This is a genomic window from Xanthobacter sp. DMC47, assembly GCF_056313845.1.
Map to the genome: position 1 here is coordinate 1,694,261 of NZ_JBQUZM010000004.1, position 54,663 is coordinate 1,748,923.

Annotated in this window: 57 protein-coding genes and 1 riboswitch (1 of these 58 running past the window's edge); of the genes, 32 read left to right on the top strand and 25 right to left on the bottom strand. The window is 68.6% G+C overall.

What is annotated here, in order from left to right; all coding sequences use genetic code 11:
* Nucleotides 1-58: 58 nt before the first annotated feature.
* Nucleotides 59-949 (bottom strand): LysR family transcriptional regulator, encoded by an 891-nt coding sequence (locus ACT54R_RS19730; protein ID WP_024277513.1) that lies wholly within the window; start codon nt 947-949, stop codon nt 59-61.
* A 150-nt stretch (nt 950-1,099) separates the two neighbouring features.
* Nucleotides 1,100-2,062, bottom strand: a complete 963-nt coding sequence (trxB, locus tag ACT54R_RS19735; protein WP_476329009.1) for a thioredoxin-disulfide reductase — start codon at nt 2,060-2,062, stop codon at nt 1,100-1,102.
* A gap of 266 nt (nt 2,063-2,328) precedes the next feature.
* Between trxB and ACT54R_RS19740 the strand changes: the two genes are divergently transcribed.
* Entirely contained in the window at nt 2,329-2,814 is a 486-nt protein-coding gene (locus ACT54R_RS19740) for an Lrp/AsnC family transcriptional regulator (RefSeq protein ID WP_168462470.1), read from the top strand.
* Between the two features lie 258 nt (nt 2,815-3,072).
* Here ACT54R_RS19740 and greA read toward each other — a convergent pair whose 3' ends face one another.
* Nucleotides 3,073-3,546, bottom strand: a complete 474-nt coding sequence (gene greA, locus ACT54R_RS19745; RefSeq protein ID WP_029557132.1) for a transcription elongation factor GreA — start codon at nt 3,544-3,546, stop codon at nt 3,073-3,075.
* A 237-nt stretch (nt 3,547-3,783) separates the two neighbouring features.
* Complete coding sequence (carB, locus tag ACT54R_RS19750) at nt 3,784-7,158, bottom strand: carbamoyl-phosphate synthase large subunit (protein ID WP_168462469.1); 3,375 nt, start codon at nt 7,156-7,158, stop codon at nt 3,784-3,786.
* Between the two features lie 421 nt (nt 7,159-7,579).
* Here carB and ACT54R_RS19755 point away from each other — a divergent pair, with 421 nt between their 5' ends.
* Nucleotides 7,580-8,026, top strand: coding sequence for a GtrA family protein (locus ACT54R_RS19755; protein ID WP_476329012.1), 447 nt, complete (start codon nt 7,580-7,582; stop codon nt 8,024-8,026).
* Between the two features lie 19 nt (nt 8,027-8,045).
* Here ACT54R_RS19755 and ACT54R_RS19760 read toward each other — a convergent pair whose 3' ends face one another.
* Both ACT54R_RS19760 and ACT54R_RS19765 read right to left on the bottom strand, forming a co-directional pair.
* Nucleotides 8,046-8,324: a hypothetical protein gene (locus tag ACT54R_RS19760; protein ID WP_476329014.1), complete on the bottom strand. Its 279-nt coding sequence runs from the start codon at nt 8,322-8,324 to the stop codon at nt 8,046-8,048.
* 41 nt (nt 8,325-8,365) lie between these two features.
* Nucleotides 8,366-8,788 carry a DUF930 domain-containing protein gene (locus ACT54R_RS19765; protein ID WP_476329016.1) on the bottom strand — a complete coding sequence of 141 codons (423 nt, stop codon included), beginning with the start codon at nt 8,786-8,788 and terminating at the stop codon, nt 8,366-8,368.
* A 201-nt stretch (nt 8,789-8,989) separates the two neighbouring features.
* Between ACT54R_RS19765 and ACT54R_RS19770 the strand changes: the two genes are divergently transcribed.
* A complete protein-coding gene (locus ACT54R_RS19770; RefSeq protein ID WP_168462468.1) occupies nt 8,990-9,541 on the top strand; it encodes a DUF2478 domain-containing protein in 552 nt (183 codons plus the stop codon).
* On the opposite strand, the gene ACT54R_RS19775 is transcribed toward ACT54R_RS19770, so the two are convergent.
* Nucleotides 9,542-11,032: an MFS transporter gene (locus ACT54R_RS19775; RefSeq protein WP_476329017.1), complete on the bottom strand. Its 1,491-nt coding sequence runs from the start codon at nt 11,030-11,032 to the stop codon at nt 9,542-9,544. It abuts the gene before it with no gap.
* Nucleotides 11,033-11,233: 201 nt separating this feature from the next.
* Here ACT54R_RS19775 and ACT54R_RS19780 point away from each other — a divergent pair, with 201 nt between their 5' ends.
* The 4 genes from ACT54R_RS19780 (at nt 11,234) to ACT54R_RS19795 (ending at nt 13,849) form a co-directional block, all read left to right on the top strand.
* A complete protein-coding gene (locus tag ACT54R_RS19780; RefSeq protein ID WP_168462466.1) occupies nt 11,234-11,932 on the top strand; it encodes a hypothetical protein in 699 nt (232 codons plus the stop codon).
* A gap of 163 nt (nt 11,933-12,095) precedes the next feature.
* Nucleotides 12,096-12,704, top strand: a complete 609-nt coding sequence (locus tag ACT54R_RS19785; RefSeq protein WP_476329019.1) for a hypothetical protein — start codon at nt 12,096-12,098, stop codon at nt 12,702-12,704.
* Between the two features lie 168 nt (nt 12,705-12,872).
* Nucleotides 12,873-13,121, top strand: coding sequence for a hypothetical protein (locus ACT54R_RS19790; RefSeq protein ID WP_476329021.1), 249 nt, complete (start codon nt 12,873-12,875; stop codon nt 13,119-13,121).
* Nucleotides 13,122-13,153: 32 nt separating this feature from the next.
* Complete coding sequence (locus ACT54R_RS19795) at nt 13,154-13,849, top strand: class I SAM-dependent methyltransferase (RefSeq protein ID WP_476329023.1); 696 nt, start codon at nt 13,154-13,156, stop codon at nt 13,847-13,849.
* Nucleotides 13,850-13,880: 31 nt separating this feature from the next.
* On the opposite strand, the gene uvrB is transcribed toward ACT54R_RS19795, so the two are convergent.
* Entirely contained in the window at nt 13,881-16,514 is a 2,634-nt protein-coding gene (gene uvrB, locus ACT54R_RS19800) for an excinuclease ABC subunit UvrB (protein WP_476329025.1), read from the bottom strand.
* 138 nt (nt 16,515-16,652) lie between these two features.
* Between uvrB and ACT54R_RS19805 the strand changes: the two genes are divergently transcribed.
* The 4 genes from ACT54R_RS19805 to ACT54R_RS19820 all read left to right on the top strand — a co-directional run bounded on the left by ACT54R_RS19805 (nt 16,653) and on the right by ACT54R_RS19820 (nt 18,535).
* Nucleotides 16,653-16,913 carry a hypothetical protein gene (locus ACT54R_RS19805; RefSeq protein WP_476329027.1) on the top strand — a complete coding sequence of 87 codons (261 nt, stop codon included), beginning with the start codon at nt 16,653-16,655 and terminating at the stop codon, nt 16,911-16,913.
* A gap of 3 nt (nt 16,914-16,916) precedes the next feature.
* Entirely contained in the window at nt 16,917-17,840 is a 924-nt protein-coding gene (locus tag ACT54R_RS19810; RefSeq protein ID WP_476329029.1) for a C1 family peptidase, read from the top strand.
* 94 nt (nt 17,841-17,934) lie between these two features.
* Nucleotides 17,935-18,078: a hypothetical protein gene (locus tag ACT54R_RS19815; protein WP_476329031.1), complete on the top strand. Its 144-nt coding sequence runs from the start codon at nt 17,935-17,937 to the stop codon at nt 18,076-18,078.
* A 94-nt stretch (nt 18,079-18,172) separates the two neighbouring features.
* Nucleotides 18,173-18,535, top strand: a complete 363-nt coding sequence (locus ACT54R_RS19820; RefSeq protein WP_476329033.1) for a DMT family protein — start codon at nt 18,173-18,175, stop codon at nt 18,533-18,535.
* Nucleotides 18,536-18,595: 60 nt separating this feature from the next.
* Here ACT54R_RS19820 and ACT54R_RS19825 read toward each other — a convergent pair whose 3' ends face one another.
* The 5 genes from ACT54R_RS19825 to ACT54R_RS19845 form a co-directional block, all read right to left on the bottom strand.
* Nucleotides 18,596-19,378: a hypothetical protein gene (locus ACT54R_RS19825; protein WP_476329035.1), complete on the bottom strand. Its 783-nt coding sequence runs from the start codon at nt 19,376-19,378 to the stop codon at nt 18,596-18,598.
* 85 nt (nt 19,379-19,463) lie between these two features.
* A complete protein-coding gene (locus ACT54R_RS19830) occupies nt 19,464-20,828 on the bottom strand; it encodes an 8-oxoguanine deaminase (protein WP_476329037.1) in 1,365 nt (454 codons plus the stop codon).
* Between the two features lie 75 nt (nt 20,829-20,903).
* The gene (locus ACT54R_RS19835) at nt 20,904-22,085 is read right to left on the bottom strand and encodes a PQQ-dependent sugar dehydrogenase (protein WP_476329039.1); all 1,182 of its coding nucleotides are present in this window, start codon (nt 22,083-22,085) and stop codon (nt 20,904-20,906) included.
* A gap of 40 nt (nt 22,086-22,125) precedes the next feature.
* Nucleotides 22,126-22,521: a hypothetical protein gene (locus ACT54R_RS19840; RefSeq protein WP_476329041.1), complete on the bottom strand. Its 396-nt coding sequence runs from the start codon at nt 22,519-22,521 to the stop codon at nt 22,126-22,128.
* Between the two features lie 201 nt (nt 22,522-22,722).
* Nucleotides 22,723-23,361, bottom strand: coding sequence for a glutathione S-transferase family protein (locus tag ACT54R_RS19845; protein ID WP_476329043.1), 639 nt, complete (start codon nt 23,359-23,361; stop codon nt 22,723-22,725).
* Between the two features lie 260 nt (nt 23,362-23,621).
* Here ACT54R_RS19845 and ACT54R_RS19850 point away from each other — a divergent pair, with 260 nt between their 5' ends.
* The 5 genes from ACT54R_RS19850 to msrP all read left to right on the top strand — a co-directional run bounded on the left by ACT54R_RS19850 (nt 23,622) and on the right by msrP (nt 28,009).
* Nucleotides 23,622-24,824: a pyridoxal phosphate-dependent aminotransferase gene (locus ACT54R_RS19850; RefSeq protein WP_476329045.1), complete on the top strand. Its 1,203-nt coding sequence runs from the start codon at nt 23,622-23,624 to the stop codon at nt 24,822-24,824.
* Between the two features lie 231 nt (nt 24,825-25,055).
* On the top strand, nt 25,056-25,529 hold the full coding sequence (locus ACT54R_RS19855; RefSeq protein WP_168462454.1) for a DUF992 domain-containing protein: 474 nt from the start codon (nt 25,056-25,058) through the stop codon (nt 25,527-25,529).
* Between the two features lie 233 nt (nt 25,530-25,762).
* Nucleotides 25,763-26,293: a DUF992 domain-containing protein gene (locus ACT54R_RS19860; protein WP_476329047.1), complete on the top strand. Its 531-nt coding sequence runs from the start codon at nt 25,763-25,765 to the stop codon at nt 26,291-26,293.
* 116 nt (nt 26,294-26,409) lie between these two features.
* Entirely contained in the window at nt 26,410-26,928 is a 519-nt protein-coding gene (locus ACT54R_RS19865) for a DUF992 domain-containing protein (protein WP_476329049.1), read from the top strand.
* 103 nt (nt 26,929-27,031) lie between these two features.
* On the top strand, nt 27,032-28,009 hold the full coding sequence (msrP, locus tag ACT54R_RS19870) for a protein-methionine-sulfoxide reductase catalytic subunit MsrP (protein ID WP_476329051.1): 978 nt from the start codon (nt 27,032-27,034) through the stop codon (nt 28,007-28,009).
* 159 nt (nt 28,010-28,168) lie between these two features.
* Here the strand turns inward: msrP and ACT54R_RS19875 are convergent, their stop codons facing one another.
* On the bottom strand, nt 28,169-29,398 hold the full coding sequence (locus ACT54R_RS19875; protein ID WP_476329243.1) for a type III PLP-dependent enzyme domain-containing protein: 1,230 nt from the start codon (nt 29,396-29,398) through the stop codon (nt 28,169-28,171).
* 307 nt (nt 29,399-29,705) lie between these two features.
* On the opposite strand from ACT54R_RS19875, the gene ACT54R_RS19880 reads away from it, so the two are divergent.
* On the top strand, nt 29,706-30,194 hold the full coding sequence (locus ACT54R_RS19880; RefSeq protein ID WP_168462538.1) for a hypothetical protein: 489 nt from the start codon (nt 29,706-29,708) through the stop codon (nt 30,192-30,194).
* Nucleotides 30,191-30,871: a ribonuclease T2 family protein gene (locus ACT54R_RS19885; RefSeq protein WP_476329053.1), complete on the top strand. Its 681-nt coding sequence runs from the start codon at nt 30,191-30,193 to the stop codon at nt 30,869-30,871. Before ACT54R_RS19880 ends, ACT54R_RS19885 begins: the two co-directional genes overlap by 4 nt.
* Before the next feature lie 30 nt (nt 30,872-30,901).
* On the opposite strand, the gene ACT54R_RS19890 is transcribed toward ACT54R_RS19885, so the two are convergent.
* The gene (locus ACT54R_RS19890) at nt 30,902-31,300 is read right to left on the bottom strand and encodes a hypothetical protein (protein WP_476329055.1); all 399 of its coding nucleotides are present in this window, start codon (nt 31,298-31,300) and stop codon (nt 30,902-30,904) included.
* A gap of 166 nt (nt 31,301-31,466) precedes the next feature.
* Between ACT54R_RS19890 and ACT54R_RS19895 the strand changes: the two genes are divergently transcribed.
* The 3 genes from ACT54R_RS19895 (at nt 31,467) to ACT54R_RS19905 (ending at nt 34,105) form a co-directional block, all read left to right on the top strand.
* Complete coding sequence (locus ACT54R_RS19895) at nt 31,467-32,339, top strand: 23S rRNA (adenine(2030)-N(6))-methyltransferase RlmJ (RefSeq protein ID WP_476329057.1); 873 nt, start codon at nt 31,467-31,469, stop codon at nt 32,337-32,339.
* Between the two features lie 22 nt (nt 32,340-32,361).
* Nucleotides 32,362-33,429, top strand: a complete 1,068-nt coding sequence (locus tag ACT54R_RS19900; RefSeq protein ID WP_476329059.1) for a hypothetical protein — start codon at nt 32,362-32,364, stop codon at nt 33,427-33,429.
* Between the two features lie 76 nt (nt 33,430-33,505).
* Complete coding sequence (locus tag ACT54R_RS19905) at nt 33,506-34,105, top strand: glutathione S-transferase N-terminal domain-containing protein (RefSeq protein WP_476329061.1); 600 nt, start codon at nt 33,506-33,508, stop codon at nt 34,103-34,105.
* Between the two features lie 57 nt (nt 34,106-34,162).
* Here the strand turns inward: ACT54R_RS19905 and ACT54R_RS19910 are convergent, their stop codons facing one another.
* Both ACT54R_RS19910 and ACT54R_RS19915 read right to left on the bottom strand, forming a co-directional pair.
* A complete protein-coding gene (locus ACT54R_RS19910) occupies nt 34,163-34,564 on the bottom strand; it encodes a DUF1236 domain-containing protein (RefSeq protein WP_476329063.1) in 402 nt (133 codons plus the stop codon).
* A gap of 174 nt (nt 34,565-34,738) precedes the next feature.
* A complete protein-coding gene (locus ACT54R_RS19915) occupies nt 34,739-36,163 on the bottom strand; it encodes an aspartate aminotransferase family protein (RefSeq protein ID WP_476329065.1) in 1,425 nt (474 codons plus the stop codon).
* A 131-nt stretch (nt 36,164-36,294) separates the two neighbouring features.
* On the opposite strand from ACT54R_RS19915, the gene tmpT reads away from it, so the two are divergent.
* Entirely contained in the window at nt 36,295-36,933 is a 639-nt protein-coding gene (gene tmpT, locus ACT54R_RS19920; protein WP_476329067.1) for a thiopurine S-methyltransferase, read from the top strand.
* Nucleotides 36,934-37,121: 188 nt separating this feature from the next.
* Here tmpT and ACT54R_RS19925 read toward each other — a convergent pair whose 3' ends face one another.
* The 5 genes from ACT54R_RS19925 to ACT54R_RS19945 form a co-directional block, all read right to left on the bottom strand.
* Nucleotides 37,122-38,603, bottom strand: coding sequence for an aldehyde dehydrogenase (locus ACT54R_RS19925; protein ID WP_476329069.1), 1,482 nt, complete (start codon nt 38,601-38,603; stop codon nt 37,122-37,124).
* Nucleotides 38,604-38,681: 78 nt separating this feature from the next.
* Nucleotides 38,682-39,305 carry a hypothetical protein gene (locus ACT54R_RS19930; protein WP_476329071.1) on the bottom strand — a complete coding sequence of 208 codons (624 nt, stop codon included), beginning with the start codon at nt 39,303-39,305 and terminating at the stop codon, nt 38,682-38,684.
* A 2-nt stretch (nt 39,306-39,307) separates the two neighbouring features.
* Nucleotides 39,308-40,195, bottom strand: coding sequence for a hypothetical protein (locus ACT54R_RS19935; RefSeq protein WP_476329073.1), 888 nt, complete (start codon nt 40,193-40,195; stop codon nt 39,308-39,310).
* An 81-nt stretch (nt 40,196-40,276) separates the two neighbouring features.
* Entirely contained in the window at nt 40,277-40,483 is a 207-nt protein-coding gene (gene yacG, locus ACT54R_RS19940) for a DNA gyrase inhibitor YacG (RefSeq protein ID WP_168462442.1), read from the bottom strand.
* On the bottom strand, nt 40,480-41,100 hold the full coding sequence (locus ACT54R_RS19945) for a Maf-like protein (RefSeq protein WP_476329075.1): 621 nt from the start codon (nt 41,098-41,100) through the stop codon (nt 40,480-40,482). The genes yacG and ACT54R_RS19945 overlap by 4 nt, the downstream gene beginning before the upstream one ends.
* Before the next feature lie 188 nt (nt 41,101-41,288).
* Between ACT54R_RS19945 and ACT54R_RS19950 the strand changes: the two genes are divergently transcribed.
* Together ACT54R_RS19950 and ACT54R_RS19955 are read left to right on the top strand one after the other, a co-directional pair.
* The gene (locus ACT54R_RS19950; protein ID WP_476329077.1) at nt 41,289-41,696 is read left to right on the top strand and encodes a thioredoxin family protein; all 408 of its coding nucleotides are present in this window, start codon (nt 41,289-41,291) and stop codon (nt 41,694-41,696) included.
* 7 nt (nt 41,697-41,703) lie between these two features.
* A complete protein-coding gene (locus tag ACT54R_RS19955; protein WP_476329079.1) occupies nt 41,704-42,426 on the top strand; it encodes a cytochrome c biogenesis CcdA family protein in 723 nt (240 codons plus the stop codon).
* 144 nt (nt 42,427-42,570) lie between these two features.
* Here the strand turns inward: ACT54R_RS19955 and ACT54R_RS19960 are convergent, their stop codons facing one another.
* Nucleotides 42,571-43,056 carry an MgtC/SapB family protein gene (locus ACT54R_RS19960; protein ID WP_476329081.1) on the bottom strand — a complete coding sequence of 162 codons (486 nt, stop codon included), beginning with the start codon at nt 43,054-43,056 and terminating at the stop codon, nt 42,571-42,573.
* Between the two features lie 108 nt (nt 43,057-43,164).
* Between ACT54R_RS19960 and ACT54R_RS19965 the strand changes: the two genes are divergently transcribed.
* From ACT54R_RS19965 to ACT54R_RS19975, 3 genes are all read left to right on the top strand, one after another.
* Nucleotides 43,165-44,517, top strand: a complete 1,353-nt coding sequence (locus ACT54R_RS19965; protein WP_476329083.1) for a (Fe-S)-binding protein — start codon at nt 43,165-43,167, stop codon at nt 44,515-44,517.
* A 115-nt stretch (nt 44,518-44,632) separates the two neighbouring features.
* Entirely contained in the window at nt 44,633-45,448 is an 816-nt protein-coding gene (locus ACT54R_RS19970; protein ID WP_476329085.1) for a WYL domain-containing protein, read from the top strand.
* A 77-nt stretch (nt 45,449-45,525) separates the two neighbouring features.
* The gene (locus ACT54R_RS19975) at nt 45,526-46,077 is read left to right on the top strand and encodes a hypothetical protein (RefSeq protein WP_476329086.1); all 552 of its coding nucleotides are present in this window, start codon (nt 45,526-45,528) and stop codon (nt 46,075-46,077) included.
* A gap of 63 nt (nt 46,078-46,140) precedes the next feature.
* Here ACT54R_RS19975 and zapE read toward each other — a convergent pair whose 3' ends face one another.
* Nucleotides 46,141-47,328 (bottom strand): cell division protein ZapE, encoded by a 1,188-nt coding sequence (zapE, locus tag ACT54R_RS19980; protein ID WP_168462536.1) that lies wholly within the window; start codon nt 47,326-47,328, stop codon nt 46,141-46,143.
* Nucleotides 47,329-47,591: 263 nt separating this feature from the next.
* On the opposite strand from zapE, the gene ACT54R_RS19985 reads away from it, so the two are divergent.
* Together ACT54R_RS19985 and ACT54R_RS19990 are read left to right on the top strand one after the other, a co-directional pair.
* Nucleotides 47,592-49,832 carry an FUSC family protein gene (locus ACT54R_RS19985; RefSeq protein ID WP_476329088.1) on the top strand — a complete coding sequence of 747 codons (2,241 nt, stop codon included), beginning with the start codon at nt 47,592-47,594 and terminating at the stop codon, nt 49,830-49,832.
* 96 nt (nt 49,833-49,928) lie between these two features.
* Nucleotides 49,929-50,315 carry a hypothetical protein gene (locus ACT54R_RS19990; protein ID WP_476329090.1) on the top strand — a complete coding sequence of 129 codons (387 nt, stop codon included), beginning with the start codon at nt 49,929-49,931 and terminating at the stop codon, nt 50,313-50,315.
* A gap of 188 nt (nt 50,316-50,503) precedes the next feature.
* Here ACT54R_RS19990 and ACT54R_RS19995 read toward each other — a convergent pair whose 3' ends face one another.
* A complete protein-coding gene (locus tag ACT54R_RS19995) occupies nt 50,504-51,631 on the bottom strand; it encodes a 2'-deoxycytidine 5'-triphosphate deaminase (RefSeq protein ID WP_476329092.1) in 1,128 nt (375 codons plus the stop codon).
* Between the two features lie 69 nt (nt 51,632-51,700).
* A riboswitch (SAM riboswitch) is annotated at nt 51,701-51,781 on the top strand.
* Nucleotides 51,782-51,850: 69 nt separating this feature from the next.
* Between ACT54R_RS19995 and ACT54R_RS20000 the strand changes: the two genes are divergently transcribed.
* The 3 genes from ACT54R_RS20000 to ACT54R_RS20010 form a co-directional block, all read left to right on the top strand.
* The gene (locus tag ACT54R_RS20000; RefSeq protein WP_476329094.1) at nt 51,851-53,071 is read left to right on the top strand and encodes an O-succinylhomoserine sulfhydrylase; all 1,221 of its coding nucleotides are present in this window, start codon (nt 51,851-51,853) and stop codon (nt 53,069-53,071) included.
* A gap of 125 nt (nt 53,072-53,196) precedes the next feature.
* The gene (apaG, locus tag ACT54R_RS20005) at nt 53,197-53,589 is read left to right on the top strand and encodes a Co2+/Mg2+ efflux protein ApaG (RefSeq protein WP_024277461.1); all 393 of its coding nucleotides are present in this window, start codon (nt 53,197-53,199) and stop codon (nt 53,587-53,589) included.
* A gap of 121 nt (nt 53,590-53,710) precedes the next feature.
* Nucleotides 53,711-54,663, top strand: the 5' portion of a protein-coding gene (locus ACT54R_RS20010) for a TrkH family potassium uptake protein (protein WP_476329096.1). It continues 556 nt past the right edge of the window; only the first 953 of its 1,509 coding nucleotides appear in the window; it begins with the start codon at nt 53,711-53,713; its stop codon lies off the right edge, out of view.

Sequence of the window (54,663 nt, forward strand, 5' to 3'; positions counted from 1 at the left end):
TGCCCAGCGCTTGGCTGGGCAATCTTCGCCCTACCAGAGCACCGGTACATGTCATAAATCAGTAATTCCAGCGCTGCGCCTTGGAAATCAGGAAGTCGCGGAAGACCTGAATCCGGGCCACCGAGCGCATTTCCTGAGCATATGTGAAGTATGCCTCCAGCTTGGGCGTCTCGCGATCGGTGAAGAGCTGCACCAGGGACGTGGAATCGTCCGAGAGATAATCCGGCAGGGTGCCGATGCCCACGCCGCGCTCCACCGCGCGCTTGAGGCCGAGCACGTTGTTGACCTCGAAGGCGGGAATGCGCGGGGTCGAGCCGTCGCGGCCGGCATGCTCCAGCCAGTTCAGCCCCTGGAAATAGGAGGGGATCGGCCCGCCGAGCAGCAGGATGCGGTGCTTGTCCAATTCGTCCAGCGTGCGCGGATGGCCGTGGCGCTTGAGATAGTCGGCCGAGGCGTAGGCATGGAAATGGACGGTGAAGAGCTTGCGCTGCACCAGGTCCGGCTGCACCGGCTGGCGCATGCGGATGGCCACGTCCGCCTCGCGCATGGCAAGGTCCAGCTCCTCGTCGGTGAGGATGAGCTGGATGCGGATGTCCGGGAACAGCTCCACGAACTCGCCCACCCGCGCGGTGAGCCAATGGGTGCCGAGGCCCATGGTGGTGGTGACGCGCAGGTCGCCGTTGGGCTTCTCGCGGCTGTCGGTGAGCTGGGCGCGCGCCGATTCCAGCTTGAGGAACACCTCATGGGCGGTGCGGTAGAGCAGCTCGCCCTGCTCGGTGAGGATGAGCCCGCGGGCATGGCGGTGGAACAGCGGAACCTTCAGTTCCGCCTCCAGCGCCGAGACCTGCCGGCTCACCGCCGACTGGGAGAGCCCCAGCGTCTCGCCGGCATGGGTAAAGGAGCCCGCTTCCGCGGCCACGTGGAAGACCTTAAGCTTGTCCCAATCCATCCGGCCCGAGCCCCTTGAGCATCACCGGCATCCGGCCGGCGAGGTGGCGCTGTTCTTTCGCTTGTCTCGGGAGAAGCTGCGGGCCCCCCGCCCCGCGGCCTTCCTTGAACCCATTTAAATCCGTACCGGGCGTTCCCGCGCCCGGACGTCCTATTCCGCCGCCTGCGCCACGCTGTGATGGGCGAGGAACCGCTCCGCCTCCAACGCCGCCATGCAGCCCCGCCCGGCGGCCGTGACCGCCTGGCGATACACATCGTCGGCCACGTCGCCGGCGGCGAACACGCCCGGCACGGACGTCGCCGTCGAATCGGGCGCCGTCCACACGTATCCGCTCTCCTTGAGCTTCAACTGGTCTTTGACCAGCTCTGTGGCAGGCGCATGACCGATGGCGATGAATATGCCGTCAGCGGGTAGCTCGGTGAGGGTTCCGGTCCGAACGTCGCGCAGGCGCGCGCCGGTGACCTTGGAAATGTCGCCGGTTTGACCCACCACGTCGGCCACCTCGGAGTGCCACACCACATTCACCTTGGGGTTGGCGAACAGGCGGTCCTGCAGGATGCGCTCGGCGCGGAAGGCGTCGCGGCGATGCACCAGCGTGACCTTGGAGGCGAAATTGGTGAGGAACAGGGCCTCCTCCACCGCCGTGTTGCCGCCGCCCACCACCACGACCTCCTTGCCGCGGTAGAAGAAGCCGTCGCAGGTGGCGCAGGCCGAAACGCCGAAGCCGCGGAACGCCGCTTCCGATTCGAGCCCCAGCCAGCGCGCCTGGGCGCCGGTGGCGAGGATCACCACGTCGGCGAGCCACGTGTCGCCCGATTCGGTCTCCATGCGGAACGGCCGCTTGGAGAGATCGAGGCTGTTCACGTGGTCGGCGATGATCTTGGTGCCCACATGCTCGGCCTGGGCGCGCATCTGCTCCATCAGCCAGGGGCCCTGGATGGGATCGGCGAAGCCGGGATAATTCTCCACATCCGTGGTGATGGTGAGCTGGCCTCCGGGCTGGATGCCCTCGAACAGGACCGGCTCCAGCATTGCGCGAGCCGCATAGATGGCCGCGGTATAGCCGGCCGGACCCGACCCGATGATGACAACCTTGGCGCTGTGGGTGGTCATGACGTCCTCGAAAACCAGAAGCTCGAAATGGAAAAACCGCGACAAGAGAGGGGACGGGCCGTGGGGCGGCCGTCCGATGGCCGCAGCGCGAGCTATGCCCGAATGTAGGGGCTCCCTTGTTCCCCCACAAGGCGGCAGCTTCTGTCTCTTCGCAGCGCAAACGACGCAATATTATTTCGTTGCGTTGCCGCATACGGCGACTAAGGTGCGCGGACGTTACGCCCCTGTCCGCCGCGTCTGCGCCCCCGTCCCGAAGGAGCCGTGCCTTGACCGTTCGCCTCGATGCTGTCGACTGGAAAATCCTCGACGAGCTGCAGCGGGACGGTCGCATGACCAATGTGGAATTGTCGCGGCGCGTGGGCATCTCCGCCCCGCCCTGCCTCAGGCGCGTGCGCGCGCTGGAGGAGGAAGGCATCATCGAGGGCTATCGGGCCCTGCTCGACGAGAAGCGTCTCGGCTACGACCTCATGGCCTTCGCCATGGTTCATCTCATCAGCCAGGCGGAGGCGGACCTTGCCGCCTTCCAGGAGCGCATCGCCGGCTGGCCGCTGGTGCGCAGCGCCTGGATGCTCTCGGGTGACGTGGATTTTCTGATGCTATGCGTGGCGCCGGACCTGCGCACCTTCCAGACCTTCGTGCTGGACATCACCGCCGCGCCCAACGTGCGCAACGTGAAGACCGCACTGACCCTCAAGCAGTCCAAGGACGCGCCGATCGTGCCGCTGGAAGCCGGGCTGCCGAAGGGGGCGTGAGGCGTCGCCTCATGGGCGGGCGCGGCGGCCGCTGAAGTTCAGAGGGCTTTATTGAACATGAGAGACGTCATCCCCCGGCTTGTCAGGGGGATCCACGGCGCGACCGGGCGGGCTCCCGGGCTTGGCGCACCGCGCCTGCGGCGGGGTGGATGCCCCGGACGAGCCGGGGCATGACGGCGGAGAGGATAAGGCGAACGGGCATCGAACATTGGCAGCGTTCGGCGGCCATGCCTGCGCCCCGCTTGCCCCTCGAAACCCTCAGGCCCAGCGCACGTCCGCGATCTCGAACGAGCGGGCACCCTTGGGGGTGACGACTTCCACGGAAGCGCCCTTCTTCTTGCCGATGAGCGCGCGGGCCACCGGCGAGGAGATGGAGATGCGGCCGGCCTTGGCGTCAGCCTCGCTGTCGCCGACGATCTGCCAGACCTTCTCTTCCTCGGTGTCCTCGTCCACCAGCGTCACCGTGGCGCCGAACTTGACGATGTCGCCGGAGAGTTTCGAGACGTCGATCACCTCGGCGCGGGAGATCTTGTCCTCCAGCTCGGCGATGCGGCCCTCGTTCAGCGACTGCTGCTCCTTGGCGGCGTGATATTCCGCGTTCTCGGACAGGTCGCCATGGGCGCGCGCCTCCGAGATGGCGTTGATGATGCGCGGACGCTCCACCTGCTGACGCTGCTTCAACTCTTGCTCGAGGGCGACAAAGCCGCCCGCCGTCATCGGAATCTTCTCCATGGGTCCTTGTCAGACCTCCTGAAACTGCTCGGTGCGCCGGAGGCCCACAGGTGGTGCCGGCGTCGAAAAGAAAGCCGCCCCGTGGAGCCTTTCGGCCCCCGGCTGCGGCGACTGTCCCGGCTCGGGCGCATGACGGCCCCCGGGCGATGCTCCCGTCCCGCGCCTTGAGACGCCGGACGGCCGCGACGAACGCGTCGAGGCCCAACGGCCCGCGCGATCCGGTGTTCCCTTGCGGGGTCAGGCGACGGAGGCCTCGCCCCGCGGGCTGACGCGGGCGCTGCCGCCCTCGGCACCGAAATAGCCCTGCAGCGGACGCACCGTCAGGTCGCCGCCCACATAGGCCTTGATCCCCTGCGCCGCAGCGATGGCTCCGGACAGCGTGGTGTAATACGGCACTTTCTGCAAGAGGGCGGCACGGCGCAGCGAGCGGCTGTCCGCCAGCGCCTGCGCGCCCTCGGTGGTGTTGAACACCAGCTGGACCCCGCCGTTCTTGATGGCGTCCACGATATGCGGCCGGCCCTCCAGCACCTTGTTGATCTTCGCCGCCGGCACGCCGTGCTCCTCCAGGAAGCGCTGGGTGCCCGAGGTGGCGATGATCTTGAAGCCGAGGTCCACCAGCATCTTCATGGTGGGCAGGATGCGGATCTTGTCGCCGTCCTTCAGCGAGACGAACACCGTGCCGGACTTGGGCACCTTGGTGCCGCCGCCCAGCTGGCTCTTGGCGAAGGCGACGCCGAAATCGGTGTCGAGGCCCATCACCTCGCCGGTGGAGCGCATCTCCGGGCCGAGCACCGTGTCGACGCCCGGGAAGCGGGCGAAGGGGAACACCGCCTCCTTCACCGCGATGTGGCCGAGCTTGGGCTGCACGAGGTTGAAGCTCGCCAGCTTCTCGCCGGCCATCACCCGAGCCGCGATCTTGGCGATCGGCAGGCCGATGACCTTGGCCACGAAGGGCACCGTGCGCGAGGCGCGCGGGTTCACTTCCAGCACGTAGATCTCGTCGCCCTTGATGGCGTACTGCACGTTCATCAGGCCGCCGACGCCCAGCGCCAGCGCCATGGCCGCCGTCTGCTTCTCCAGCGCCGCGAGGGTGTCGGGCGAGAGCGAATAGGGCGGCAGCGAGCAGGCGCTGTCACCCGAATGGATGCCCGCCTCCTCGATGTGCTCCATGATGCCGGCGATGAACACGTCCTTGCCGTCACACAGCGCGTCCACGTCCACCTCGATGGCGTCGGACAGGTAGCGGTCGAACAAAAGCGGGTTCTTGCCGAGGACGGTGTTGATCTGGCCCGTCTTGTCGTTTGGATAGCGCGCCTTGATCTCCTGCGGCACGAGGCCCGGCAGGGTCTCCAGCAGGTAGTCGCCGAGCTGGCTCTCCTCGCGGATGATCTGCATGGCCCGGCCGCCCAACACGTAGGAGGGGCGCACCACCATGGGATAGCCGAGCTCGGCCGCGACGAGGCGGGCCTGCTCCACGCTGTAGGAGATGCCGTTGGCCGGCTGGCGGATCTTGAGCCGGTCGAGCAGCGTCTTGAACCGGTCGCGGTCCTCGGCGAGGTCGATGGCGTCGGGCGAGGTGCCGAGGATCGGCACGTCCGCATCCTCCAGCGCCTTGGCGAGCTTGAGCGGCGTCTGGCCGCCGAACTGCACGATGACGCCCTTCAGCGTGCCCTTGGTCTTCTCGCGGGCGATCAGCTCCAGCACGTCCTCGGCGGTCAGCGGCTCGAAATAGAGCCGGTCCGAGGTGTCGTAGTCGGTGGAGACGGTCTCCGGGTTGCAGTTGACCATGATGGCTTCATAGCCGGCATCCTTCAGCGCGAAGGCAGCATGGCAGCAGCAATAGTCGAACTCGATGCCCTGGCCTATGCGGTTGGGACCGCCGCCGAGGATGATGACCTTCTCCCGCTCCGAGGGCTGCGCCTCGTCGGCGAGCTTGCCGGCGAAGGGCGTCTCGTAGGTCGAGTACATATAGGCGGTGGGCGAGGCGAACTCGGCCGCGCAGGTGTCGATGCGCTTGTAAGCCGGGCGCACGTCGAGCGCGTGGCGCCGCGCGCGCACCTCGCCCTCGTGGAGGCCGGCGAGGGTGGCGAGGCGGGCGTCGGAGAAGCCCATGGCCTTGAGGCGGCGGAACTGGCCGGCCGTCTCCGGCAGGCCGAGCCGGCGCACCTTCTGCTCCATCTCGACGATGCCGCGGATCTCCGCGAGAAACCACGGATCGATCTTGCAGGCGGCGTGGATCTGCTCGTCGGAGAGGCCGAGGCGCATGGCCTGGGCGACATAGAGCAGGCGGTCCGGGGTCGGCGTGCCGAGCGCCGCGCGCACGGCATTCTTGTCGTCGCCCTGGCCGAGGCCCTCGATCTCGATGTCGTCGAGGCCGCTGAGGCCCGTCTCCAGCGAGCGCAGCGCCTTCTGGAGCGATTCCTGGAAGGTGCGGCCGATGGCCATGGCCTCGCCCACCGACTTCATGGCGGTGGTCAGCGTCGGCTCGGCTCCGGGGAACTTCTCGAAGGCGAAGCGCGGGATCTTCGTGACCACGTAGTCGATGGTGGGCTCGAAGGAGGCCGGGGTCGCGCCGCCGGTGATGTCGTTCTCGATCTCGTCCAGCGTGTAGCCGACGGCGAGGCGCGCGGCGACCTTGGCGATGGGAAAGCCGGTGGCCTTCGACGCCAGCGCCGAGGAGCGCGACACGCGCGGGTTCATCTCGATGACGATGAGCCGGCCGTCCTCGGGGTTCACCGCGAACTGCACGTTGGAGCCGCCGGTCTCCACCCCGATCTCGCGCAGCACCGCAAGCGATGCGTCGCGCATGATCTGGTATTCCTTGTCGGTCAGCGTCAGCGCCGGCGCCACCGTGATGGAATCGCCGGTGTGGACGCCCATCGGGTCGATGTTCTCGATGGAGCAGATGATGATGCAATTGTCCGCCTTGTCGCGGACAACCTCCATCTCATACTCCTTCCAGCCCAGCACGCTCTCCTCCACCAGCACCTCGTTGGTGGGGGAGGCATCGATGCCGCGCTCGATGATCTCGATGAACTCGGCCTTGTTGTAGGCGATGCCGCCGCCGGTGCCGCCCATGGTGAAGGATGGGCGGATGATGGCGGGCAGGCCCACCTCGTCCAGCGCCTCGAGCGCCTGGGGCAGGGTCTTGATCTGGCGGGACTTGGGCGTCGAGAGGCCGATCTTGGTCATGGCCTCGCGGAACAGCTCGCGGTCCTCGGCCTTGTCGATGGCCTCGGCGGTGGCGCCGATCATCTCGACGTCATACTTTTCCAGCGTACCCATCTTCTTGAGCGACAGCGCGCAGTTGAGCGCGGTCTGGCCGCCCATGGTGGGCAGGAGCGCGAAGCCCTTGGAGCGGTCGCCGCGCTCCTTCTCGATGATCTTTGTGACGATCTCGGCGGTGATGGGCTCGATATAGGTCGCGTCCGCCATGTCCGGGTCGGTCATGATGGTCGCGGGATTCGAGTTCACGAGGACGACCCGGTATCCCTCCTCCTTGAGCGCCTTGACCGCCTGCGTTCCGGAATAGTCGAATTCGCAGGCCTGCCCGATCACGATGGGACCGGCGCCGATGATGAGGATGGTTTCGATATCGGTGCGTTTCGGCATATCCGTCTTTGAGCCCTCGACCGCCGCCACCCGCGCCGCTCAGCCGGCGAGGACAATGGGATCCGTTTCCATCAGGAGCCGCCCCGTCGCGGCGCCCGCGCCTTCCTAGCGCCCGCCGGGCGCAAAAAAAGGGCCGCGGGTCACGCGCCCCAGAAAGGTACGAGCTTGGCCGGGGCCTGCTCCCAGACTTGCGCGCGGGCGGGAGGCAGCGCGGATGTCACACCTCACGGATGTCACACCTGCGCAATTTCCCGGGCCCTTGGCGCTGATGGGCTTCCTTAGACCATAATTTGCGGCGACGGAAGCCATGTCACCGAGATGACGCCGCGCCGGGAATACACATCCCCGCGGGGTGTCCGGCGCCCGCCCCGCGCCGCCTCGGCCTTGAGGATTCGGATAAGCCTTCCTGCCGGAGACGCCTGTGCTGCCGCCTTCCCTCGCCCGGACGGTCAATGAATACCGCGCGCGCCATGGCGACCTGATCGGCCAGTTCGCCCGATTCGTCGGCGTGGGCCTTACCGCCGCCTTTGCCCATTTCTCCACCCTCGCCATCCTGGTGGAGATTTATGCCGTCGGCGCCGTGCTCGGCTCGGCGGTGGGGTTCGTGGTGGGCGGTATCGTGTCCTACGTCCTCAACCGCCGCTTCACCTTCGACGCCACGCGCTCCCACGCCGGGGCGGTGCCGCGCTTCATCGTGGTGGCGGGGGTGGCCTTCGTGCTGAACGGAACCCTGATGTGGCTGTTCGTGGACAAGGCTGGGCTGTTCTATCTGCTGGCCCAGTTCCTCACCACCGGCATCACCATGATGTGGACCTTCACCGGCTACCGCGTCTGGGCCTTCGCCCACCGGAGCGCGGCTGGCGGCTGAGGGGGCCGGCCGGCGGCCCCTATTTCCGGTGGATGCGCCCGACCACCAGTTCATCGATCTCCAGCCGGCGGATGCGGGCGCGGCCGATGGCGAGGCGCCCGATGGCGACGGCCCCCACCGCGAGCGCGCCGAAGGCCAGCGCGCCGATGGCGATGGCACCGATGGAGCCCGCCCCCATGGACCCGGCGCCCACGGTGCCCGCGCCCACCGCCCCGGCCCCCACCGCGGCCTTGCGGATTCGCCGCCTGCGGACGGGTGGCGCGGCGGCGGAAGCCTCATCCTGCGGATCGGCGGTCATCGATGGCCTCGGATCAGATTTCTTGCACCCAATGTCTCGGGTCACGGCACCAGGCTGTGGGCGTCCCAGTCCTGCCGCGGCACCTCGGACCCCAGCGTGTAGCTGAAGGCTACCACATCCATGCCGTCCGGGCTGGTCTTGCAGCGGTAGGCGAGGTGGTACCAGTGCTGGCGGCTGCGGATGGCCGCGCCGGGAGCGGAGATGGCGGCGTCGCCATGCCGGAAGTCGCCGAGCTTGGGATCGGCGAAGGCGTAGGCCACCACCTCCTCCGGCCGCATGTCCTTGTGCTCGCGCCCCACCTCGCCCATGGCCCGGGCGTTGCAGCGCTGCTCGATGCGGGTGCCGGGGTCCACGTGGAGCATCATGTCGTCGTGCCGGCTGGGGCCGGCGAATGCCGGCGTGAGGGGTGCGGCGGCGGCGAGGAGCAGGGGCAGAATGAACGGGCGCAAGACGGGGCGAATCACGGCGGGGGCATCTCCGCGAATGGGGAAGCGGCCGCCCATAGGCCGAATCTGTGGCCACGATGGGACGAGATGGTGGCGCGGTAGGGAGCGGAGGCCTCGCCCCGCGCCGGGCGGACGTGTTATGGTGCGCACGATACAGCTTCGGCTGCGGGGGCGCGCACGGTGAACGGCCGGAAACGGCGGAGCAGACGGATTTTCGCGATGACGGGGGACGAACGGCCGATGATCCTCGCCCTTCAGGGCGGCGACCGGGAAGCGATCCAGTCCTTGCTGGCGGAGGCGGCGCGGCGCCTTGCCGCGCAGGGCGTGCGCGTGCTCGGCGTGGTGGAGCACCTCACCCCCGGCTGCGCCCATGAGGACGTGCTGATGCTCGATCTCGTGTCCGGCGAGACCAATCGGCTGCATCAGGATCTCGGCCCCGGCGCGGCCGGGTGCAGCCTCGATCCGGCGGGCCTTGCCGCCGCCTCGGCCGGGGTGGAGCGGGCCATCGCCGATCGCCTCGCCGAGGGCGGCGACCTGTCCGACACGGTGGTGGTACTCTCCAAGTTCGGCCGGCAGGAGGCCGAGGGCCGCGGCCTCACCGCCGCCTTCCATGCCGCGGTGGCGGCGGAACTCTCCGTCATCACCTCGGTTTCGCCCAGCATCACCGCCGAATGGGCGGGCTTCGCCGGCGACCTCGCCGAGCTGCGGCCGGCGGTGCTGGCCTCCATCGATGCGTGGTGGAACGCGGCCGTGCCCGAGCCGGCGGAATAATCAATTCCCGATATCGTCGAGGCTGCGCCCGCGCGTCTCGATGCGATAGTGCCACGTCACCACCGCGCCCAGCAGCGAGGCGCCGATCAGCATAAGCAGCAGCGTGCGGGTGCCGAGGTCCGCGAGCAGGATCGGGAACAGGAAGGCGGTGAGCACCGCCCCGATCTTGGCGAAGGCGGCGGCGAAGCCCGCCCCCATGCCGCGGATGCGGGTGGGGAAGACCTCGCCGGCGATCAGGTAGGTCTGCGCATTGGGGCCGAGATTGGTCATGAAGTTGAACAGCATGAAGCCGATGACCACCATCGTGACGGCGCGGTCGCCGCTGTAATAGGTGGAGAGCGCGGCCACCAGCAACCCCGCCGCGCAGCCGACGAAGCCGGCGATCTGCAGCGGGATGCGGCCGATGCGGTCGGACAGCGCCACCGCCACCCCGATGCCCACGAGCAGCAGCAGGTCGATGAGCGCCGCCCCCTCCGATGCGAGCAGGTCCGCCGAGACCAGATCGCTCAGGTTGCGGCCCGCAGCAGCCTGATGGCCGAATGCGGCGGCGAGGATGGTCGGGGTAAAGATGCCGATGCCGTAGGTGGACAGGTCCTGCAGGAACCACGGCACCGCGGCGAGGATGGTGGCGCGCCGGATGTGCGGTGTCTTGAAAAGCGCGGCCGGGGTGCGCTCGTGATCGTGGGCGGCGGCGCCGGCATGGCCGTGGTGGCGATGCGTCAGCTCGATGGATTTCGGATATTGCGGCGAGCGCGCGAGCAGGCGCTGCGCCGCCTGCTGGGCCTCCTCGACCCGGCCGTGGGCGAGCAGCCAGCTCGCGCTTTCCGGCACGAAGAGGCGGGCCACCGCGACCGCCACAGCCGGAAGGATGGCGACCGCATACATCAGGCGCCAGGCGGAGACCTCTTCCATGTTGGACAGCACCAGGTAGCCGAGCAGCGTGCCCGTGAGCGCGCCGACCGCCTGGAAGCCGAAGGCGCTGAGTACGAGGCGCCCACGCGCCGCGGACGGGATGCTCTCGGAGATCACGAGATGGGCGGTGGGATAGTCGCAGCCGAGCGCGATGCCGATGCCGAACAGGAACACCACGGTCCAGACAAAGGAGGGGCTGACCGCCAGAAGCGCGAGGAAGATGATGAAGATCACCATCTCGGACACGAACATCAGCTTGCGGCCGAACTGGTCGGCGAGGCCGCCGAGCAGCAGCGCCCCGACTAGGATGCCGGCGAGGCTCGCCGCGCCCACGAGGCCGTGCTGGAAGGCGTTCATGCCAAACTCGCGGGCCATGAGGGGCAGCGTCACGCCCGTCATGAACACCACCAGCCCCTCGAAGAACTTGCCCGCCGCGGCCAGCCACCAGATGCGCCACTGCATGGCCGTCATGGGGGTGGCGGCCACCCGCGTGCCGTCCCGCCAGACGGGCGTTTCATCGATATAGTCCTGCACCGAGCGCTTGTGGTCGAGCCCGCGCAGGTCCCGCATCTCGTTCATCGACGTCTCCCCCGGCAACAGCGTGACAGAAAGCGGACGGCGCGTGAATTGCCGATGACGGCCCCGCAGACGGCTACCGCCGCAGGGGCTGGCGGGCCGAAGGGGGACCGGCTAAGAAAGATGTTCACCGGCGTGCTGCCCGGCCGTTCGCGGCCTCTCAGCGCAAGGCGCGCCCCCTCCCGTCCGGCGCCGCAGGTTCCCATGGTCTTTTCCCGCGTCTCTGCCCTGCCCCTCGCGGCCCTCTGCCTCGCCCTCGCCGCCTGCCAGGGCAATCCGGACAGCTGGGGCACCGGCGTGGTGAAGCAGACCGACGCCTTCGGCGACTATTCGGAGACGGTGGTCTCCATCCCCAAGCCCACCGCCGGGCCGCGCCAGTTCGAGTGCACGGGGCCCTTCGCCCCCAATACCACCGCCACCAACATCGCCGCCGACTTCGGGCAGGCGAACGTCATCACCGGCAACATCATGTCGCCGGACGGCAGCACGGCCCCGGGCATCATCCTTCTGCCCAACGATCCCGCCCTGAGCCTGGAGATCGCCTGGAAAGACCCGGCCAACATGGCCGCGCCGCGCCGCGTCGCCTTCACCGAAAGCTCGGCCTGGACGGTGAACGGCATCGGCATCGGCGCCAGCCTCGCCGACCTCGAGCGGGCCAACGGCAAGCCGTTCCGCATCCAGGGCTTCGGCGGCAACGCCGGCGGCGTGGTAGCGGACTGGCGGGGCGGACGGCTCGGCAACCTGGGTGGCGGCTGCGTGCTCGGGGTGCAGCTTGCGCTTTCGGCCACCGCATCCGACAGCGCGCAGGCGCGCATCTCCGGCCCCAAGGTCTATACCTCGAACGATGCCGGCATCCGCGCCGCCAACCCGAGCGTGGGCGTGTTCTGGGTCAACTACCGCTAGGGGAACGGGCGTCGGCCGTTGCGATTTGCGAAACCAGCGCCGGCATTAAGATTAACACTCTCTAAATACCGCCAAGCTTGCGCCGCCGCCTTTTCAAGGGGCGCAACGGTTGTAGAGTCCCCCTGCGCGTCGCGGACCCCACCGCCCGCGGGAGACACTTCCAATGAAACGCCTGATCCTAGGAGCGCTGCTGGGGGCCGTCTGTGCCGTCAGCGGGGCCTTCGCACAGGGGGCGCCCGCCAACGCCCCCGCTGCCAACGCCCCCTTGGCCGGCGGACCCGCCGGCGGCATGAGCGGCCCGCCCGTCAACATCGAAGAGCTGAAGGGCGTCCAGTGGCTGTTCGTGCAGGTGGCGGATTCCATCACCGTCACCGACAAGACCATCACGCTGAAGGGCGTCGCGCCGCAGGTCATCATGTTCGCCGACCGTCCCGAGCGGATCACCGGCGACGCCTCCACGGCGACCTTCATCAAGATCTGGAACGAGGGCAAGGACAGCTTCCAGAAGGACCCGCCCAACGCCACCCTCTCGGTGACGGTGGACGGCCAGCCGAACCTGTCGGTGGTCGAGCTTTCCAACCCGGTGCTCACCGGCGACACGCTGACCTACGACTACAAGCTCCTCAGCGAGGACAAGCCCCTCGCCGGCGCCAATGCGAGCCTGTTCATCGACTGGTGGCACTATCACCGCTGGTGGGGCCCCGGACCCGGCCGCTGGGGCGGCGGCGGCTGCTGGCGCGGCCCGTACGGCGGCCTGCACTGCCGCTGGTGAGTTCACGTCCGAACCTGTAACGAACGCCCCGCCGGGAACCCACGGCGGGGCGTTCGCGTTGGAGGGGGCCGCCGCCATGATGGCGCCGTCTTGATGGCGCCGTTTCCCCAGCGTGTGGTACGACTTCGCTGCCACCGGCCGTCGCTTCTCGCAACCGTGAGAGACCCCATGATCCGCCCCACCCTGCGCCCGCTGACGCTCGCCCTGACCTTCGCCGCGGGCCTTGCCACCGCCGGGCTCGTCCAGTCGGCCTTCGCCGACCAGCCCAACATGCAGCGCGCGCTGGAAGCGCTGCGCACCGCCCGCGCCTTTCTGCAGCAGGCAGAGCCCAACAAGGGTGGCCATCGCGAGCGCGCCATCGACCTCGTGGACCGGGCCATCGGCGAGACCGAGGCCGGCATCCAGTTTGCGCGCTGACCGCGTCGCCGCCCTGCTTTCGGAAGTCCCTGATGGCCGATTGGATTTCGTTCTGGAACGGTAGCCACGCGATCTATGTGAATGACCGGCACAAGGCGGTGCATTACGCCGCCGTCGCCGCGGATCTGGTCGGCTTCCTGCCCGGGCCGCATGCCCGGGTGCTGGACTTCGGCTGCGGCGACGCCCTCGCCTCGGCCGAGCTGGCGCTGCGCTGCGCCCACCTCGTGCTCACCGATGCCGCGCCCGAAGTGCGGCGCCGCCTGAAGGGGCGCTTCGTCGCCGCCCCCAGCATCGACGTGATGGCCCCCGAGGAGGTCTCGGCCCTGCCGGATGGCAGCTTCGATCTCATCATCTGCAATTCGGTGGCGCAGTATCTTTCGCGCGAGCAGCTCGCCGGCTTCGCCCGGGAATGGCGGCGCCTGCTGGCGCCGGGCGGGCAGTTGCTCGTCGCCGACGTCATCCCGCCCCATGTGAGCGCGCTGGCCGATGCCGAGGCGCTGCTCAAGCTCGCCGTGCGGGAGAAGTTCTTTCTGGCGGCGGTGGCCGGCCTCGCCCGCACCGCCGTCTCGCCCTACCGCAAGCTGCGCTCCCAGCTCGGCCTCACCACTTATGAGGAGGCCGATATGCTCGAGTTGATCGAGGACGCCGGCCTCGCGGCGCGGCGGGTCCAGCCGAACGTGGGCCACAACCAGCAGCGCATGGCCTTCATCGGCGAACGCACCGCCTGAAGCCGGCGCGTTGGTCGCGCGGGCTGCCGCCCTACCCCTTCCGTCTCCCGCCCTTGCGATAGCCCTTGGTGCCGGGATCAGGCCTCGGGCCGGGGCGGAAGCTGTCTTCCGAGAGGGGCACGGCGCGGTCGGTGCCCGGCCCCATGTCGTCGAGGGACGGCTTGTGCGCCCGAGCGGTCCCGGACCTTGGCGCATACATGGGCATCTCCGGCGGCGCATAGGGCGCCTGCGTCTCCCCCATGCCCTCGTCGTCGGACGGCGCCGCCCGACCCTTGGCGGACGATTTGCCCCGGCCGCGCGGGAGCAGGCGGCCGGCCTCCTCCTTCGGCGGGAGGTTCGCGGCCTTGCCGTATTTGCGGGCGCCCTTGAAGCCGCCGGTGCGGTCGTCCACCGCCTCCTGCCGCGCCAGAGGATCGTCGGAGACGGCGAGTTCCGTGGCCTCCAGCCGTCGGATCTCGTCGCGCAGGCGGGCCGCGGTCTCGAAGTCGAGGTCGGCGGCGGCGGCGCGCATGCGCTTTTCCAGATCCGCCATGACCGCCTTGAGATTGTGCCCGAAGGCCGCCCCCTCTTCCGCGAGGCCCGCGTCCACCTGCACGTGATCGCGCTCGTAGACGGAATTGAGGATGTCGCCGATGGCCTTCTTCACGCTCTCGGGCGTGATGCCGTGCTCGGTGTTGTAGGCCACCTGCTTCTCGCGGCGGCGGGAGGTCTCCGCCATGGCCCGCTCCATGGAGCCGGTGATGTGGTCCGCATAGAGCACCACCCGTCCGTCCACGTTGCGCGCGGCGCGGCCGATGGTCTGCACCAGCGAGGTTTCCGAGCGCAGGAAGCCTTCCTTGTCCGCGTCGAGAATGGCGACGAGCCCGCACTCGGGAATGTCGAGGCCCTCGCGCAGCAGGTTGATGCCGATGAGCACGTCGAACGCCCCGAGGCGCAGGTCGCGGATGATCTCGATGCGCTCGATGGTGTCGATGTCCGAGTGCATGTAGCGCACGCGGATGCCGTTCTCGTGCAGATATTCGGTCAGGTCTTCGGCCATGCGCTTGGTGAGCACGGTGACCAGCGTCCGATAGCCCTTGGCGGCCACCGCGCGCACCTCGCCGAGGAGGTCGTCCACCTGGGTGCGCGCCGGGCGCACCTCCACCGGCGGATCGATGAGGCCGGTGGGGCGGATGACCTGCTCCACGAACACGCCGCCGGTCTGGTTCATTTCCCACGGGCCGGGGGTGGCGGAGACGTGGACCGTCTGCGGCCGCATGGCCTCCCATTCCTCGAAGCGGAGCGGGCGGTTGTCCATGCAGGACGGCAGGCGGAAGCCGTATTCCGCCAGCGTCGCCTTGCGGCGGAAGTCACCGCGATACATGGCGCCGATCTGCGGCACGGTCACATGGCTCTCGTCGATGAAGACGAGGGCGTTGTCCGGCACGTATTCAAACAACGTCGGCGGCGGCTCGCCGGGCTTGCGGCCGGTGAGCCAGCGCGAATAGTTCTCGATGCCGGCGCAGGAGCCGGTCGCCTCCATCATCTCCAGATCGTAGCGGGTGCGCTGCTCCAGCCTCTGGGCCTCCAGCAGGCGCCCCATCTTGTACAATTCGTCGAGCCGCATCTTCAGCTCGGCCTTGATGCCGGAGATGGCCTGGATCAGCGTCGGGCGCGGCGTCACATAGTGCGAGGCGGCGTAGACGCGCACGCTCTTCATGTCGCCGCTCTTCTGGCCGGTGAGCGGATCGAACTCGGCGATGCTCTCCACCTCGTCGCCGAACAGGCTCACCCGCCACGCGCGGTCCTCATAGTGGGCGGGGAAGATTTCCACGCTGTCGCCGCGCACCCGGAAGGTGCCGCGGGCGAAATCCGACTGGATGCGCTTGTATTGCAGGGCCACCAGATCGGCGAGGAGCGAGCGCTGGTCGATGCGCTCGCCCACCTTGATGTCGAAGGTCATGGCCGAATAGGTCTCGACCGAGCCGATGCCGTAGATGCACGACACCGAGGCGACGATGATCACGTCGTCCCGCTCCAGCAGCGCGCGGGTCGCCGCATGGCGCATGCGGTCGATCTGCTCGTTGATGGAAGACTCTTTCTCGATGTAGGTGTCCGTCCGGGGCACATAGGCTTCCGGCTGGTAGTAATCGTAGTAGGAAACGAAATATTCCACCGCATTGTCGGGGAAGAAGCTCTTGAACTCCCCGTAAAGCTGCGCCGCGAGCGTCTTGTTGGGCGCCAGCACGATGGCCGGGCGCTGCAGCTGCTCGATCACCTTGGCCATGGTGAAGGTCTTGCCTGAGCCGGTGACGCCGAGCAGCACCTGATCGCGCTCCCCCGCCTCGGCCTGCGCGCACAGCTCCTTGATGGCCTGCGGCTGGTCGCCGGCGGGCTCGAAGTCGCTCTTCATGGTGAAGGCGACGCCGCCCTCGGATTTCTCCGGCCGGGGCGGACGGTGCGGCACCCAGGTCTGGCCGTTGACCTCGGGCCGCCCGGTCTCGATCAGCTTGGCCAGCGCCTGCACGGTGGCGGAGGCGCCGGCGGATTCGAAATCCACCGACAGGTCGCCCGGGTTCAGACCGAGCGACTGCGCAAGGGCTGGATCGAGCGCCTGCTGGGGCGCCGGCTCGAAATGACGCTGGGAACGCTCACCGAGCTTTCCGGGACGGGATGCTTTGGCCATGGGGGGAATATGGGGCATGAGGGGCCGACCCGAAAGATGCGCGTTTAAGTTGCATATACCGCAGATAACATCCTTTTGATTGTATCGCGAGATCACTCGCCCTAAGGTTGCGCTTCTACTTGGAGGGGGAGCTCAACCATGTCTTTGTCAGCCCAGGCGGGAGCCAAGATCATCACCGACGCGGTTGCGGCCGCGAACGAGCCGCAGGCCGCAACAGCCGGCGTCGGCGCCGGCGTCAGCAGCGATTTCTGCGGCCTCTGGCCCAAGGCCAAGCCGCTGCTGGAACTGGCCGCCACCGTGCTGGTCCTCATTCCCGGTGCCGGCGCCATCGCCGGCCCGGTCCTCAATGGCCTCATCAAGATCGGCGACCAGATCTTCGCCGAAACCTGCAGGGGCTGACCCATGCTGGATCTCGCCAAGCTCAAGACCGAGATCGCCCTGCGCAAATACGACTGGACGCCCTCCGAGAAGCCCATCTTCTCGGTGGCGGAAAGCGGCGGCGGCCAGGCCTTTCTCGGGGTCGTCGTTGACCCGCAGGTGGTGAAGGCTCAGCTTACGCTGGCCCTCCGCGTCGAATCCGCCGCCTTCGCAGCGCTGCCGCCGGCACCCCGCAGCGTGGACTGGCGGCATGCCCGCCAGGGCGCGAACTTCGTGACTCCCATCCGCGACCAGGGCATGTGTGGCGCGTGCGTCGCCTTCGCCACCGTGGCGGCCATCGAAAGCCGCCTCGCCATCGCGCAGGACAAAGCCAATCCGACCGATGACCTGTCCGAGGCAGCCCTGTTCTTCGGCGGCGGCCGACTCTGCACCCAAGGCTGGTCTCCCGAGGCGGCGCTGGGCTATGCGCGCACGCACGGTCTCGGCCGCGAAGGCGACTTTCCCTATCCGGGAGCCGACGCGCCCGGACGGGACATTGCGCCGGTCGCCTGGGTTACCGGCTGGGAAAGTGCGGGCACCACGGAACAGCGCCGCAAGGCCCTGGCCTATCGCGGCCCGGTGATCGCCGTGCTCTCGGTCTTCGAGGATTTCCTGCACTACGGCCGGGGCATCTATCGTCACGTGGCGGGCGAGTTTGTCGGCCTCCATGCCGTCGCCGTCGTCGGATACGATGACGATCAGGGGTACTGGATCATCAAGAACAGCTGGGGGACAGGCTGGGGTGAGGACGGCTTCTGCCGCATCGGCTATAATGAGTGTGCGATCGATACCGAAAACGTCTTCTGGGACGCCTATGTCACAGCAGCTCCCTCGGCCGCCGAACCTGCCGCCGCAGGCCTTGTGGCTCACCACCCCAAGCGCAAGCGCACCGCGGCCGCCAGCAAGTAACGACCTGGTCGTCGCCCTGCTCTATCCGGGCCTGAGCCCGCACTACTGGAGCGCCCGGCCGACGCCGGGCGCTACCGTCGTCTCGAGCCGGCGCGTGGCGGCGCAGGGGCACGCAGCCGGCGCGGGCGGCTATCAGGAACTGGTGGTGCGCATCTCAGGCGATGTCCGCGAACTCGTGTTCGATCTCGCAGTGCCCGGGCAGGAAGTGGTGATGTCGCGGGAGCTGCTGCTCAGCTGAGGTCGCGGCGCTCCATGACGCCTCTCCCCGCGGTAGGGTTCAACACGGCCTGAAATGCTCTAAAGGGTCAGGTCTCACCGAGGACCCGACCCGCATGCCTGCCCTGACCAGCCTGATCCCGCCCCAGATCCTGCCCATCGTCATGCTCGTGGCCTCGAACGTCTTCATGACGTTCGCCTGGTACGGACACCTCAAGCACAAGTCGGCGCCGCTCGTTCTCGCCATCGTCGCGAGCTGGGGCATCGCCTTTTTTGAATATTGCCTCGCCGTGCCGGCCAACCGCTTCGGCTCGGAGGTGTATTCCACGGCACAGCTCAAGACGATGCAGGAGGTCATCACCCTGGTCGTCTTCGCCGGCTTTTCGGTGCTTTACCTTAAGGAGCCGCTGGGCTGGAACCACCTGCTCGGCTTCGCCTTCATCTCGGCCGGCGCCTTCTTCATCTTCCACAAGTTCTGACCGCGGCGCCAGGGCGGGAGGACACAGCCCCCGCCCCGGCGCCCAGCCTCCCGAAAACACCTAGCCCAGCGCGCGGCGCACCAGTGCCTCGACGGCATTCACGGGCTCTTTCAGCCAGCCGTATTCGGCGGGGATCTCAGCCTCGGCCAGTTGATCCGCGAACCGCTCCACATGGCGGCGCGGGTCTGCGCGGAACTGCGGCTGGGCCATGAAGAACTGCACCGAGACCGTGGAGCAGGGGTGCTTGGAGGCGGCCGAGAGATAGAGCGGCACCTTCTTGGGCGGCCACCAGAATTTCCCGAAGCGCCGGTCCGCGTGATAGTGCTCGAACAGGCGCGGATAGCCATGGTGGTTCAGCGCGCGGCCGGTGACGGCGTAGTTGTTGGTGTAGATCACCCGCTTCAGCGGCCGCAGCTCGATCAGCGGAACGGTCTGGGATTCCTCATAGGTGGTGAGCTGCGGGCCGACCAGGATCGAGCCCCACCAGATGCCGTTCAGCGGGCGCGGGCAGGCCTTCTCCAGTTCTTCGAACAGGCCGGGGGCGAGCCAATCGTCGTCGTCCACGAAGGCGATGAGATCGTCGGGAGCGCGCCTGGTCTCGCGCAGCACCTCGTGGGAGATCACCTCGGCCCCCCGCACGGCGGCGAAGCTCGCGCGGGAGAGCTTGGCGATCTCGTCGCGGAAGCTGCGGTAGTCCACCTTCAGGTTGCTGTCCCACAGCGCCATGAAATCCACGAGCAGATTCTCGTCGATATGGTGGCGGCGCAGGAAGCGGCGGGTGTCGTCGTCGGTCAGGGCGAGCCAGTCGGGACTGTAGCGCACCGCGACGATGCGTTTGCCCATCGTCAACTCCGGACGGTCGTCTGCACAGGGCGGCGCCGTTTCCGGCACCGGGGCGGCGGGCCGCCAGCCGCCGCGGGTCGTCTTATCAAGCTGAGGCGAGACGCGCCAGTTCGGCGGCCATGGCGTTGTGCCGCGCCACCACGGCACCGAGGTCGACGGTGAGGAGCCGCCCGTCGCGCACCACCACCCGCCCGTTGATGACGCTGAGCGACACATCCTGCGGCTGGCAGAAGACGAGCGCCGCCACCGGATCGTGCAGCGCCCCCGCATAGGCGAGGCGCGCCATGTCGAAGGCGATGAAGTCCGCCGCCATCCCCGGCGCCAGCGCGCCGATGTCGTCGCGGCACAGCACCCGCGCGCCCCCCAGCGTCGCCATCTCCAGCGCCGTGCGCGCGCTCATGGCGTCGGGGCCGGAGGCGACGCGCTGCAGCAGCATGGCCTGCCGGGCCTCGCCCAGCATGTGGCCGCTGTCGTTGGAGGCCGAGCCGTCCACCCCGAGCCCCACGCGGATGCCCTCGGCGAGGAAGCGCTTCACCGGCGCAATGCCCGAGGCGAGGCGCATGTTGGAGCAGGGGCAATGGGCGATGCCGGTGCCGGTCTTGGCGAACAGGGCGATGCCGTCGTCGTCCAGCTTCACGCAGTGGGCGTGCCAGACATCCGGCCCCACCCAGCCCAGCGAGCGCACATATTCGGTGGGGCCCATGCCGAAGGTCTTCTCGGAGAAGGCGACGTCGCTGTCGTTCTCGGCGAGGTGGGTGTGGAGCGTCAGGTTATTGTCGCGGCCGAGCTTCAGCGTCTCCAGCATGAAGTCGCGGCTCACCGTGAAGGGCGAGCAGGGCGCGAGCACGATGCGCAGCATGGAGTAGCGATCGGGGTCGTGATAGGCGCCGATCAGCCGCTCGGCGTCCTTCATCACGAAGCCCTCGTCCTCCACCACCCGGTCAGGCGGCAGGCCGCCCTTGCTCTCGCCGATGGTCATGGCGCCCCGCGCCGCATGGAAGCGCATGCCGATCCGCCGCGCCGCGCGGATGGAATCATCGAGCCGCGCGCCGTTGGGATAGATGTAGAGATGGTCCGATGAGGTGGTGCAGCCGGAGAGGATCAGCTCCGCCATGGCGGTTTCCGTCGCCGCCTCCACCATCTCGCCGGTGAGGCCCGCCCACAGCGGATAGAGCGATTTCAGCCAGGTGAAGAGTTCGCCATCCTGCGCCCGGGGCACCGCGCGGGTCAGGCTCTGCACCATGTGGTGGTGGGTGTTGACCATGCCGGGCATCACCACATGGCCGGACAGGTCGATCACCTCGTCGGCGCTCGCCGGCAAATCCTGCGGGCGGCCCACGGCGACGATGCGGCCATCCTCCACATAAAGCCCGCCGCCCGCGAACTCCCGCCGTTCGCCATCCATGGTCACGAGCACGAGGGCGTTGCGGGCGAGCAGGGTCGAGGCCATGGGAACTCCGGATCGGGCGCCGCACGGCTGCGGCCGCCCGATCTTAGGTCGCTTTAGGGTAAGGAGGGAATCCGGTCAGCGACCCACCGGCACCACGCGCAGGATCTCGCCCGTGCTCTCAGCCGCGAGCCAGAGCGCGCCGTCCGGCCCCATGCGCACGTCGCGGATGCGCTTGCCGAGGGGCAGCCGCTCCTCGCCGAGGACGGCGCCGTCGCGCACCTTCACCATGACCAGCGCCTGTCCCGCCAGCGCGCCGACGAAGAGCTGGCCGCGCCAGCCCGGCAGCGCATCGCCGGTGTAGAAGGCGGCTCCCGAGGGGGCGATGGAGGGGTCCCAGTAGAACAGCGGCTGCTCCATGCCCTCCTTGGCGGTGCCGACGCCGATCTGGGCGCCGGAATAGTGCCGGCCATAGCCAATGACTGGCCAGCCGTAATTCTTGCCCGCCTCCGGCTTGTTCACCTCGTCGCCGCCGCGCGGGCCGTGCTCGACGGTCCACAGCCGGCCGGTCGCGGGCTCGATGACGCCGGCCTGCACGTTGCGGTGGCCATAGCTCCAGATTTCCGGGCGCGCGCCATCCTTGTCCACGAACGGATTGTCGGGAGGAATGGACCCATCCGGCGCGATGCGCACGACCTTGCCCAGCGTCGTGGAGAGGTCCTGCGCCTTGTCCATATAGTTGAAGCGCTCGCCGAGGGTGACGAACAGCATGCCATCCGGCGCGAACACCAGGCGGGAGCCGAAATGGTTGCCGCCAGACACCGCCGGCTGCTGGCGCAAGATCACGTCCACATCGGTGAGGCGGGTGAGATCGTCGGAGAGCTTGCCCCGCGCAACGGCGGTGGCGGCGCCTTCCGGCCGCGGCTCGGCGTAACTGAGATAGATCAAGCGGTTCTGCGCGAACTTGGGGTCCAGCGCGACGTCCAGCAGGCCGCCCTGGCCGCGGGCGGCCACTTGTGGCACGCCGGAGATGGGCGCACCCACCTTGCCCGTCTCATCGATGGGGCGCAGCCGTCCGTCGCGCTCGGTGACGAGGAGATGGCCATCGGGGAGGAAGGCGATGCTCCATGGGGTCTGCAGGCCGCTGGCGAAGGGCACCACGCGCACCTGCTCGCCACCCAGCCGGGCGTCCACGGGCTGGGCGAAGGCGTAGGTCGCCGCCGCAATCAGGATGAGGAGAAGGATGGAGCCGAGGGCCGCACCGCCTTTGCCGTGCCGTCGTTTGGTGCGCGGCCCGGCGGCAAGCTGCGTCTGCGGCAACGCAGCGTTCAGCGGGGACGGCGTGTGTCGAGACGCCGGATCAACGCCGCGCACGCGTCCGGACTTCGCTGCGGGAGGTCGCGACACGAGAGGTGGCAAAACGCCGGGCCGCGACGGCCGACAGGAAAATCGCACCGCCCACCGCGCCGAGGGACAGGAGGAAACCGGAAGAATCGCTCACGCTGCCGACGATGAGATCCCCTGCCATCGCCGCACGGCCGCCCAGCACCAGCGCCACGGCGCCGATGGCGACCATAAGGGCGAAGGTCAAAACGGCCTGCGCCAGCGCGTCGCCTTCCTTGTGGGCGCGCACGGCACGGGCCAGAAGCTCGGGATCCGCCGGCGACTGGCGCACGGCGCGGCGGGTCAGGGAGAAGTGCCCTGCTTCCATGGGACCGCCGACGTCACAACGTCCGGACATGATGGTCTCGCTCATTGGGGCAGCCTCCTCATCCCCTTGGTTCCGCGCGCTCTCAAGCAACGTGTCTCAGGGCGAATCAGTTCCGCCGACGCAAGGCAAGGTGGAAAAGAATCGTGGCGCCACCGCGGCTTAGCCTTCACGGATGATGGCAAGATGATGTCGGACGCTCACGGACGCGCGAGCCATCCCCGCTGTTCTGCCGCGCCATCGCGTCGCTCAGGCGAGGGCAGAATCGGCCACCTGGGTCTCGGGCCGCCAGCCCATGTCCACATGCCCCGGCTCCGCCGCGACGCGGGCGAGCCAGTCGCGCACGGCGGGAAAGGCGGAAAGCGAAAAGTCGCCCTCCTCCGCCACGTGGGTGTGGGCGAACAAAGCGATGTCGGCGATGGTGAGCGCATCGCCGACGAAATAGCGGCGCGTTGAGAGGTGCCGCTCCATCACCTTGAGCGCCGCGTAGCCCTCCTCCATCCAGCGGTCCACGTCATGGGCGCGCAGTTCGCGCCCGCCGCGCACCTGCCGCAGCCAGAAGCGGGCGGTGGCGATGCCCGGCTCGTGGCTGTTCTGCTCGAAGAACATCCAGCGCAGCACCTCGGCGCGGGCGAAGGCATCGGCCGGCAGAAGCGGCGTGCCTTCGGCGAGATAGAACAGGATGGCGTTCGACTCGGCGAGGAACCGCCCGTCCACATCGAGGAGCGGCACCCGCCCCTCCAGATTCATGGCGAGGAATTCCGGCGTGCGGTGCTCGCCGGCGAAGATGTCCACCTCCATGAGACGGAACGGCCGGCCGAGCTTCGCCAGCATCAGGCGGACCTTGTAGGAATTACCCGACGACTGCGTGGAATAGAGCGTCAGCACCTCAACCGTCCTCCCACCCCCGACGCTCCAGCATGTGGCGGCAGGCCCGGGCCGCCGCAAGCCCCGATGGCGATGACCTGCACCGCGTGGCGATCCATCAATCCGGCGTGGCGCGACATTCACGATCCTTGCTTGTTCGCGGCAAGGCTCTGAACTAGTGTCCGCGCGCCGGCATCCGGCCGGCCCTCGACCTGTCATCGTTGCGCCCGTGCCGCGGCATCCGCTCCGCCCACGATCGCGCGTCCCGGAGCCCAAAGGCCATGAGCCTCCTTTCGTCCGCCCTCAAGCGCATCAATCCCTCCCCCACCATCGCCATCTCGAACAAGGCGCGGGAGCTGAAGGCGGCGGGGCGGGACATCATCGCGCTCTCGGCCGGCGAGCCGGACTTCGACACGCCCGAAAACATCAAGGAAGCCGCCATCGCGGCCATCCGTCGCGGCGAGACCAAGTACACGGCCGTGGACGGCATTCCCGAGCTGAAGGCCGCCATCTGCCGCAAGTTCAAGCGCGAGAACGGGCTCGACTACAAGCCCTCGCAGGTGTCGGTGGGCACCGGCGGCAAGCAGGTGCTGTTCAACGCCCTTCTCGCCACCGTGGATGCCGGCGACGAGGTCATCATCCCGGCCCCCTACTGGGTGAGCTACCCGGACATCGTGAATTTCTGCGGCGGCACCCCGGTGCCGGCGATGACGACGCTGGAAGACAATTTCAAGCTGCGTCCCGAGGTGCTGGAAGCCGCCATCACGCCCAAGACCAAGTGGCTGATCTTCAACTCGCCGTCCAACCCCTCCGGCGCGGCCTACAGCTTCGACGAGCTGAAGGCGCTCACCGACGTGCTGGTGAAGCATCCCCATGTGTGGATCCTCACCGACGACATGTACGAGCACCTCGTCTATGACGACTTCAAGTTCGTCACCCCGGCGCAGGTGGAGCCCGCGCTCTACGACCGCACGCTGACCATGAACGGCGTGTCCAAGGCCTATTGCATGACCGGCTGGCGCATCGGCTACGCCGCCGGGCCGGAGGCGCTCATCAAGGCGATGGGGACGCTGCAGTCCCAGTCCACCTCCAACCCCTCCTCCATCGCCCAGTGGGCGGCGCTCGAGGCGCTGGACGGGCCGCAGGACTTCATCGCCGCCAACAACAAGGTGTTCAAGGAGCGCCGCGATCTCGTGGTCTCCATGCTCAACCAGACCAAGGGCCTCACCTGCCCGAAGCCGGAAGGCGCCTTCTACGTCTTCCCGTCCTGCGCCGGCACCATTGGCAAGACCACGCCTTCGGGCGTGAAGATCACCGACGACGAGGTGTTCGCCACGGAGCTGCTCAACGCCGAGGGCGTCGCGGTGGTGCACGGCTCGGCCTTCGGCCTCGGCCCGGCCTTCCGCATTTCCTACGCCACCGCCACCTCGGACCTCGAGGAAGCCTGCCGGCGCATCCAGCGCTTCTGCGGCTCCCTGGTCTGACCCACGCATCGCGAGCGGCACCCGCCGCTCGCGTTCGACCCGGCCGGCGCACCGGCCCGCCCCACCTCCCGCGAAAGTGACCTTTCGGCAGGGTGCGAATTGCAACAGCAGCGGGAAAACGGAACCTCGCGCCAACTGGAGCGTTGGCGCAGCGGTGAAGTCTGGGCTAAGGCTGCGCGGTCGTCGGGCGCCGGATTCGACCCGCCCGCTTCCCACAGGAGGAACGACATCATGAAGACTGTTCTCAAGGCCGGCCTTGCTGCTGCCGCCGTGCTCGTCGCCGGCGCGCTTCCCGCTTCGGCCCAGTCCCGCGTCCAGGTGGGCACGCTGACCTGCAACATGGCGCCCAACGTTGCGTTCGTGATCGGCTCGGTGCGCGAGATGAGCTGCGCGTTCCGTCCCGCCGTGCACGGCGTCAAGCGCGCCACCTATCAGGGCACTGTGCGCCGCTTCGGCCTCGACGTCGGCGTGAACGGCCGCGGCACGCTGGTGTGGGGCGTGTTCGCTCCGTCCGCCAAGGTTCCCGCCGGCGCGCTCCGCGGCACCTACGTGGGCGCCACCGGCTCGGCCTCCATCGGCGTGGGCCTCGGCGCCAACGTGCTGGTGGGCGGTTCGCAGAACACCTTCGCGCTGCAGCCGCTGTCGCTCGAAGGCCAGACTGGTCTCAACCTCGCCCTCGGCGTGTCGGACCTCACCCTGCGCTGATTCGGCCCGCCCTGCGGCAGGCCGGGCCCTCGGGCCGCCTGCCGCAGCGGAATCTGCCCATTCGCAACCTTGCCCCGCGCCCCCGGCCCAACCGGGGGCGCGAGCATTTTCAAGCCCCTGATTCTCCCGGCCCCGCGCGATGAGTCCGCACGCGCCACGCCATCGGAACGGCGGGATTGCGCGAGACTCCGCCGCCACGTAGGTCTCTCTCGTCGCCATCCGGGGGATCTTCCATGCGCGCCACCATCGCCGCCGCCCTTCTTGCCGCCACGACCGTCCTCGCCGCCGCGATGCCGGCCGCCGCCCAGCCCCTCCCGCCGGTTCAGTTGCCGCCGCCGCCGACGGGTCCGCTGGTGCAGTCGGGCATGCTGGTGTGCAAGGTGGCGCCGTCCATCGGCTTCGTGCTCGGCTCCATGCGCGAGGCGGCCTGCGAATTCCGGGACAACGCGGCGCAGCCCTACGTGGTGCTGTCGCGCTACAAGGGCACCATCTCCCGCTTCGGCATCGACCTGGGCGTGCTCGCGGCCGACACGCTGGCCTGGGCCGTGTTCGCCCCCACCGCCCGGCCCAGCCCGAGCGACATCGCCGGCAGCTATATCGGCGTCTCGGCCGATGCCGCCTGGACCATCGGCGCTGGCGCCAACGTGCTGCTCGGCGGCTCCAGCAACCAGATCGCCCTGCAGACCGTCTCGGTGGAAGGTATGGTGGGCGCGGACGTGGCGGCCGGCATCGCCGACCTCACCCTGGTTCTGCTGCCGAACTGAACGCTTTTCGCGGCCCACCACAAAAGGGCCGCAGCCTTCGTGGCAGAGTGAGCTTTGCCTCAGCCGGGACGGGCGTGTTCCGGCCATGGCGCCATCCCTGTGCGGAGGGGTTCGGCATGTCCAGTTTCCTGTCTCGTTCCGTGGCGGTCGCGCTCGCCGGCGCCGGCCTCGCCGCGACGCTGGCGCTGCCCCCGGCCTTTGGCGCCGGCCCGGCCATGCCCCAGATGGCGGCCGGGCTGCTGGAATGCCGCAGCGCCTTCGCCACCGGCTACGGCTTCGGCTCCACCCGTCCCGTGAAGTGCGAATACCGGCCCTCCATGGGGGTCAACCATTATTACAGCGGCACCATGGAACGGGTCGGGCTCGACTTCGGCGTGTCCGACCAGGCCAGCATGCTGTGGGCGGTGATCGCCACCTCCCCGGCCGTGGCGCCCGGCGCGCTGGCGGGGCGATATGTCGGCCTCTCCACGGGCTTCTCTCTCGGCCCGGGCTTTTCCGCCAACATGCTCGCCTCCGATGATGCCACCAAGCAGGTGACGCTTCAGCCGCTCAGCGTCTCCTCTGACAGCGGCCTCAGCCTCTCCATCGCCGGCGCGACGCTGACGCTTGAACCCTCCGCCGCCGCCCCCCAGTGAGCGCCTACACGCCCGTGTGAGACACGCCCGTGTGAGACACGTCGCTGTGACTTGCCCCTTCGTCGGCCCCCCACGATCTTGGCGCCGCGACGGAGGACACTGAATGCTCATCAGATCAAGGCGCGGCTGGGAACTTCCCGAATCGGCGGCAACGCCCGAGGACGTCTATCTCAACCGGCGGCAGGCCATGGGTGCGGGCGCCATGCTCCTCGCCGGCCTGGGTGCCGGGACCCTCGCGAGCCCCGCCGCGGCCCAGCGCGTCAGCGACGTGCCCGATCCCTCGGCCAGCCTTTATCCCGCGCCGCAGAATCCGCGCTACACGCTCGAGCGGCCGGTGACGCCGGAGGCGCGCTCCAGCCTCGTGAACAATTATTACGAGTTCAGCTACGGCAAGGTCGTCGGCCCCTCCATGACGCGCTTCCAGCGCCGACCGTGGCTCGTGAAGATCGACGGTCTCGTGGAGAAGCCCCAGGAGATGGGCATCGACGACCTCTTCAAGAAGGTCAAGTTCGAGGAGCGCCTCTATCGCCACCGCTGCGTCGAGGCGTGGTCCATGGCGGTGCCGTGGACCGGCTTTCCCATGAAGGACCTCGTGGCGCTGGCCGCCCCCACCTCGGGCGCGAAATACATCAAGATGGAGACCTTCCTCGATCCGAAGGTTGCGCCCAACCAGCGGGACTTCCGCTACACGTGGCCCTATGTGGAGGGCCTGACGCTGGAAGAGGCGACCAACGAGCTCGCCTTCCTCGTCACCGGCGTCTACGGCAAGCCCGCGCCCAACCAGTTCGGCGCGCCGCTCCGGCTGGTGCTGCCGTGGAAATACGGCTTCAAGTCCATCAAGGGCATCGTGCGCTTCACCTTCACCGACAAGCAGCCGGTGAGCTTCTGGGAGCAGCTCCAGGGCTCCGAATACGGCTTCTGGGCGAACGTGAACCCCAAGGTGCCGCATCCCCGCTGGAGCCAGGCCACAGAAGAGGACATCGCCACCGGCCAGCGCATCCCCACGGTGCTCTTCAACGGCTACGGCGAATACGTCGCCGACCTCTACAAGGGCCGCGAGACCCAGAAGATCTGGTTCTAGAGGACCTTCGCCATCCCTTTCGGCAGTCATCCCCCGGCTTGTCCGGGGGATCCACCCGGCGGCCGGGGCCGCTCATGGTTCAGACATCGCGCTGTCGGCACAGTGGATGCCCCGGACAAGCCGGGGCATGACAGCTCAGGTTGAAGGCTCGGCCTTCCGCTACCCCTCCACCCCACCCCGCCGCTCGGGCTCGGCGAAGCCGTCCGGCGCCTCGCCGGCGTCGAACGGCGTCGTCACTTCCACGAAGGTGTCGGGATAAAAGCCGTTGAAGCGGGTGCGCAGGGAGAGGGAATAGGCGCCGATGTGGCCGATCTCGATCCAGTCTCCGGTGTCCACGCTCTCCGGCAGATAGAAGGGGCGTGAGAGCACATCCACGCTGTCGCAGGTGGCGCCATAGATGCGGAACGGCGCCATCACGTCCGGCCGCCCCGGCCGGCGGCGGCGGGCGGGATCGGGGATATGACGCACCGGCAGCAGGATTTTCCCCGTCCACGAATCCGACAAGGACGACCACACGCCGTCATTGATATAGAGCCGCTGGCCCTTCTTCAGCAGCACCCGCACGATGACCGAAAAGGCGCGGGCGACGATGACCCGCCCCGGCTCCGCCGCCAGCGGGACGCCGGCAAAGCCATGCCGCTCCACCGCCCCCATCAGCCCGCCGACGATCTCATTGAGCGGCGGCATGGGCGGCACCGGCCGGCGCGGGTCCACCGCATAGGTGGCCGGAAAGCCGCCGCCCACGTCCAGCACCGAGATGGGCACCTTCGCCGCGTCGCGCACCTCGGCCGCGGTGGCGACGGCGCGGGCGTAGGTGTCCACGTCCTCCACCTGGCTGCCCACGTGGAAGCACAGGCCGCAGCGGATGCCGAGGCCATGGATGCGCTGGAGCAGTTCCGCCGCATGGCCCGGCGCCGCGCCGAACTTGCGCGACAGCTCATAGGCCGCCTCCCCCTTGGAGGCGATGCGCACGAACAAGGTGAGGTCTTCCGGATCGAGATCGAGCGCGCGGACGATGCGCAATATCTTCGCCACCTCGTCCTCATGGTCGAGGGCGGTGGCGCGGATGCGGTAGTGCTCCAGCGCGAGTCGGATATCCGACTGCGCCTTCACCGGGTGCATGTAGAACAGCTCCGCCCCCGGTGCCGCCGCACGGGCGGCCGCGAACTCGGCGGGGGACGCCACATCGAAGGCATTGATGCCCGAGCGCGCCAGAACGTCGAGCACCATGGGCTCGCCATTGGTCTTCACCGCATAGGCGGTCTTGCCGGGGAAGGCCTTGACGAAGGCCGCGGCGTCCCCCGCCAGCACGTCCGACCGGAAGCAATAGACCGGCTGGTCGGGCCGCATCTCCAGCGCCGCCTCCCGCCCGGTGGCGAAGCGCGGCAGGCGGGAGGGCTCAGGGTTGCTCCGGCCGGCGGCCACGAGATGGGGCGTCGTTTGCGGCATGGGGCTCCTCCGGCGCGAGTCGGATTGCGTGAGCTTGCCCATCTTTTCCGGCGAGAGCACGACACCCTCCACCGAACCGATCGTTCATTTTCTCTTAAGGTGTTGCCGCCGCGTCCTTGACCGCGGCAAAAGCCGGTCGCATCGTCCCGCCGAGGTACGCCCGGAGGGGCGGAAGGCCGAAGTGGAGACGACCATGGGTGAGCGGGCGCTGGGCGCGAAGGCCGTTGGCGAACAGGCTGGCGGCAAGATGAAGCGCGTGCGCGCAGCCGTGGGCGCCTCGATCGGCCGGATCGCCGCCGCGGCGGCCGTGGCTGCGCTGGCGTTTGCGCCGGCCTCCGTCGCCCCGGCCAAGGCGGCGAATCTGGCCGAGCTGAATTTCTGGCTTTCCGGCCCCAACTATTCCGGCGTCATCCCGGCCTGCGACAGCCAGGAGGCGCTCGACCTCATCGCCACCCGCTTCGCCGAGACCGAGCGGCGCTTCTGGGCCTCCACGCTCTCCATCACCGATTTCGAGAAGGTGCACGAGATCGCCTATCGCCCGTGGGGACCGGAATACCAGCCGCGCCGCTATTGCCGCGGCACGGTCTTCACCAACGATCTCAAGAAGCGCGCCATCTACTATTCCATCATCGAGGACGGCGGCTTCATCGGCGCCAGCTGGGGCGTGGAATGGTGCGTGGTGGGTCTCGACCGCAACTACGCCTACGCCCCGTCCTGCAAGATGGCGGGTCCGTGACGCGAGCCCTCGCAGCTTTTGCAGGCCGGCTTGCCGCTGGCCTCGCACTGCTTCTGGCGCTTGCCGCGATCGAGCCGGCGCGGGCCGAGGGCCAGCCCGGCGCGTTCGATTTCTACGTGCTCTCCCTGTCCTGGTCGCCCACCTATTGCGAGGACCAGGGCAAGCGCGCGGACAGCGAGCCCCAATGCTCGCTCACCCGCCCCTACGCCTTCGTGGTGCACGGCCTGTGGCCGCAATATGCGCGCGGCTTCCCGCAATATTGCCAGAACCCGCCGCCTTACGTGCCGGGTCCGCTGGTCAATTCCATGCTGGACGTGATGCCGAGCCGGCGTCTCGTCATCTATGAGTGGAAGAAGCACGGCACCTGCTCGGGCCTGACGCCGCAAGCCTATTTCGATCAGGTGCGCGCGGCGAAGGCGAAGGTCGTCATCCCCGCCGACTTCACCCGCCTCGACGACTACCGGATGGTATCGCCGCAGGAGGTGGAGGACGCCTTCCGCGCCGCCAATCCCGGCCTCGACGCCGGCATGATCTCGGTGGACTGCGACCGGCGCCGGCTCCGGGAAGTGCGGGTGTGCCTCAGCCGCGACCTCGCCTTCCAGCCCTGCCCAGAGGTGGACCGCCGCGCCTGCCGCCTTTCGCGCATGGTGATGCCGCCGGTGCGCGGCGGGCGCTGAGAGGCCCGCCGGCCGGATTGCGCGGTTGCCTTACGGCTGCTTGGTGAGGCGCGCGCACAAGGCCAGCGCGTCGTCGTCGTCCACCTCCAGATAGCAGAGGTCGAACGCGCCGTCGGGCTGGAGCGTGCCGATGTGGAAGCCGTCGTCGCCCACCACATAGACGGTCTTCAGGTCCGGCGTGATGGTGCCGTGAATGGGCTCGGACTTGGTGCCGCCGGGCACCGGATAGATCACCTTGCCCTTGAACGAGCGGCCGCGCTGCTCCTCGACCACCAGGCCGTAATCGGCGGTGACATAGCCCATTTCCATGCCCACCCCGTCGCTCGGCCCCTTCCAGGTGCCGACGAGGGAAGGAATCTGCTGGGCCGAGGCCGGCACGGCGACGGCGAGCGTGGCGAAAAGGGACAGCGCGAAAACGAGAGGCTTCATGGTTCCCTCCTGCGGACGCGGGGCCGCGCGCAGAGCCCTGCCGCTTGACGCGCCGGCGTCCATGCGTCACGCCGGGACGGTCGCACGGCGTCACGAGGGCCACAATACCGTTACGTCATAGCTGCCCGCACCATCCACATTCCCTTCCGCGCACCGCCGAGCCGAGATGAACTATCGCCACGCCTTCCACGCCGGAAATCCCGCCGATGTCATGAAGCACGCCGCGCTGGCGCGCGTGCTCGCCTATCTCGGCAAGAAGGACGCGCCCTATCGCGTGCTCGACACCCACGCCGGCACCGGGCTATACGACCTTGACGGCATCAACGCCCGCAAGACCGGCGAGGCGGATGCGGGCATCGAGGCGGTGCTGGCCGCGCAGGACGCCGGCACCCTCCCCGCCCCCGCCGCGGCGCTGCTCGCGCCCTATCTCGATTGCGTGCGCGCTCTGCGTGAAGGCGGCCGCAAGCTCTATCCCGGCTCGCCGGCCCTCGCCCTCGCTTTGTCGCGGTCGCAGGACAAGTTCCTGTTCTGCGAGCTGAACAAGGAGGAGCGGGCGAAGCTGGAGAAGCGTGTGGGCGAGGACCCGCGCGCCGAGGGTCGGGTGAAGATCCTCGCCCAGGACGGCTGGCAGGCGCTCGCCGCCCACCTTCCCCCGCGCGAACGGCGGGGCGTGGTGCTGGTAGACCCGCCGTTCGAGGAGCCCGGCGAGTTCCAGCGCATGGTGGCGGGACTGGAGGCGGCGCACCGGCGGTTCGCCACCGGCATCTTCATGCTCTGGTATCCCATCAAGGACCTGCGCGCGGTGGACGCCTTTCGCCGCGACGTAGCCCACCTCAGGCTGCCGAAGACTCTCCGGGTGGAGCTGGACTTCGCGCAGGTGCGCGCGCTCGACACGCTTTCCGGCTCCGGCCTCATCATCGTCAATCCGCCCTTCACGCTGGCGGATGAGATGAAAACGGTGCTCAACGCCCTCGCGCCCCTGCTGGCGCGCGACGGGGCCGGCCGCGTGCGTGTATCCTGGCTTACCGCCGGGGGTTGAGCCCGGCTTGGGGGGTCAGGGCATGACGGGGATCGTCGCGCGGCACGGAGCGCTCGGGGCAGAGGGACGGCGGCTGCAGGGGAGGCCCGTGCGCGTGAGGGCCTTTGGCCTCGTCGCAGCATTGCTTCTCGCCGGCCCCGCCATCGCCGAGCCAGCTTCGCAGGGGGCGCAGAAGCCCGCGCCCCAGACGACCCCCGCCGCTACGCAATGGGCCCAGCCGTTCGCACCGGCGATCGGCAGCCGGTGGCGGGTGGACGTGACCACCACCGCCAGCGACGACGGCGGTCCCGCACCGCAGAAGGGGCGCCTGACCCAGCGCTACGACCTCACCTATGCGGCGCGTGAAGGCGCGGGATATCGCGTCATGCTGGTGCTGCGCGAAACCGCTCTGGAAGGCAACATCGGGTCCCTGCAACTCGCGGCTACGGCCCTCGCCCCGTTCCGGAACCTCACCGTGGATGGCGTCACCGACGCGACCGGCTTGCCGGTGCGCGTGGTGAATGAAGCGGAGGTGCGCGCCACTGTCTCCGGCTACGGCGAACGCATGATGGCTGACGTCGCCAACAAGCCGCAGATGGTGCCGCTGGTCCGGCTGGCGCTTGCCGTGATGCTGGAGCCGCGTGGTGCGGAGGCAGCAGCAGCCTGGCTCGATCCTCTTCCCATCTTCGCCTCGGCGCAGAACACGGTCCTGAAACCGGGTCAGGTGGATCGCCTCGCCGGCGCCATGCCGAACCCATTGGGTGGAAGCGTCGCCACTCAAACGGTGATGCAGCTCGCGCCTGACGCTCGGCCCGATCGCTTCACCCTCATCTACACCGACACGCTCGACCCCGATGCCATAAAAGCCGCCACGCAGGACGTGGTTGGCCAGTTCGGCGCCCCACCGGGACATGCGGACGGCGTCAGCCCGAAGGATACGGAACAGATGCTCGCCCGGGTCGGGCTGGATATCCGGCAGACACAGCGGATCGACGTGGAGGGCGGCATCGCGCGCCGCGCGCTTACGGATCAGACCATCCGTGCGAGTATCCGCGGCCGGGCCGTGACGCGCACCAAAATCAGCCTCGTCACCGTCACTCCCGCGCCCTGAGCCCGCGCGATTTGCTCTTTTCACAACGGGCTCAAACGATCTAGGGAAGGGCATTCTCATCCGGATGCCCCCTCCCATGCTGCTCCGCCACTCCCCGACCTCTCCCTTCGTGCGCAAGGTGCGCGTCGCCGCCGGCATTCTCGGCATTCCGCTCGAGCTGGAGGCCGCCGACACGCTCGACCCCAACGACACGCTGCGCCAGCAGAACCCGCTCGGGAAGATTCCCGCCCTGCTGACCGGGGATGGAGAGGTCCTGTTCGATTCGTCGGTGATCCTCGCCTATCTGGACCATCTGGCGGGCGACGGGCGCATCCTGCCCACCGAGCCGGCCGCGCGCATCAAGGTCCTGCGCCGGGAGGCCCTCGTGGACGGGATGATGGATGCAGGCATCCTGATCCTCTATGAGGCGCGCTTCCGCCCGCAGGAGAAGCACGAAGAGCGCTGGCTGGAACATCAGGCCGGCAAGCGCCTCCGCGCGATCGATGCGCTGGAGGCGGAAGTCACGCCCTATTCGGGCACCCCGGACGTGGGCGACATCGCGCTGGCCTGTGCGCTGGGCTGGTTCGATTTCCGCTTCGGGGGGGACTGGCGGGCCGACCATCCCAAGCTCGTCGCGTGGTTCGAGGCCTTCAGCGCCGCGCATCCGACGTTTGCGGAGTCCGCTCCGGTTGCCTGACACGCCAAAGGCGCCGCCCTTTCGGGCGGCGCCTTCGACGAGGTACCAGAGCTTTCGTCACTCGACGATGTAGACCACCTTGCGGGTCTTGGGCTCGACGATGACGCGGCGGTCGTTGACGACCGTGTATTCATACTCGCTGTTCTGCGGGATGTCGTAGAGCGTCACGTTGGGCGGCAGCTGGCGGCCCACCACCACTTCCTGCTCCATCCGGACGGAGGGGCGGCGCTCCTTCATCACGTAGGTGCGCACTTCCTGGGGCGGTTCGCCCGCCGCGCCGACGCCGGCGCCGACCACGCCGCCGACCACCGCACCCACAGGGCCGCCAACCACGGCGCCGACAGCCGCGCCGCCCACCGCGCCGGTGGCGGTGGAGGCCTGCGCGAACGCCGCGGCGGGAACAATCACGGGAGCCGCAAGGGCGGCGATCACGGTACTCATCAGCAACGTCTTTCGCATCTTACCTCTCCTGCTGCGTTAAGATCGCAGCAGAAACAGTCCTCGATGCAAAAACGTTCCCGAGAGCACGCAAGAGCCTCTGAAGCGCGCTCCGGATTTCAGATGGCGCGGGGCGAAACCTTGACCATTGCCCCGCCTGCGCCATCCTAGACTTCGGCTTTGCCGTTCCCGCGCTCAGGCGGCCTTCGCGGGCACTCGCGGAACCGGAACCATAAGCCCACGCTTGAGGAGCTCCGCATGGGTGAGGTCCAGCACCCGCCAGGCGGTGGCGACCAGTTCGTCCGCCTCCTCGTATGACAGCGTGAAGGGCGGGGCGAGGATCATGCCGTCGCGCACCGCGCGCATCACCAGCCCCTCCTTGAAGGAGAAATCGCGGCAGATGAGGCCCACCGTCCCCTCCTCGGCCGCGAAGGCGGCGCGGGTCGCCTTCTGCGGCGTCAGCTCGATGGCGCCGATGAGGCCCACCATGCGGGCCTCGCCCACCAGCGGGTGCTCGGCAAGCTTCAGCCAGCGTTCCTGCAGGTAGGGGCCGATATCGGTCCGCACCCGGTCCACCAGTTTCTCCTCGTGCATGATCTTCAGGTTGGCGAGCGCCGCGGCGCAGCCGCCGGGATGGCCGGAATAGGTGTAGCCGTGGTTGAAGTCGCCGCCGTGCTCGATGAAGCCTTCGGCGAAATGATCGCCGACGATCACCCCGCCCAGCGGGAAGTATCCGGAGGTCACGCCCTTGGCAAACGTGATGAGGTCGGGCTTCACGCCCATGAATTCGGAGCCGAACCAGCGGCCGGTGCGCCCGAAGCCGCAGATCACCTCGTCGCAGATCAGCAGCACGTCGCGCTCGCGGCAGATCTTCTCCACCTCGGGCCAGTAATTGGCGGGCGGGATGATGACGCCGCCGGCGCCCTGGATGGGCTCGCCGATGAAGGCCGCGACATTCTCCGGCCCCGCCTCGTCGATGGCGCGGGCCACCTCGCGGGCAGCGAAGAGGCCGAACTCCTCGCGGCTCATCTCGCCGCCCTCGGCCCACCAATAGGGCTGGGCCACGTGGATGATGCCGGGAATGGGCAGCCCGCCCTGGGCATGCATGGGCTTCATCCCACCGAGCGAGGCGCCGCCCATGGTGGAGCCGTGATAGCCGTTGCGGCGGGAGATGAAGATGTGCTTCTCGGGCTTGCCCAGCGAAGCCCAATAGTGCCGCACCATGCGCAGCACCGTGTCCACCGCCTCCGAGCCGCCGGAGGTGAAGAACACGTGGTTCATGTGGGCCGGCGCCACCTCGGAGATGGCCGCCGCCAGCTCCGCCGCGGCGGGATGGGTGGTCTTGAAGAAGGTGTTGTAATAGTCGAGCTGATGGAGCTGCTGGGCGATGGCATCCACGATGGCATGCCGCCCGTGCCCCACCTGCGAGCACCACAGGCCCGACATGCCGTCGAGGATCCTGTTGCCGTCGCTGTCGAAGACATAGACCCCCTCGGCCCGCGTGATGACCCGCACCCCCTCGGCGTTCAGCGCCTTGGTGTCGGAGAAGGGGTGCAGGTGGTGCGCCGCATCCAGCGCGCGCCAGTGGGCGGTGGAGTTGGACAGGGGGGCGGACGTCACGATGGCGATGCTCCGTGTTGAACCTCTGCGGTTCTAGCGCGAAAGCGGGACCGTGGGCCACCCCCGCGCTCGCGCGGCCCGCCTGATCTGCTAAAGCTGCGGCCCATCACAGAGCCAGCGGAGGCGAGGGTATGGAACCGGATTTCTGGCGCGCACGCTGGGAGACGAAGCAGATCGGCTTCCACGAGGGCAAGCCCAATGCCTATCTGGTCAAGCACCTGCCGCGCCTCGACCTCGCGCCCGGCGCGCGCATCTTTTTGCCCCTGTGCGGCAAGACGCGGGACATCGCCTATCTGCTCGCGCAGGGCTTCACGGTGGCCGGGGCGGAACTGAGCCGCATCGCGGTGGAGGAGCTGTTCGCCGAGCTGGAAGTGGTTCCCGAGATCACCGAAGCCGGCGACCTCCTGCGCTTCCGCGCGCCGGGCCTCGACATCTTCCAGGGCGACATCTTCGCGCTCGAAACCGAAACCCTCGGGCCGGTGGATGCCGTCTATGACCGCGCCGCCCTCATCGCTTTGCCGCCGGACATGCGCCCGCGCTATGCCGGCCACGTCACCGCCCTCGCCGGCCCCGCGCCGCAACTGGTGGTGACGATCGTCTACGACCAGTCCCTCGTCGGCGGCCCGCCCTTCTCGGTGCCGTCGACGGAGGTCCATGCGCTGCATGGCGGAGCCTATGTGGTGACGCAGATCGACGCCGTCACCCGGCCGAACGCGCTCAAAGGGCAGTGGGAAGCGACCGAAGAGGTGCATCTGCTGGCGCGGCGGTGAGGCCTGGCGCCCCGGACGCATGCAGCGACAGCGGAATGCGAGCCGGGGCCAAGCGCGAAAGACCGCCGCAGGCGCTTCCGAACCCTGCCGCTCTGAGGCATGGCCCGCTGCGCGGGAGTGTTGCGCTGGACCCCGGCTCGGTGCTCCACCTGCGGTGTCGCTTGTCCGGGGAGCGAGCCGCTAAAGCCCTAAAGCCGCGTCCACACCGTCTTCAGGTCGGAATACTTCTCCAGCGCGTGCAGGGACTTGTCGCGCCCGAAGCCGGATTGCTTCACCCCGCCGAAGGGCGTGGTGATGTCGTCGGCGTCGAAGCAGTTCACATAGACGATGCCGGCCTTGAAGCGCCGGGCCACCTTGTGGGCGGCGGCAAGGTCGGCGCTCCAGATCGAGGCGCCAAGGCCGTAGACGGTGCCATTGGCGATCTCCACCGCCTCGTCCAGCCCGTCGAAGCCGATCACCGACAGCACCGGGCCGAAGATCTCGTTCTGCGCCAGCGTGGAAGAGGGCGCCACGTCGTCGAACACCGTCGGCGCCACGAAGGCCCCGCCGGTTTCGGTGCGCACCGCCATGCCGCCCGTCACCAGCCGCGCCCCACTCTCGCCGCCGGCCTGGATCGCCGAGAGGATGCGGCCCTGGTGCTCGCGGCTCACCACCGCCCCGGCGGGCGCATCGGGATCGAGCGGATCGCCCGGCATCCAGCGCGGGGCGAGGGCGGCGACGCGCTCCACCAGCTCGGCACGGATGCGGTTGTCCACGAGGAGGCGCGAAGCCGCCGTGCACATCTCACCCTGGTTGAAGAAGATGCCTCCGGCCACCGCTTCGGCCACGGCGCCGAGGTCCTTCACATCGTGGGCCACCACGAAGGCGGTCTTGCCGCCCAGCTCCAGCGCCACGCGCTTGATGTTGCTCTCGGCGGAATAGCGCAGGAAGTAGCGGCCGACCTCTGTGGAGCCGGTGAAGGCGATGGCGTCCACATCCATGTGGAGCCCCAGCGCCTTGCCGGCCTCGACGCCGAGCCCCGGCACCACGTTGAACACGCCGTCGGGGATTCCGGCCTCCGCCGCCAGCTCGGCGAGGCGGAGCGCAGTGAGCGGGCTTTCCTCGGCCGGCTTCAGCACCACGGAATTACCCATGGCCAGCGCCGGCGCCACCTTCCAGGCGGCCATGATCATCGGGAAGTTCCACGGCGTCACGCAGCCGACCACGCCGAGCGGCTCCCGCAGCACCAAGGCGAGATTGTCGTCGGTGGTGGGCGCCACCTCGCCATAGACCTTGTCGCAGCACTCCCCGTAATAGGCGAAGCAGTCGGCCGCCGCGCGCACGTCGATGGCGCGGGCGTCCGAGATGGGCTTGCCCATGTTCAGCGTCTCGGTCAGCGCGAGTTCGTCCCGGTGGGCGCGGATGAGATCGGCGAAGCGCAGCAGGGCGCGCTTCCTCTCCAGCGGCCGCTGGCCAGCCCAGCGGCGATCCTCGAAGGCGCGGCGCGCGGCCTTCACGGCGCGGTCCACATCCTCCCCATCGCAGGCCGCGACCTCGGCGATGGCGTGGCCGGTGGCCGGATTGACGGCGCTGAAGGTGCGGCCCGATGCTGCCGGATGGAAGGCCCCATCGATGAAGGCGTGGGTTCGGAAGGAAGGAATGTCCGCCGCTGCCCGTTCCACCGCCGCCATGATGCTCGCTCCGCTGCCAGACCCGCCGCACCCTCGCGCGCCGCAGCGGGAGCCGTCAAGGTGGGGCCATGCGGCCGATCAGGCGAGAATGACCACGTAGAACAGCCCTGCATTCATCAGCACGAAGGTGGGGAATTGCGGGGTCCAGAAGGCGTCTGTCCAAGAGGTCGGCGGAAACTGCAATACGGTGCGCACCGTCAGGAGGATCCAGGCCAGCAGGCTGAAGACCAAAGCCGTGAGAAAATCTCCGAAGCGGACGGGATCGAGACCGACCGCGAACATCGCGTCGGCCAGCAGCGTCGAAGGCGCCTGACCGAGCGCGAACAGCCCGACGCCGTCGATGAGGATGAACAGCATGATCGTCAGGATCAGATAGCACATCACGAAAACCGACCCGCGCAGGCTCTGCGTCTTCGGATCGGCCTTGGGGTAGAAGATGTAGGCGAGCAGGGACACGAGGATCACGGCCGCCAGGGCGACACCGGCGAGCATCGCCGGCACCGACAGGGAGATGCCGCCGCCCGCCAGAAAGCTGCGGGAGACGAGCACCAGCACCGTCACCAGAAGCAGTTGCGAGAGCGCGACCGCATCCTTTTTCTCGCCCGGAGCGTCCTGGCCCAGCGGCGGAACACGGGTGGAATAGAAGGCGTCGAAAAAGACCTGGATGTTGCGCTTGAGGGTATCGACCAGCTTTCCGGCCATGCCTATCGCTCCGGGCGTGCCCAGCGCAGGGTCCAGGTCGTTTGCTGCACGGCGGACTGCTTGCCGGAGTCAAGGTCGGCGACCGTCACATAGGTGGTCGTCACGTTGGCAGCGGCGTCGAAGCTGAAAGAGACGCAATTCGCCGCGCCCTGCGGCACCGGCTGGTAACGCCGCAGCATGGTGCGCAGATAGACATAGCGCGTGCCAGGCCCGCCGCCGGTGCTGGCCTGGGCCGGCTTCAGCCCGGAGATCGCGGCGAGCGCATCGCGTATGGGGACGAGGATCGGGGGAATGCCATCGTCGGAAATCACGGCGACCCGAAGGGTAGGCTCGCCGGACTCGCTCGGCTGGGTGAACGAATAATGTCTCCGCCCGCCGACGTTGGCGTCGTCGGTCCGGTGGCACTCCGGCTGCTCCGTGGAGCGGTAGCGGAAATGGAAGGCATGCAGTAGCTGGGATTCCTTGAGACCCGCCGCGTGGTAATCGTCGTATTCCCGGGCCGCCACCCGACGATCCATGGGACCCCGCCTGCCCGCAAAGCAGCTTTCATTGAGGGCCGGGCGCTCGATATGGACTTCCTGCACGTCCGCGTTGTCCCGCTCGGTGCGCGGCGCCTCGTTGCGCAGCTTGATCGCGACCACGCCGCCGCGGTCCGGTGGCAGGGCATAGATGGCGCGGACGCGGTCTGACGTGGCCATCACGGACTTCACTCCCGGTCCGGTGGCGTCGATCCACTGTCGTCCGTCCGGCGAACGCAGATAAAGCTGGCCAGGCATAAGCTGCCCGGATGCTACCGGACATGCGGATTGTGCCTGCGCCCCAGCGGTCGGAACCAGAAGCCCGGCGGCAAGCACGACCGCCGGCAGCACGGACAAGATCGCTGCATGCATAGGATGCCCTCCCCAACGCAACTCTATTTAAAGTTGCGTTCACTGAAAAGGCATATTTTTACGCGAAAGCCCGAAGGTGGTTCATCCCCGCTCGGGCGGGCCGCTCTCCCCGTCCTCGTCCTCCTCGGGACGGCCGGGGATGGCGTAGCTGCCGGACAGCCAGCGGTTGAGGTCCACGTCGGCGCAGCGCTTGGAGCAGAACGGCTTGTAGCGCTCCACCGGCGGCTTGCCGCAGATGGGGCATGGCCGGGCGGCGGGGATGGGCTTGGCAGGTGTATCCGCGCTCACGCCGCGCGCTCCACCCAGCCTGCGCGCACGTCGTAGCCCTGGCCGGTGAGGAGGCCGAGGGTCTCCGAGAGCGGCAGCCCGACCACGTTGGTGTACGAGCCCACGAGCTTCACCACGAAGCCCCCGGCGATGCCCTGGATGGCGTAGCCGCCTGCCTTGCCCCGCCACTCGCCGCAGGCGAGGTAATCGTTGATCTCGTCGCGCGACAGCCGCTTGAAGCGCACCCGCGTCTCCACGAGGCGGGTGGCGGAGCGGCCGCGCGGATCGATGAGGCAGACGCCGGTATAGACGCGATGGGTGCGGCCGGAGAGCAGCCGCAGGCACGCGTCCGCCTCGTCCACGAGATCGGGCTTGGGCAGGATGCGCCGGCCCACCGCCACCACCGTGTCGGCGGCGAGCACCAGCGCATTCATCTCGGCGTCCTTGGCCCGGCCGGCCACCAGCTTCGCCTTCTCCTGCGACAGGCGCTGGGCGAGGCGGCGGGGCAGCTCGCCGCGCTCTGGCGTCTCGTCCACATCGGCGGGCATGAGAAGGTCCGGCTCGATGCCGGCCTGGTTCAGCAGCGCGAGGCGGCGGGGAGAGCCGGAGGCAAGGACGAGCTTCACCTGATCGTTCACGGAGCAAAATCCTCCCAGGCCGACCCGCGCCGGCCCCTGTCTGGTCCGTGGTCTAGCGGAATTGGCCGGGCCTGTGAACGCCTTCAACTGCCCGTGATGGCTCCACCCCCTTGTAACCGCCCGAAGCCGCCTTCCGAAAAGCCCCATGTCGGCCAAGCGCCGCCGATCAAGGGAAGAAGGACGCCATCATGTTCACCCGCCGTGTCACGCTCGCCTTTGCCGTCGCCCTCCCCCTGGCCGCGGCCGCCTTCGCCGGCGCGTCGGCCCTGGCCGCCACCGACCATGCCGCCTATACCCCCGCCGCCTTCGCTGACGCGCAGAAGGCGGGCAAGCCCATCCTGGTGGAAATCCACGCCAGCTGGTGCCCCGTGTGCGCGGCCCAGGCCCCCATCCTCGGCGAGCTGCTGTCGACGCCGAAATTCAAGGACATGGTGGTGTTCCGCGTGGATTTCGACAGCCAGAAGGATGCGGTGAAGGCGTTCGGCGCCCGCGCCCAGAGCACCCTCATCGTCTACAAGGGCAAGACCGAGGAAGGCCGTTCCGTGGGCGACACCGCGAAGCCGTCCATCGAGGCGCTGCTGGCCAAGGGCGTCTGAGGCGACCATGGCCCTCGGCAGCCTCGGCCTCGCGTTTCTCGCGGGCGTGCTTTCCATCCTGTCGCCCTGCGTCGTGCCGCTGCTGCCCCTGGTGCTCGGCGCGGCCGCGGCCGAGCACCGCCTCGCCCCGCTGGCGCTGGCGGTGGGGGTGACGCTCTCCTTCACCGTCATCGGCCTGTTCGTGGCCACCATCGGCTACGCCATCGGGCTGGAGGGCGACGCCTTCCGCATGGTGGGCGCGGTGCTGATGATCGGCATCGGCGCAGTGCTCGCCGTGCCACCGCTGCAGACCCGGCTCGCCACCGCGGGCGGGCCGGTGAGCGACCTCGCCAGCCGGCATTTTTCCGGCTTCGCGACGGAGGGCGTGGGCGGTCAGTTCGCCGTGGGGCTTCTGCTCGGCGCGGTGTGGAGCCCGTGCGTCGGCCCCACCCTCGGCGCGGCCTCGGTGCTCGCGGCGCAGGGGCGAAACCTCGGCGAGGTGGCGGCGGTGATGGCCCTGTTCGGCCTCGGCGCCGGCCTGCCGCTGGCGCTCGCCGGAACCCTCTCCCGCCCCACGCTGATGCGCTGGCGCTCGCGCATGATTTCCGGCGGCAAGGGCGCAAAGGCCCTCATGGGTCTGGTGCTGGTGGTGGTCGGCCTGCTGATCGCCACCGGCGCCGACAAGCGGATCGAAGCGGCCCTGGTCCAGGTCTCCCCGGCCTGGCTGACAACGCTGACGACGCGGTTCTGACCTCCCGCGAGGCGTCTCCGCTTCGATCCAGAGACGGGCCGAACCGGCGCCGTCTCCCTCCGGCCGCATGAGTCCTGCACGTCCCGCAGGCTGTGGCCGGCCCCCGGTGGCGCACGCCCATCCCACGTGCGCCGCCGGGCCCATTTACGGCTGGCCCCCGCCCGCCCTGCGCTCCAGTTTCTTCTCAAGCGGGTGCAACACCACCAGCAGAAACAAAGCGAGCCCGACGCCGAGCGCGATCAGCACCCATGACGCCAGCGCGCAGGCGATGCCGACGGCGGCGGTGACCCACACCAACGCCGCCGTGGTGAGCCCGCGGATGCGCCCGGCGCTGCGATCGCGCAGCACCACGCCCGCACCGAGAAAGCCGATGCCGGTGAGCACGCCCTGGATCACCCCCTGGATGACGCGGCTCGTCGCGTCCGGATCGCCCGCCACACCCTGCGCCCGGAGCCCGGCAAGGGCTGCCAACGCCGCCCCGAGGGCCACGAGGCCGAGGGTGCGCATGCCGGTCGGCTTGTCGCTGAGATCCCGGTTGAGCCCCAGCGCCAGGCCAGCCGCCGTCGCCGCCACCAGCCGCAGGGCGCTGTCGATGTCGCCGGGATCGATGAACAGGGGACCGATCTGCATGGCCGGGGCGCACCTCCTGCGCCCTGCAAGCGCCGGCGCGCGGGTCTTGTTCCGGCCGCCATGGGGTATGCCTCTTGCATGGGCGCGGGTGAAAAGGACCCGCGCGGCATGAAAACCTTCCTGGATTGGTCGGCTTACGACACCTACGGCATCGGCGACGCCTATTCCGGCATTCCAGCGACCGGCGGGAACTACGCCAAGGCCGTGGCCGTGTGCATGCACAGCCGCGATTGTCAGAATACCGGCAAGGGCGTGATGTGCCCGAGCTACCGCATCACCGGCGACCGCGCCCATTCCACCGAGGCCCGCGTCGCCGCCTTCAAGGCGGCCCTGAACGATGGCAGCGACGCCGCCGCCTTCGCCGATCCGCGGCTCGACGAAGCCATGGACCTGTGCGTGTCGTGCAAAGCCTGCAAGAAGGAATGCCCGAGCGCCGTGGACATGACGCTCATCAAGACCGAGTACCTGGCGCAACGGCACGAGATCAAGGGCGTGCCCCTGCGCACCCGTCTCTTCGGCGGCGTGCCGGAATGGACCGGCCGCCACCGCCGCCTGCTGCGCCTCGCCATTCTCGTGCGCAACCGCGTGCCGCTGATGGCCCGCCTCGCCGAGCGCTTCCTCGGCATTACCGCCCGCCGTCCCATTCCGGAGCCGGCGCCTATTGCCTATATCCCGCCGCCCGCCGCGCCGCATCTGGCGGAACGGGGCGACGTGATCCTGTTCGTGGATACCTTCTGCCACCATTTCGAGCCGGAGGTGGCGGAGGCCGCCCGCGAGGTGCTGACCTTCGCCGGCTACCGCGTGCGCATCGCCAAGCCCGACCCCTCCGACGCCGAGCCGGACCGGCCCCTGTGCTGCGGCCGCACCTATCTCACCACCGGCATGGTGGAGAAGGCGCGCAGCGAGGGACAGCGCGTGCTCGCCGCCTTCGAGAGCGAGATCGCCGCCGGAACGCCGATCATCGGCCTCGAGCCCTCCTGCTTGCTCTCGCTTCGGGACGAGCTCTACAGCCTCGGCCTCGGCCCGAAGATCGGGGCGCTCGGCAAGCAGCTCTATCTGTTCGAGGAATTCCTCGCCCGCGAGCACCAGAACCGGGGGCTGCGGCTGAAGCTCAAGGCGCTTCCCGGCGCGAAGGCGGTGCTGCACGGCCACTGCCACCAGAAGGCGTTCGGCGTGATGAAAGCGACGCGCAAGGTGCTCTCCTTCATCCCCGGCTTCTCCTACGACATCGTGGAGACGAGTTGCTGCGGCATGGCCGGCAGCTTCGGGCTGGAGGCGGAGCATTATGATGCCTCCATGCAGATGGCCGAGATCGCCCTTCTCCCGGCCATGCGCGCCGCGCCGGAGGACGCGCCCCTGATCGCCAACGGCTTCTCCTGCCGCCACCAGATCGAGCACGGATCGGGCCGCAAGGCCCGCCACATCGCGCTGCTGATCCGGGATGCGCTGGACCGGGATTGAGGCACAGGGATAGTGACCACGGGGAAAAGCTTTATCGGCGACGCTGCGCCAGCTATCTATGGGGAATAGTCGTCGGCCCGATGGGGACATCGTCGGCCTCAGTGTGAGCGCCCCCATGAACGCCATCACCTCGCTGAAGTCCTTCATCCTCGACCGGGTCGAGATGATCGGCGCCCCCTTCTATACCGACGCCCACCGCCTCTCGGTGCCCGAGGACGACCCCCACGATACCCTCGCCGCCGGCGCCGCGGACGACCATGACCCGGCCGACGGGCAGTCCTTCGCCATCGACTATGTGGACCACGCCGGCAATGTGAGCCACCGCCGCATTTCGGTGTGGGCGGTGCAGCGCAATGTGGAGGGCGTGCCCATCCTCATCGCCAAGTGCCACGAGCGGCAGGCGGCGCGCGCGTTCCGGGTGGACCGCATCACCGCGGTGACGGACCTCGACGGCGCGAAGCGTGAACCGCTGTCGCGCTTCTTCTACGAAACCTTCGGCTTCATCTGGCCGAAGGACGCGGAGGTCGTCGCCCCCGAAGAGCCCGAGGACCAGCGCTGGGATCGCATCCGCATGGTCATCCGCAAGGCCGGCATCACGCTCCTTGCCGCGCTGGCACGCGCGGATCGCGAGATCGGCGCGGCGGAAGTGGAGGAGATGGTGTTCTTCTGCGAGCGCGCCTGCGCCGTCGAGGAGATCGACCTGACCGGCGCCGAGCGCGAGCGCCTCGCCGCCTGGGTCGCCCGCCTGCGGCCGACGCCCGAGTCCGTGGAAAGCTCCCTCGACACCCTGTTCGAGAGCGGCACCGAAGCCATCGCCACCTTGCTCAAGGCCGGCATGCGCGTCATCAGCGCCGATGGCTCGCTGAAGGACGCTGAGGCCGAAATGCTCGACGCCTTCTGCTATGCCCTGACGGGACGGCACGTCAGATAAGGTTAACCGAAAGCCGAGGCGCGGCGGCACCATATGGCCGCGCCTGCGTTGTCCTCCCAAACCATCCGGAGGACATGATGCCGTCTGCCCGCCCGACCCGCTTCTTTCTCCCTGCGATAGCGGGGGTGTTCCTCGCCGGTACGCTGCTGAGCGGCGCCGCGCTGGCCCAGCAGGCCGCGCCGGCCGATCCCGTTCCGCCACGCCCCGCGCCCGCCGGAGCACCCGCCACACCGGCGACGCCGCCCGTGGTCTCGCCGAAGGTGGCGCCACCGCTCGCCGCCCCCAAGCCCGAGGACGCGCTGAAGGCGCGGGCGGAACAGACCGTCACCGAAGAAGCCCTGAAGGCTGCCGAGGCCGAGGCGCCGGAGGACGCCGAGCGCGCTGCCGCCTGCAAGGCCCATGCGATGGTGCGGCTGAAGGCCCACTCACCCTCGGTCGACGACATCTTCATCGACATGGACGGCCTCACCATCGCCAAGGCGGACGTGGCCGTGGGGCAGGAGAAGATCACCGCCGTGCTGATGGGCGAGGCCTATATCAAGCGCGATCGCTCGGACAAGGCCCACCGTTTCCTCTGCCTCGTGGGCGAGAAGGACAAGGTGGTGATGACCTTCTTCACCGAGCGGTAGGGGTCCTGGCGGTAGGGGTCCTGGCGGTAGGGACCCTGGCGGCAGGCGTCCCGAAGACAGGCATCACGTCTCGACGAGGCCCGTGGTGTTGCCGGAAGCCGCCGAATCCGACCGGCCATGGGGCTTGGCGAGATATTCGCTGGACCGCATCTCGTGCAGGCGCGAGATGGTGCGGGCGAATTCGAACGCCTCTGCCCCCTCGGTGCCGAGATAGAGCTGCTCGGGCTCGGCGGCGGCCGAGGCAATGAGCTTCACATTGGCGTCGTAGAGCGTGTCGATCAGCGAGATGAAGCGCTTCGCCTCGTTGCGCTGGTCCGGCCCGAGAATGGGGATGTGCTCCAGCACGATGGTGTGGAACAGGCGGGCGAGGCTGAGATAGTCGGGGTTCGGCCCCAGCGCCGCCTCGCACAGATTGGCGAAGGAGAAGCGCGCCGCGCCCTGCCCCATGGCGGGAATGGCGAGCTTGCGGCCCTTCAAAAGCATCTCCCCCGGTCGGCCGCCCGTGGGCCCGGCGAGCCGCCGCCAGGCCGCCGCCACCGCCGCGTCGGCGGCCGGGCCGAGCGGCGTGTGCCAGGTGCTCACACCCTCCAGCTTCTCCATGCGGTAATCGGTGCGGGAATCGAGGGACATGACGCGCATGCGCTGCTCGATCTCGCCGATGAAGGGCAGGAACAACGCGCGGTTGAGGCCGCCGGCGTAAAGATCCTGCGGCGCGACGTTGGAGGTGGCCACCACCACCACGCCGTCGGCGAACAGCTTCTCGAACAGCCGGCCAAGGATCATGGCGTCGGCGATGTCGGTGACGTGGAATTCGTCAAAGCACAGCACCTTGGCCTCGTCGGCGAGGGCCTGCGCCACCGGGGCGATGGGGTCGGCGCTCTTGCGCTCGCCCTGCTTCTGCGCCTGCCGCTCGCGGAAGATGCGCTCATGGACGTCGCCCATGAATTCGTGGAAATGGGCCCGGCGCTTGCCCTTGGCCGGCAGGGCATCGAAGAACAGGTCCATGAGCATGGTCTTGCCGCGGCCGACCTTGCCATAGACATACATGCCCTTGGGCTGCACCGGGGCGCGGCGCTGGAACAGCCAGCCGAGCGCGGAGGATTTCTGCGCCAGCGCCCGCTGCCGCAGTTCCAGCTCCAGCCGGGCGAACTCCTCGACTACTTCCGCCTGGGCCGGGTCTTCCGAGATATCGCCGGCGGCAAGCTTCGCCGCATACAGCTCCGTGACCCGCGCCGTCGTCTCGCCCGCCATGAACGTGTTCCCGTTCACGCGCCGTTCCCGGCGCCTTCACCGTTGCCGCGCCTGACGGCGCTTGTGCATTGCCGCATCCGCTTAGAGCAGATCGGACCAAAGTTGAAGCGCTAGCCGGCAAACCGGAACTCGCCGCACCCTGCCATTGCCCGATGGAGCGAAGCAGTAGAGGTTGGGGCACATCCCGCGCACCCGACCGCGCTAAGGCCAAATTCCGCGTTCATCCACCGTCCCGCCCGACAGGAAACAGCCGAGCCCGCACGATGGAGTCCCCCTCCCCGCCGCCCGCAAGCCCCGTCCACACGCGCGAGCCGTTCGCCCGCAGCGTGAAGCGCTGGCTCGCGGACCACGATCCCGGCGGCATCGACACCACGCGCGCGCTGGCGCTGGGCATCTCCTTCGTCATCGTCATCGTCACCGGCTATGCCACCTCGGTGGCCTTCCGCTTGGGCATGGACACCACCTTCCCGATGATGGCGGGCTGCGCCGCGCTGGTGATGATCTCGTTCAATCCCGGCGCCAGCGTCGCCGCCGAGGGGCGCACCATGCTGCGCCTGTTCACCGTTTCCGTTGCCTTCCTCACGCTGCTCACGGCCATCGGCCCCGGCAACGGCGCGGCCAACGACATGCTGCAGAAGCTGCTGCTGATCCCGCTGTCGTTCATCGCGCTGGCCTTGCGGCGCGGCGGCATGGACGGCCAGCGCCTCGGCCTCGCGCTCATCGTGGTGGCGACGGTGGGCACCATTATCCGCCCGACACGGATGGAGGCGGCCATGCTTCTCCTCGCCTTCTGCCAGGGGGCGCTGGTGGCGGCTGCGGTGCGGCTCTCGCCGTGGCGGCCGTCCGCCGTGAACGCCTTCGTGGACACCACCCTGGACATGCAGGGGGCGGTCGCCAGCTATCTGCGCGAGCTGTCGGCGGCGGTGCGTGAAAACCATCCCTTCCCGCCGGATGCGTCCGAGGTGCTGGAGCATCTGCGTGGGCGCGTCTGGAACGCCCTCGCCAATGCCATCGCGGAAGACCCCGCCGCGCAGCCCGATTTCGAGCAGTTGCGCGTGCGCTTCTACCGGCTGCGCGTGGCGGTGCAGCTTCTCGCCGGCTGCGTGCCCAAGAACACGCCCGACACCGTGGAATGGCGCCACCCTTTCGCGGCGGCAGCCGACCACATCGCCCGCCGGCTGGAGGCGGTGGATGTCTCCGACGTGCATGCGGAAGAGCGGTTCGAGCGGGCCGTGGCGCAATTGCGCCTCGTGGCCTTCTCGCCGGAGCTGCCCGGCGAGGCGCGCTTCGCGCTGCTGCGGGCGCTGACCGCCTTCGATCGCCTCTCCATGGTGGTCACCGGCATCGCGGCGGCCGAGATGGCGCCTTTCCCGCCGCCCCACCCGGATGCGACGCCGGACGACCTGCCTCCGCCGCCCAAGGCGATCCCGCTCTTCGTCAAGGGTCCGGACGGCCGCCAGATCCTTTCCGCGCCCTACCGGGTCGCCTGCCAGGGGGCGATGGCGACGGCCATCACCACCGCCTTCGACCTCCTCGTCCATCTCGATCATGCCTATTGGGCGACGATGACTGTCATGTTCGTCATCGGCAACAGCGTCGGCGAGACCTACATGCGGGTCCGCTACCGCACGGTCGGCACGCTCATCGGTGTGGCGCTCGGCTTCGGCCTGTTCCTCGCGCTGGAAGGGCAGATCTGGGTCATGGCCGGCTTCTGCATGCTGGCGCAGATGGTCGCCGTGGTGACCCAGAAGGACCGCTACGACATCGCCTCCGCCGCCGTCGGCCTCTCGGTGGTGCTGGGGCTCCACATCATCTCCGGGCTCGGGCCGGAGGGCATGATCGCCCGCGTCTACGAGACCGCCATCGGCGCGGCGGTGGCGCTGGCCGTGTCGTTCATCGTGCTGCCGGTCTATCTCACCGATCAGGTGCGGCCCGAGGTTCGGGCGCTGCTCCGACGCTGCCGGACGGCCTTCGCCTCCTGGTGGCCGCATCCGGGCGAGACCACCAGCGTCGCGGCCTTGGTGCAGGATGTGCGTGGCCTTGGCCTGCGCCTGCCCAATCTCGGCGCCGAGCAGGTGTTCGGCCATTCGGCGGGCGACGTGGCCAACATCGTCTCCACGCTGGACGTGCTCATCACCTATCTCGCCCTGATGGAGGACGTGGCCCACCGCCTCGCCGCCGCGAACCCCTCGGAGCAACTGGTGACCGTGGTGGAAGCGGCCCGGTCGCGCACGCTGACAGCCTTCGAGGTAGTGCTGGGGGAGGCCGGCGCCGGCAGCGCCGATGCCGCCAATCCCGCCGTGGCGGCGGCCGTCTCAACCGTGCTGGGCCTCGCCGACGATGCGAAGCTCAGGGAAACGCTGCCGCTGGTGGCGGACTATCTCGCCTACTCGGAGGCGCTGCTGCGCCCCTTGCGCGAACTCAATGCCGGCCTGCGCGACAAGCCCTGGCGCAAGGAAGACATGATCGCCGCCGGCGCGGCTCCCGCGACGCCGGCGCCTTAGATCCAGGCTTGATCACAGTCCATGTGGCTTTAGTGTCCAATCGAGGTGATGGCCGAATCGGGGTGCCACGACCATCACCCATGCAGGGGGAAGACGATGACGCGGGCTGGCGTTTGCAATTTGGTCGCCGTGATGGCGCTTGCGACTGCGGGGATAAATCTGGCGAACGCCCAGACGCCCGTCGATCTGGGCACAATCTGGAACGAGCAGGAAGCGGGATGGCAGGGCGTGTGGACGCGCGTCGGGCGGTCCAACACATTTCAGGCCGTCTGGACCAAAGACAATCGCGTTGTCCGCGCCACTCTTCAGATGACCGTGAGTGGAAATGTCGTTTCGATCACGCGGGATGACACGGCCGGGCCAGGCGTTGGCAAGGCCGGCTGCGCATATACCGGAACCGTAAAGGGCAACACGATCGCGGGCGATTACAATTGCGCCTGGTCGAAAGCTGCTGGAAAGTGGAAGGCGACCATTTCGCGTTGACCATCCAGACGCTAGCCGTGCCTGGCGCCCGGCTGCGGCTTTCTGTAACGGCGGCCCCAACGTTCACATCAGCGGAATCCCCGTCGACAGTCGCAACGGAGCGCTCCCAGGCGAGCCGGCGCGTTCTCCACGCTGGGTTCGAGGGCGACTCACTGAGCGGGTTGAGTTTAATCCGCTCGGGTCGCGCTCTATAGCGCGACCGGCTTGAAGTGCTTGGAGAGCTTCAGCCCCTGCCCCTGATAATGGGAGCGCATGTCGGCGCCGTAGAGGGTGTGCGGGCGCGCGGCCATGCGCTCGTAGACGAGGCGGCCCACCGTCTGGCCGTGCTCGAGGATGAACGGCACCTCGCGGGAGCGCACCTCCAGCACTGCGCGGGCACCGCGCCCGCCGGCCGCCGGATTGCCGAAGCCGGGGTCGAAGAAGCCGGCATAATGCACCCGGAACTCGCCCACCAGCGGATCGAACGGCACCATCTCCGCCGCATAGTCCGGCGGCACATGCACCGCCTCGCGGGAGGCGAGGATGTAGAAGGCGTCGGGATCGAGCACGAGGTTGGCCGGCCGGTCCGGCCGCACATGGATGGGCTCCCAGAAGTCCGCCACGTCCAGCACGCCGGCCTGATCCACGTCGATGACGCCCGTATGCTTCTTGGCGCGGAAGCCCATGAGCCCGCCCAGCGCATCGCCGGCAAGGTCCACGCCCAGCGCGATGCCGCCCGCCGCCACGTCCGGGCTCGCCGCATCCACGAGGCATTCGGCGGACTGGAGGTTCAGCAGTTCCAGATCGGACAGGCGCGAGACGCCACGCCGGAACCGCACCTGCGACAGGCGGGAGCCGGTGCGCACCAGGATGGGAAAGGTGCGCGGGGAGATTTCCAGATAAAGCGGGCCGTTATAGCCGGCCGGGATGGTGTCGAACGCGCGGGCGCCGTCGGTGATGACGCGCACGAACACGTCGAGCCGCCCGGTGGAGCTTTTCGGATTGGCCGCGGCGGCAAGGTCCGCCGGCAGCTTCAGCCGCTCGAACAGTTCCACCAGATAGACGCAGCCGGTTTCCAGCACAGCGCCCTTGGTAAGATCGAAATCATGCAAAGCGAGGTCGCCGAGCCGTTCCTTCACCGAGACGCCGGCGCCCGGCAGGAAGCTCGCGCGCACCCGCCATGCGGTGCGGCCGAGGCGCAGGTCCAGGCTCGCCGGCTGGATCTGGTCGTCGTCCAGCGCCTTGCGGCAGGCGATGGCGCCGGACGCCTTCAGCGCCCCGATCGCCTCTGCGGGCAGGATGCCGGGCTTCAGATGCTCCGTGGCACGCACCGTCATATCCGCTTTCCCGTCCTTTTTGTTCGATTTACCGGACGAAGCCCTTGACGCCAAGGGGGCCCCGCTCTTTAGTGCGGCCGTGGAGAATTTGAGCCGGCCGGCTTGCAGCCACGTTAAACAACCATGCTAAAAGGCCGGGGAGACGACAAGGGAAGCCTCATCGGCGTGTCCGATGGCGTGCGCCCGGTCCGGTCCCCTCGGCCTCCCTCGGAGACCGTCATGTCCGTGGCGCCCAAGCCCACCCCCCGGTTCGTCCCCCGCGATCCCCTTACACTCCACCCGGAAACACGGCTAGTCCATGGCGGGACGACGCGCTCCCCCTTCGGCGAAACCTCCGAGGCGCTCTTTCTGACGCAGGGCTTCGTCTATGACGACGCCGAAAGCTGCGAGGCGCGGTTCAAGGGCGAAGATCCCGGCTTCGTCTATTCGCGCTATTCCAACCCCACCACTGCCATGTTCGAGGAGCGCATGGCGCTGCTCGAAGGGGCGGAAGCGGCCCGCGCCACGGCGTCGGGCATGGCGGCGGTGAATGCCGCGCTGCTCTGCCAGCTTTCCGCCGGCGACCATGTGCTCGCCGCCCGCGCCCTGTTCGGTTCCTGCCGCTGGATCCTGGAGGACTTCCTCCCGCGCTTCGGCGTCGAGACCACGCTCATCGACGGCGGCGACCTCGACGCCTGGAAGGCGGGGGTGAAGCCCAACACCAAGATTCTGTTCCTGGAAAGCCCCACCAACCCGACGCTAGACCTCATCGACATCGCGGCGGTGGCGGAGATCGCCCACGCGGCCGGCGCGACGCTGGTGGTGGACAATGTGTTCGCCACTCCGCTCCTCCAGCATCCGTTCGAGCTGGGGGCGGACGTGGTGGTCTATTCCACCACCAAACATGTGGACGGACAGGGCCGCTGCCTGGGCGGGGTGATCCTCTCCTCCAAGCAGTTCGTCACCGACCACCTGCAGACCTACCTGCGCCAGACCGGCCCCTCCATCTCCCCCTTCAACGCCTGGATCATGCTGAAGGGGCTGGAGACGCTGGCCCTGCGCGTGGAGCGCATGCAGGCGAGCGCGGGCAAGGTGGCCGATGCCCTCGCCAGCCTGCCGGGCGTGGAAAAGGTGATCTATCCCGGCCGTGCCGATCATCCACAGGCCGAGCTGGCCAAGCGGCAGATGAAGGGCGGCGGCACCCTCGTCACCTTCGTGGTGAAGGACGGCAAGGAAGGTGCCTTCCGCTTCGCCAACGCCCTGCGGCTCATCCGCATCTCCAACAATCTCGGCGATGCGAAGAGCCTCATCACACACCCGGCCACCACCACGCACCAGCGATTCACGCCGGAGACGCGGGCGGAAATGGGCATTTCCGACGGCCTGCTGCGCCTCTCGGTGGGCCTCGAGCATGCCGACGACCTCATCGCCGACCTTGCCGGTGCCGCCGAAGCCTTGTGATTGCTGACGTCGCGGCGCGCACCTTGCCGCGCCGCACCATGTCCTGTTGCGCGCGGGCGGCAACGCAGGTTCACTATGCGCCCGCGGGAGCATTTTCTCCCGCGGTGTGGGGAGGTCGAGCGGGTATGTACCGCGCCATCACTCGGAATATTCAGGTGACCGCGACGCCGCGTTATGTGGCCGAGCGGTCTGAGCCCGACCAGGGCCGTCATTTTTGGGCCTATACGATCGAGGTGGCCAATTTGGGCCAGGAGACGGTGCAGCTCAAGGCGCGCCACTGGATCATCACCGATGCCAACGGCCGCACCGAGGAGGTGCATGGTGCCGGCGTCGTCGGCGAGGAGCCGACCCTGCCGCCCGGCGGCCGGTTCGAATACACGAGCGGGGTGCCGCTCAACACGGCCACCGGCATCATCCGTGGACGCTACGAGATGGTCACCGACACGGGGGAGGCTTTCTCCATCGAGATCCCGGCCTTCTCGCTGGACGTGCCGGACGTGCGCCGCGTCCTCAACTGACCGCATCCATCCGCCCGGCGAAGGCCGGGCGGGACGATTTCAGCTTTAGCCTTTCAGCTTTAACTTTTTTTGGCCCCTGTCCTTTATTGAAGTTGCTGCGAACCGGGCGAGAGGGGAGATCATGCACGCGGGCATTCCCACCGTGGAGGCCGAGGCCGTATCGGTCCTCAGCCTGCGCCCGGTCGCGGCCACGCTCGGCATCCTGCTCGCCATCCTCGGCGCCGCCATGCTGGCGCCGGCCGTGGTCGATTTCGCCGCCCGCGCCAACAGCCGGGAGACCTTCGCGGGCGCCGCCTTCGTCGGCTCGGCCGCCGTCACCATCTTCGTCGGCGTCCTTCTGTGGATGACCGGCCGCGGCCAGCTCACCCGCAAGCTCGACCTGCGCCAGGCCTTCCTGCTCACCACGTCGGTCTGGGTGGTGCTTTCCGTGTTCGCCGCCCTGCCGCTGATGTGGGGGCCGTCCCGCCTCTCCTTCACGCGGGCCATGTTCGAGAGCATGTCCGGCCTCACCACCACCGGCGCCAGCGTCATGTCGGGGCTCGATGTCATGTCGCCGGGCATCCTCCTGTGGCGGGCGCTGCTGCACTGGTTCGGCGGCATCGGCATCATCGCCATCGCCATCGCCGTCATGCCGGTGCTCTCCATCGGCGGCATGCAGCTGTTCCGCACGGAATCCTCGGACAAGTCCGACAAGTTCCTGCCGCGCGCTGGCAGCATCGCCAAGCGCCTGCTGCAGGCCTATGTGCTGCTCACCGTCATCTGCGCGGGGTGCTTCCTGGCGGCGGGCCTCAAGCCGTTCGATGCGGTGACGCTCGCCATGTCCACCCTGTCGAGCGGCGGCTTCGCCAATTCGGATTCCTCGCTCTCGATATTCGCGAATCCGGCGGTGGACTATGTGGCCATCGTCTTCATGCTCGCCGCCGCCCTGCCCTTCCCGCTCTATGTGCGGGCACTGTCGGGGGATGCGAGCCGCCTGTTCACCAATCCCGAGGTGCGGGTCTTCCTCGCCATCGTCGCGACCTTCACGCTGCTGTCTTTCGCCCAGCAGAGCCTGCAGGGCATCGCCAGCGGTGA

Bases quoted from the DNA above. Each gene is read 5' to 3' on its own strand.
- ACT54R_RS19900 (WP_476329059.1), top strand. From the start codon at position 32,362: ATGACGGGGATCGTCGCGCGGCACGGAGCGCTCGGGGCAGAGGGACGG.
- ACT54R_RS19730 (WP_024277513.1), bottom strand. From the start codon at position 949: ATGGATTGGGACAAGCTTAAGGTCTTCCACGTGGCCGCGGAAGCGGGC.
- ACT54R_RS19775 (WP_476329017.1), bottom strand. From the start codon at position 11,032: ATGAACGAGATGCGGGACCTGCGCGGGCTCGACCACAAGCGCTCGGTG.
- ACT54R_RS19795 (WP_476329023.1), top strand. From the start codon at position 13,154: ATGGCCGATTGGATTTCGTTCTGGAACGGTAGCCACGCGATCTATGTG.
- ACT54R_RS19855 (WP_168462454.1), top strand. From the start codon at position 25,056: ATGAAGACTGTTCTCAAGGCCGGCCTTGCTGCTGCCGCCGTGCTCGTC.
- ACT54R_RS19785 (WP_476329019.1), top strand. From the start codon at position 12,096: ATGAAACGCCTGATCCTAGGAGCGCTGCTGGGGGCCGTCTGTGCCGTC.
- ACT54R_RS19955 (WP_476329079.1), top strand. From the start codon at position 41,704: ATGGCCCTCGGCAGCCTCGGCCTCGCGTTTCTCGCGGGCGTGCTTTCC.
- ACT54R_RS19970 (WP_476329085.1), top strand. From the start codon at position 44,633: ATGAACGCCATCACCTCGCTGAAGTCCTTCATCCTCGACCGGGTCGAG.
- ACT54R_RS19860 (WP_476329047.1), top strand. From the start codon at position 25,763: ATGCGCGCCACCATCGCCGCCGCCCTTCTTGCCGCCACGACCGTCCTC.
- ACT54R_RS19810 (WP_476329029.1), top strand. From the start codon at position 16,917: ATGCTGGATCTCGCCAAGCTCAAGACCGAGATCGCCCTGCGCAAATAC.
- ACT54R_RS19910 (WP_476329063.1), bottom strand. From the start codon at position 34,564: ATGCGAAAGACGTTGCTGATGAGTACCGTGATCGCCGCCCTTGCGGCT.
- ACT54R_RS19965 (WP_476329083.1), top strand. From the start codon at position 43,165: ATGAAAACCTTCCTGGATTGGTCGGCTTACGACACCTACGGCATCGGC.
- apaG (WP_024277461.1), top strand. From the start codon at position 53,197: ATGTACCGCGCCATCACTCGGAATATTCAGGTGACCGCGACGCCGCGT.
- ACT54R_RS19880 (WP_168462538.1), top strand. From the start codon at position 29,706: ATGAAGCGCGTGCGCGCAGCCGTGGGCGCCTCGATCGGCCGGATCGCC.
- ACT54R_RS19790 (WP_476329021.1), top strand. From the start codon at position 12,873: ATGATCCGCCCCACCCTGCGCCCGCTGACGCTCGCCCTGACCTTCGCC.
- ACT54R_RS19865 (WP_476329049.1), top strand. From the start codon at position 26,410: ATGTCCAGTTTCCTGTCTCGTTCCGTGGCGGTCGCGCTCGCCGGCGCC.
- tmpT (WP_476329067.1), top strand. From the start codon at position 36,295: ATGGAACCGGATTTCTGGCGCGCACGCTGGGAGACGAAGCAGATCGGC.
- ACT54R_RS19830 (WP_476329037.1), bottom strand. From the start codon at position 20,828: ATGGCCTCGACCCTGCTCGCCCGCAACGCCCTCGTGCTCGTGACCATG.
- ACT54R_RS19930 (WP_476329071.1), bottom strand. From the start codon at position 39,305: ATGGCCGGAAAGCTGGTCGATACCCTCAAGCGCAACATCCAGGTCTTT.
- ACT54R_RS19825 (WP_476329035.1), bottom strand. From the start codon at position 19,378: ATGGGCAAACGCATCGTCGCGGTGCGCTACAGTCCCGACTGGCTCGCC.
- ACT54R_RS19905 (WP_476329061.1), top strand. From the start codon at position 33,506: ATGCTGCTCCGCCACTCCCCGACCTCTCCCTTCGTGCGCAAGGTGCGC.
- carB (WP_168462469.1), bottom strand. From the start codon at position 7,158: ATGCCGAAACGCACCGATATCGAAACCATCCTCATCATCGGCGCCGGT.
- ACT54R_RS19890 (WP_476329055.1), bottom strand. From the start codon at position 31,300: ATGAAGCCTCTCGTTTTCGCGCTGTCCCTTTTCGCCACGCTCGCCGTC.
- ACT54R_RS20000 (WP_476329094.1), top strand. From the start codon at position 51,851: ATGTCCGTGGCGCCCAAGCCCACCCCCCGGTTCGTCCCCCGCGATCCC.
- ACT54R_RS19975 (WP_476329086.1), top strand. From the start codon at position 45,526: ATGCCGTCTGCCCGCCCGACCCGCTTCTTTCTCCCTGCGATAGCGGGG.
- ACT54R_RS19820 (WP_476329033.1), top strand. From the start codon at position 18,173: ATGCCTGCCCTGACCAGCCTGATCCCGCCCCAGATCCTGCCCATCGTC.
- ACT54R_RS19760 (WP_476329014.1), bottom strand. From the start codon at position 8,324: ATGACCGCCGATCCGCAGGATGAGGCTTCCGCCGCCGCGCCACCCGTC.
- ACT54R_RS19950 (WP_476329077.1), top strand. From the start codon at position 41,289: ATGTTCACCCGCCGTGTCACGCTCGCCTTTGCCGTCGCCCTCCCCCTG.
- ACT54R_RS19805 (WP_476329027.1), top strand. From the start codon at position 16,653: ATGTCTTTGTCAGCCCAGGCGGGAGCCAAGATCATCACCGACGCGGTT.
- ACT54R_RS19990 (WP_476329090.1), top strand. From the start codon at position 49,929: ATGACGCGGGCTGGCGTTTGCAATTTGGTCGCCGTGATGGCGCTTGCG.
- ACT54R_RS19770 (WP_168462468.1), top strand. From the start codon at position 8,990: ATGACGGGGGACGAACGGCCGATGATCCTCGCCCTTCAGGGCGGCGAC.
- ACT54R_RS19850 (WP_476329045.1), top strand. From the start codon at position 23,622: ATGAGCCTCCTTTCGTCCGCCCTCAAGCGCATCAATCCCTCCCCCACC.
- zapE (WP_168462536.1), bottom strand. From the start codon at position 47,328: ATGGCGGGCGAGACGACGGCGCGGGTCACGGAGCTGTATGCGGCGAAG.
- ACT54R_RS19780 (WP_168462466.1), top strand. From the start codon at position 11,234: ATGGTCTTTTCCCGCGTCTCTGCCCTGCCCCTCGCGGCCCTCTGCCTC.
- ACT54R_RS19935 (WP_476329073.1), bottom strand. From the start codon at position 40,195: ATGCATGCAGCGATCTTGTCCGTGCTGCCGGCGGTCGTGCTTGCCGCC.
- greA (WP_029557132.1), bottom strand. From the start codon at position 3,546: ATGGAGAAGATTCCGATGACGGCGGGCGGCTTTGTCGCCCTCGAGCAA.
- uvrB (WP_476329025.1), bottom strand. From the start codon at position 16,514: ATGGCCAAAGCATCCCGTCCCGGAAAGCTCGGTGAGCGTTCCCAGCGT.
- ACT54R_RS19895 (WP_476329057.1), top strand. From the start codon at position 31,467: ATGAACTATCGCCACGCCTTCCACGCCGGAAATCCCGCCGATGTCATG.
- trxB (WP_476329009.1), bottom strand. From the start codon at position 2,062: ATGACCACCCACAGCGCCAAGGTTGTCATCATCGGGTCGGGTCCGGCC.
- ACT54R_RS19960 (WP_476329081.1), bottom strand. From the start codon at position 43,056: ATGCAGATCGGTCCCCTGTTCATCGATCCCGGCGACATCGACAGCGCC.
- ACT54R_RS19840 (WP_476329041.1), bottom strand. From the start codon at position 22,521: ATGAGCGAGACCATCATGTCCGGACGTTGTGACGTCGGCGGTCCCATG.
- ACT54R_RS19925 (WP_476329069.1), bottom strand. From the start codon at position 38,603: ATGGCGGCGGTGGAACGGGCAGCGGCGGACATTCCTTCCTTCCGAACC.
- ACT54R_RS19995 (WP_476329092.1), bottom strand. From the start codon at position 51,631: ATGACGGTGCGTGCCACGGAGCATCTGAAGCCCGGCATCCTGCCCGCA.
- msrP (WP_476329051.1), top strand. From the start codon at position 27,032: ATGCTCATCAGATCAAGGCGCGGCTGGGAACTTCCCGAATCGGCGGCA.
- ACT54R_RS19985 (WP_476329088.1), top strand. From the start codon at position 47,592: ATGGAGTCCCCCTCCCCGCCGCCCGCAAGCCCCGTCCACACGCGCGAG.